A 43816-nucleotide genomic window follows, 5' to 3' on the forward strand; every position below is an offset into this window, starting at 1 on the left:
GGGCCGGGGGGGGGCCCCCCCACACGGGCCGCCGCCGGTTTCTGGGGGTGTTCGCGGGTTTTTTGTGGTGCCTTGGGGCGCCCCCCCCCCCCCGGGGGGGGGGCCCCCGGGGGGGGGGGGGGGGTGCGGGCCCGACGGCGCTTACGGGCGGAGGGCTGGAAGGTCAGAGGGCCAGCTTCCAGTTCGCGGGGTCGAGCAGCAGATCCGGCGTGATCTTGATGTTGAGTTCCTTGGTGGACGGCGGCGCGTCGAAGACCATCTCCACGTGGGAGGACTCACCGGGGCTGAGCACCTTCTCGAAGTCGTGGTGGAGCGCGCCGTGCTTGTCGTCGTCGACCTCCTCGGCGTTCTTGCCGTCGGCCTCCGCCTTCGTCGTCATGAGGGGGTTCTCGAAGTCCTTGTCACCGGTGTTCTTGAGCGTGACGGTGAGCTTGTACGCCTTGTTGCCGTCGGTGTGGCCGGCGACGAGGGTGTTCGGGTCGACGGTGTACGGGCTCGGCTTCGAGACGGTCACCTGGAGGCCGTTGTTGTACTTCGCAGCGGCTCCCGCCCCGAGGTCCTTGATGACGTCGCTGCTGCCCGTCTCCTCCTTGTACTGCTTGTTGACGTCGTCGACCGCGCCCTTGACCACCAGCACGGAGACGATGACGCCGACGATCGCCAGGATGATCGCGAGGGCTCCCAGGATCGTGCCGGTCACCGCCACACCCTTGTTGGTGGCCTGACCCTTCTTGGCACGGCTCATGCCCACCAGGCCGAAGATCAGGGACAGGACGCCGAGCGGCCCGGCGAGCCAGAACAGGAACATCGGGATGCCGCTGAGTGTGCCGATGATGCCGAGGACCAGGGCGGTGACGCCGAGGCCGTTGCGGGCCGCCTGAGGGGCCGGGGCCTGCGGGCCGGGCTGGTAGTGCATCTGCTGAGACATGCGGGAGTGGCCCCTTCCGGGCGCTGAATCGAGACCGCTGAAGTGATGGGTCAATAACAACAGAGGCTGTGAATCGAGTCAACACGGGTACACGATTAACAAGAATTCACGCTGTGAAGAGGTGGGGTGGGTAGGGGTGGGTATGCTGCAAACACAGTGGTCACGCATCGGGACGGGAGCCAGTCAGGTGCCGGACATCGCACCAACGGAGAACGCGACGGACGATGACGCCGCAGGTCGCGGAGGGTCGAGCGGCGACCCGGCAGTCGGCGTTCACACCGCCGGCCATCCCGCGGACCGTCCCACCGAGGTGACCGCCGCCGGCATCGCCCGGCTGGCCGGGGTCGGCCGGGCCGCCGTCAGCAACTGGCGCCGCCGTCATGCCGACTTCCCCAAGCCGGTCGGCGGCACGGAGTCCAGCCCCGCCTTCGCCCTCCGCGAGATCGAGCGGTGGCTTCGCGAGCAGGGCAAGCTCGCCGAGGTCCCACCGCGGGAACGGGTCTGGCAGCAGCTCGTCGGGCATCCCGCCGGCGCCGCCGCCGCGCTCCGCCAGGCCGGCGCCGTCCTGCTACTGATCCACGCCCGGCCCGCCGCCTGGCAGCAGCTGCGCGGCGCCTCCGACGACGTCGAGCTGACCGGCGTGCTGCCCGCGATGCTCGACTCCGTCCTCGCCGCCCGGCTCGGCGACGGCCACCCCGTACACGGCCTGACCCGCGAGGCGCTCGCCCCCTCCGCCGCCCTGGTGCGCGCCACCGCCGACCTCGCGGCCCTGGACGGCGCCCCCGAGGCGTACGCCTTCCTGCTCGGCCGCCATCTGGACGCCAACCCCCGCCAGTACACCCTCACCCCGCCGGGGCCGGCCGCCCTGATGGCCGAACTCGCCGCCGCGGACGGCTCGTTGGGATCCGTACTCGATCCGGCCTGCGGTACCGGCGCGCTGCTGACCGCCGCCTGCGAGCACGCCGCCGGGCAGCCGGACGCGGCCCCCCTCGCCCTGTACGCACAGGAGGCCGACCCGGACCTCGCCGCGCTCACCGCGCTCCGCCTCGCCCTGGGCCATCCCGGCGCCCCCATCCGGGTACGGGCCGGGGACACCCTGCGCAGCGATGCCCTCCCGGAGCTGGCCGCCGACGCCGTCCTGGTCCACCCGCCGTTCAACGAGCGCAACTGGGGCCATGACGAGCTGGCCTACGACCCCCGCTGGGAGTACGGCTTCCCGGCCCGCACCGAATCCGAACTGGCCTGGGTGCAGCACGCGCTGGCCCGGTTGCGCGCGGGCGGCACCGCCGTCCTGCTGATGCCGCCCGCCGCCGCCTCCCGCCGCTCCGGCCGCCGCATCCGCGCCGATCTGCTGCGCCGCGGCGCGCTGCGCGCCGTCATCGCCCTGCCGGCCGGCGCCGCCCCGCCCAACGGCGTCCCCCTGCACCTGTGGGTACTGCGCAAGCCCGACGGCAGCACCCAGCCCGCCCCGCACCTGCTCGTCGTCGACACCGCGGGCCTGGCTCCCACCGGCGGCCGCGACAAGCTCGACTGGGGCGCCGTCCGCGCCACCGCCGTGGACGCCTGGCGGGCCTTCGACCGGGACGGCGGGGTCGAGGAAGTGCCCGGCGTACGGCGGTCGCTGGCCGCCATCGACCTCCTGGGCGACGACGTCGACCTCGCCCCGGCCCGCCACCTCCCGCCGCCCGCGGCCGCCGGCGGCCCCGCCGAACTGGCCCAGGTCCGCGACCGGTTGACCGACACCCTCGCCCGGACCAGCCGCCTCACCCCCCGGCCCTCGCCCCAGGACGCAGGCGCCCCGCCCCAGGCCCGCTGGCCGCTGACCACGGTCGGCGAACTCGCCCGCTCCGGCGCCCTGGTGCTGCGCGCCGGCGGCCCGGGCACTGCACCCCCGGGAGCGCCCCCGGCGGTCCTCACCGATCACGACGTCATCGGCGCCACCGCCCCCTCCGGCACGCTCCCCGAAGCCACCCCCACCGGCCCCGTCGAGGAACCGGTCCTGGTGCGGGAGGGCGATGTGGTCGTCCCGGTCCTCGGCGGCGGCGCGATCGCCCGGGTCGTCGACGACACCACCGCCGGTGCCGCCCTCGGTCGCAACCTCACCCTGCTCCGGCCCGACCCGGCCGCCCTCGACCCCTGGTTCCTCGCCGGCTTCCTGCGCGGCACGGCCAACAACCGCCAGGCCAGCAGCTACGCCTCCACCGCCACCCGGCTCGACGTCCGCCGCCTCCAGCTGCCCCGCCTCCCCCTCACCGAACAGCGGCGCTACGGCGGGCGGTTCCGCGACCTGGCCGCCTTCGAGGAGGCCCTGCGGCTCGCCACCCGGCTCGGCGAACAGCTGGTCCAGGGGATGTACGACGGCTTCACGGACGGATCGGTGGCGCCGGACTGATCGCCGGCCGAACTGTACGGTGGATGCGGGGAGTTGGGGTGAAGAGAGGCGATGCCGCACCGGGGTGACGCCACCTCGGCGGCGTCGCGCCACCACTCTCGGCGGGGCGTCGCGTCGGTGCCGCGGCGTCCGGGGTGGGAACGGGGCTGCGGATCGTCCGGCCCATTCCGTGCAACCCCTCACGCGGCGGCGCTGTCGTCTATACGCTCGCAGGTCCCTACGCGTATTCGGAAACCGCGACCGCCCTCGTGATGGCGACCGATGATCCACCAGGAGCAGCAATGCACGGCCCCGCCCCGGCTTCCCCGCCGCACCGTCCACCGGCGACGGGGGTGGTGGTCCTGCTGCGTGTGATCTTCGTGGCCACCGCGGTGTGCAGTCTGGGCCTGCTGGCCTGGGTGGCGATGCTGCGGGCCGCGATCGTGCAACGGCGGCCGCTGGGCTGGTGGCTGTTCGGCGCCGACCTGATCGCGATGATCGGCTCCTGTGTGCTGATCGTCTCCTTTCCCGAGACGGACTGGCGCACCAATGCCGGCGTGGGGCTGCTGCTGCTCCAGATAGCCGGCGCCGTCGCCTACTACCTCGTCGTCGACATCCGCGCGGCCGGCCGGTCCGGGTACGCGCAGGGACAGGAGCCCGGGTACGCGCAGGGTTACGGCCCCGCCCACCCCCCGGCCGGGCCGCCCGTCGGGCCCGCCCCGCATCCGTACGGTCCGCCGCAGCCGCCCGCCCCGGCCCCGCTGCACGCCCAGGAGACCCGCCCGTACGCCAACGAGGCGCACCCGTATGCCCGGAACCCCTACGGCGCACCCGCCCCGCACACCCCGCCCGTCTCGCACACCCCACCCGCCCCACCACCCCAGGACCGCCCGCGACCGCAGCGCATCCACCAGGTGCGGGCCGAACTCGACGAGCTCAGCGACTATCTCCGCCAGGAGGGCCGGCAGTGAACGGCCGGGTCATCGCCGGACGCTACGAACTCTCGGTCCTGCTCGGCCAGGGCGGCATGGGTCAGGTCTGGATCGGCTACGACCGCCGCCTCGACCGCCGGGTCGGCGTCAAACTGCTGCGCCCGGACCGGGTGGCGGGCACCCCCGACGGTGAGGAGATGCGCCGCCGTTTCGTCCGCGAGTGCCGGGTCACCGCGCAGGTCGACCACCCCGGACTGGTCACCGTCCACGACGCCGGGAGCGACGGCGAGGACCTCTTCCTGGTGATGCAGTACGTCGAGGGCGCCGACCTCTCCGACCACCTCGCCGAGCACGACCCGTACCCCTGGCCCTGGGCGGTCAGCGCCGCCGCCCAGATCTGCGCCGTCCTCGCGTCCGTCCACGCGGTGCCGATCGTCCACCGCGACCTCAAGCCCCGCAACGTCATGGTCCGGCCGGACGGCACCCTGGTCGTGCTCGACCTGGGCATCGCCTCCGCCCTGGACACCGACACCACCCGCCTCACCCACACCGGCTCGCCCATCGGCAGCCCCGCCTACATGGCCCCCGAACAGGCCATGGGCGGCGCCGTCGGCCCGCACACCGACCTCTACGCCCTCGGCGTGCTGCTGCACGAACTCCTCAGCGGCCAGGTCCCGTTCGCCGGATCCACGGCCCTCGGCGTACTCCACCGCCACCTGTACGAGGAGCCGGTCCCGGTGCGTCGGCTGCGCCCCGACGTCCCCGAACCCCTCGAAGCGCTGGTGCTCCGGCTGCTGCGCAAGGACCCGGCGGACCGCCCCGCCGACGCCCAGGAGGTCTACGGGGCGCTGGTCCCCCTCCTCCCCACCTCCGAGTCCGGACCGCACGCCGCCCAGCACCCGCCCGTCCCGCTCGCCCCGATGGACCCCACCCGCCCCTTCCGCCGTCCGCACGCCCCCTGGCCGGTGCGCACCGCATCCCCGGCCGCCGCGCCCACCCCGCCGGAACCCGCGGTCGCCGACCCCCGCACCTCCCTCGCCGCGGCCCACCGCACGGGCCCGCCGTCCGGGGCGTCCGCGCTCCCCTCGTCCTCCGCGCTCCCCTCGCCCTCCGCGTCCTCGGCGCCCGCATCGGCCTCCGCCGACTCCTCTGCATCCTCCGGACCGGACGTCGCCGCCGCCGTCGACGAGGTCAAAGGCCTCCTCGACCAGGGCCGGATCACCCGCGCCGTGGACATCCTCGGCAGCCTCCTGCCGGCCGCCGCCGCCCGGCACGGCCACCACTCCCCGGTGGTCCGCACCCTGCGCAAGCAGTACGCCGCCACCCTCATGGACGACGGCCAGTACCGCCGCGCCCTGCCCGAAATCCGCCGACTGGCCGAGGAGTTCGGCAAGGAGGCCGGCCCGGCCGCCGCCCGCCAGTCCCTCCAGTTCCACTACGAGGCCGCCCAGTGCCTGGAACAACTCGGCGAGGTGGCCCAGGCCCTGGAGGAATACCGCGCCCTCCTCCCGTACTTCGAGCGCTACCCCGACGACCCCGCCCGCCCCCTGGAGATCCGCCGCTCCATAGGCCAGCTGCTCCTGGCCCAGGGCGAACACGGCGCCGCCCAGGAATGCCTCGCCAGACTCCTCTACGACGCGGAACGACTGCACGGCCCGCACCATGCGTTTCCCGGAGAGGTTCGGCGGATGCTGCAGTGGCTGGGGCAGATGCAGGGGTGAGAGGCACACCCCACCCCTCCGGACAAAGCCCAAAAAAACTCACCCCGCCACGGTTGACCAGCCGTTTCACCGGAGACGCACCCTGAGGAGACCCGTGTCGCACTGTTACTGTGCATGCCCATGACAGAGATCAGCAGCGCACGTTCTGCCGACGAGTTGTACGCCGGCATCCAGGCCGTCGCCGCGGGCACGCCGTATCGGATGTGCCGGACGGAGCGGGGATTCGACCTGACCGTGGATGTCGACGTCCCGCAGTGGCAGGAGCTGTTGACCCGTCATCGGGTCGGCCAGGTGCACACGTACCGCGTCGCGCTGCGTCCACAGAAGAAGGTCTACACGCTGACGGACGTCGTCCGCACCGTCGAGTACGGGGCGGGCCCGGGCGAAGTGCGACTGGGGGCGACGGCGTTCGTGGGCCGGACCGTGTCCGTGTCTTCGCACCGCACCGTGGACGGCTCGGAGCAGTACACCTTCTCGTCCGCCGAGGGCCACCGCCTGATCCGGGGCGTGACAGAGGAGCTGGGCTGGCGGGAAGCCCAGCCCGCCAGCGTGAAGATCGCTCTGGGTTTCGCGGCTCTCGGCGGGGTCGGTGGTCTCGTGGCGGTCATCGTCCTCGCAGTCACCAAATGGCTGTGACAGGCCGGTAGGTCAGGCCCCGACGTGCCGCTCCGCCCATGCCGGGCGGACAGGCCGGCCGGGGTCGTTCGGCGCCCGCCACCAGAGGGGCGGAACCGCCACCACACCAGATCGTTGGCCGAAGCAGTGGCCCAGGCCACGCCGACTCCTTAGCATCGGTCTCGATCACGCAAGGTCGAGACTCCGTCGCACGATCTGCCGGGAGGCCAAGTGTTCCGCCGTAGGACAGCGCTCTCCGTATCCGCCACCGCCGCCCTGCTGGCCGCGACCCCACTGCTGGCCGCCTGCGGCAGCGGCGCGCACCCCGGTGCCGCGGCCGTCGTGGGAGGGAAGCGGATCACCGTCGCGCAGCTGCAGGCGAAGGTGAAGGATGTGCGCCAGGCGCAGGGCAAATCTCCGCAGGGCGCCCAGATGATCATGAACACCGGTCGGTTGAGCCTGGCCACCCTCAACGGCATGGTCTTCGACGAGGTGCTGGCGCGCAGCGGCAAGGAGGCGGGGGTCACGGTCACCCGCGGCGCCATCCAGAAGTGGCGGACCGCGGCCGAGCGCCGGGCGGGCGGCGCCGAGCGGCTGAAGACGATGTGGCTCCAGCAGGGCATCGCGCCCGACGAGATCGACGCGATGGTGCGCAATCAGCTGCTGTTGGACGGGGTGGCCAAGCACCTCGGCGCGGATCGCGGCCGGCCGCAGGGCCAGCAGCAGCTCGCCCGGGAGCTGTCCAGGACCTCCCGGTCCATGGGGATCGACGTCAATCCGCGGTTCGGTAAGTGGGACGACAAGCAGGTCATCCTGGGCGAGACCAAGGAGCCGTGGATCACCGCCCGGCCGGGGCGGCAGCAGATCTGAGCGGCCGGCCCCTTACCGGCGCCGGGCGTTGTCGGTGCGGTGGGTTACGTTCGATACGTGAACGCTGACGCCTCTGCCGCCGACACCGGCGCCGATGCCCGCCCCGAGGGCACCGGCACCGGCCGCCTGGTCCTGCTCACCACCAGCCACCGCGTCGCCCCCGGACTGCTGTCCTGGCCCGCGTGGCAGCTCCTGCGCACGGCGGACCGCGTGCTGTGCGCGGACCCGCACCATCCGCAGCTGCCGTATCTGCGGGAGGCCGGCATCGAGGTGGCCCAGGAGTCCCTCTCGGCGCGGGAGCTCGTCGACTACTGCGTCGCCGCGTCCCGGACGGCCGTCGTCATCACCTCCGCGGACGGCGAGAGCGCGCTGACCGACGGCCTGGCCCGGCTGGCCGGTTCCGGCCGCGAGACCATGCCGGATCTGGAGCTGCTGCCCGGTTCGTACGACCTGCCCGGTGCCCGGCTGCTCGACCTCGTCCAGGTGATGGACCGGATCCGCGCCGAATGCCCGTGGAGCAGCATCCGTACGCACCAGGACCTCGCCAAGTACGGCCTGGAGGAGGCGTACGAAATGGTCGAGGCCATCGAGGCGGGCGACCGGGAGGAGCTGCGCGAGGAGCTGGGGGACGTGCTCCTCCAGGTCGTCTTCCACGCCCGGATCGCCCAGGACGACCCGGACGAGCCGTTCGCCATCGACGACGTCGCGGGCACGATCGTCGAAAAGCTCCTCCATCGCCACCCGCACGTCTTCGGGGACGAATCCGCCGAGACCCCCGAGGATGTCAAGGCGCACTGGCTGCGCACGAAGGCCGAGGAGAAGCAGCGGGAGTCGGTGACCGAGGGTGTCCCGCTGGGCCAGCCCGGGCTGGCCCTGGCCGCCAAGCTGGCGTCGCGGGTGCGGACGGCGGGGCTCGAGGTGGCGCTGCCGGCGGGCGAGGGCATCGGCTACGAGCTGCTGGCGATGGCCGTACGGGCCGAGGCGGAAGGCGTCGACCCGGAGGCGGCACTGCGGGCGGCGGCTCGGGCGTATCGCGATGCGGTGATAGCGGCGGAGGGCGCAGCCGGTTAGCACCGTGGGGTGAGCTGGCGCGAAGGGGGCGCGGGTGGAACGGGAGTCACGGAAGCTCGACTGGCGGCGAGGGCTCTGGTCGAGGTCGTGGGCACGGAGGCTTGGGCCGAGGTGCGGCTGCGCCTAGTGAAGCCAGCAGCCGGGGCGACCCACGGCCCGGAAGCAGCAATGGGGCGGCTGGAGGCCGAGTTGCCCTCCGGTACCGAGCTGTCACGCCTGAATCGGTGGAGAGCCTGGTGCGTGACCTGCTCATGCACCATCTCCAGGCTGACGTTGCACTCCTTTCCGTACTGGCCGAGTTACCGTCGGCGACGGACCTGCTGTCGGTCCACGGCGGCCGCCGCGCATCGACGTGGCCAACACCCTCTCCGGCAACACCCAGGGCACCGTCGTCCAGCGGGCTCCTCGCCGACGCGACCGGCACCTCAGCGGTCACGCCCTGGTACGGGCCGCCCTTGACCTCGCCCGCTGCGGGCTCGACGGGCCGCTGCCCATGGAGCTGCTACTGAGGGTGCATGTGAGGGACACGGATGTGCGCGGCATGGACCGGGAGTTGGTCAAGGCCGCCCGTGCGTGGGCGGCGGAGCGGCGGTACGGACTGCACCATGCCTTCCCAGGGGAGGTCCGGCGGATGCTGCATCGGCTGGGGAAGGTATAGGGGTGAGGAACCTCATCACCCGCCGGACCGTGCCCGGAAATCGGGCCATCGGCCTTACAAAGGCCGCACTGAAGGCGCAGTCACGGGATATGGTCACGATGTCGGAATTTGCTGCCATTATTGGCCTCGGCGAAGTGGTCGGAGTCATCGATATCTCCGGGAAAATTGGCGTGATTGAATCCCCGGCTGAACGAGCGACGACGAGGTTCCTGTAAGATCAACTTGCCTGGGATGCAGGATAACGATTTCCCGTCGGCCGCAGGGCGGCTCGGACTTTCAAGGCCATTACGGGAGGGCTCATGGCGGACGATCAATCGAAGCAGGTAGACGAGTCGGAATTCTTGGAAATAACCAAAGATCCGGCCGCGGCCCGGGTCATGCGCAAGAGCCTGGAGCAGATCGCCCAAGGGTGTGCCGGAGGCGTCTTGAAAGAGATGGCGCACGAGGTTCTCTCTGGGCGCGTCGGCCTGCGTGAAGCGGTAAATATTCCCGCGTACTCGGATCAGATGGTCGAGAGGTTCCAGGATTTCAAAAAGGACTGGGACTCGATATCCGAAAAGGATAGAGATCGGCTGGTGGATGCTGGCGAAAAGTTCATCGAGGAGCAGCGTAAAGAGATCGACGAGGCTGAACGGGGATCGCGGGAAACCCCCACGCGCAGCACCAAGGCGCGTCACGATGGTGGCTCTTGGTCGATGTATTAGAAATGGCAGACAGTGCGCTGGTGGATTTATTCGCACGGAGAATAGATCATGGCGCTGCGGCGGGTTGCGCTGCCGAGGTAGGGCCACCGAGGAGATTTTAATCGGTGGCAAAGCGAGGGAAAACGGGGGAAGGCATAGCCATGAGCTTCACAGTGGATCCTGCGGACATCGCAGGCTTTGCCAAGCTGATTGACCGGGCTGCAGAAGACATGCACGCAGGAATTTCCTACATTGGCAACCAGGCGAACGAGGATGGCTTCCAGGTCACCCAAGGGGCGGTCGGTGCAATCTGGGAGGAGCTGTATGGAAATCACACGCAGAACGTTCAGGATGTCAAAAGGTTTCTGCGCAAGGTTTCGGAGATCCTGGACGCCTCTGGCGCGGAACTCAAAAGATCGGCCAAGTACTACCGGGACACGGACCGGGAACAAGCAAGCAAGATCGATTCCACGTACCCCCAATCGAAGCGCCGGACGCCGGACGCTGACCTCGCTTCCGGGGGCTCCGGAGACTTCCGGGATGCGAATGATGCACGGGGCAAGTTGAAGCTCCTGGAGGCGGATCCTAGCTTTCTTTCCCCTGATCTCATCGCAAAAGCGCAAAACTGGGCAGAGGGGCATGTAGAGGAATGGCAGTTCAACGGGGGTTTCAAGTCTCTCGGGGTGCCTCTCGACTTGCTCAGTCCGTCGGCAATCGCCACGGAGGGTTTGAAGTTGTTCTTCAATTTCGACCCTATTGGTTGGGTCGCTACACAGATTGGTGGGGATTGGGAGGGTTATCTGAAATGTGGGGAACTTTGGGGCAACCTTGCGAGTTTTTGTCGTTCGGTGGCCGCTAACATCTACCATGGAACTTCTCAGATAGCGGTGACCTGGACGGGTAATGCGGCAGACGCGGCCTTCGTTTACTTTGAAGAGATTGCCGATCTCTTGAATTCCGCCGCGGAGTCGTTCGATTCCTTGAAGGAGAACTATGAGATGATTGCGTACATCGTCTTCGGGATTTCTGACTTCGCGAAGACCGCTTTGAGTATGGTTCTCGATTGGGCGCTTGAAGCGGGCATTGCAGCTCTCGCCGGAGTGGAAACGTCATCGACGATAATAGGTCCCATCGTGGCAGCCGCCGTGGTGGCGAACCGAGCTCTTAAGGCGATCGAGAAGTACAAGCACATCATTGACGCAATTGATCACGGCCTTGTGCTTGCCAAGTTGGGCACCGCGGAGTGTGGTCGAGAATCTGCCTCCATGGAATCAAAGGTCAAGAAATTCCCCGTGCCGGGGAGGAGCTATGACAATGCCGTGGCGTGACGCGAAAAGGATGCATGTCGGTGAGCGTTGAGCGATCAGACGCGGGCAAGCTGTCGAAGCTCCGTCGCATAGCTGTCGGCTCCTGCGGGTTGGCAGTGTTCGGTATGATTGAGTTCGTGCGGAGTGAAGGCTGGCGGAATCCGAGAGTCTTCGTGCTCTCCCTCACCTTCGTTCTTTCTGCGGGCTTGTCGATCTTGGCGTTGCGCAAGGGGCGCATGCGGCTGGCCATCCTGGCGCTGGCGATTCTTTTTGTCATACCGACGGTCTATCTGGCTCTTCGCTCGTGGTGGCCGCCCTTCTGACCCCCGAGCGACCTGGGCGGTGTGAGGTCCCGCACCGCCCAGCGCGGGTAGCCGGAATGGCCAAGGCACCCTGGGCGCCGTTACCCACCAACGCAACGGAATCGCCACCACCAGATCGTTTGCCGAAGGTGCGGCCCAGGCCACACCGACTCCTTGGCATCGGTCTCGATCACGCAAGGTCGAGACTCCGTCGCACGATCTGCCGGGAGGCCAAGCGTTCCGTTGTCGGGCAGCCCTCTCCGTCTCCGTCACCGCCGCCCTGCTGGCCGCGAGCCCGCTGCTGGCCGCCTGCGGCAGCGGTACCCACTCTGGTGCCGCCGCCGTTGTGAATGGGAAGCGGATCACCGTCGCGCAGCTGCAGGCGAAGGTGAAGGATGTGCGCGCGGCGCAGGGCAGGTCCCTGCAGGGCGCGCAGCTGATCATGAACACCGGCCGGCGGCGCGGAGCGGCTGGCGGCGATGTGGCTCCAGCAGGGCATTGCGTCCGACGAGATCGATTCCATGGTGCGTAATCAGCTGCTGCTGGACGGGCTCGCAAAGCACCTGGGCGCTGGCCGCGGCCGGCCGCAGGGGCAGCAGCAGATCGCGCAAGCGCTGGCCAAGACGTCAAGGCGCCTGGATGCGCACGAAGGCGGAGGAGAAGCAGCGGGAGTCCGTGACGGAGGGCGTCCCCCTGAGCCAGCCGGGCCTGGCCCTGGCGGCCGAGCTCGGCTCGAGGGTCCGCACGTGGACGTCCCCCTGCCGACGGTCGGCTACGAACTCCTGGCCCTGGCGGTACGGGCGAGCGGGACGGCATTGACCCGGAGGCGGCGCTGCGGGCAGCGGCTCGGGCGTATCGCGATGCGGTGGTGGCGGCGGAGAAGACGCAGACCGGCTGACGGGCCGGGGCGGTCATTGTCCACCCCGGCCCCTTCTCACGGGCTTACAGCAGGTGGTCCGCCTTGCCCGCCTTTACGTCGCGGATCAGGGTGCGGAGGGCTTCTATGGAGTCGGTGAGGTAGCGGTCTTCGTTGCCGTCGACGGCGATGTAGGCGTTGCCTGCGGCGTCGGTTCCGAGGCGGAAGCAGTTGTTGCCTTCGCCGCAGTACGGGTCTTCCCAGGTGATGTCGGGCATCCGGTCTCCTAGAGTTGGCGCGCGATGGCGTGAATGAAGTCCCGTGACTTCTCGGGAGTAAGGGCGTTCTCCGCCATCCAAGCGAGGTGGTCTCGGTACTTGGCGAGCTGGGCCTCGGCGTGGGTGAACTCCGGCCCGTGCGCTGAGTCCAATTGGACCGTGTCCAGTCTGGGGACGGGGCCTTCGGCATAGAGCAGCGCGTGACCTGCACCTGGAAACACGCCGCATTCGACAGGGATCACCCGCAACGAGATGTGCTCACGTTCCGACACGGCGCAGAGATGGTCGAGCTGTGCTCGGGCGACCTGCCGACCGCCGAAGTGCATGCGCAGGGCAGCTTCATGGACGTACCCCACGTAGGGCCGAGCGATCTGCTCGTCGAGGATGCGTTGCCGCTCCATTCTGTGGTTCACGCGAAGCTCGATCTCCAGGCGCGACAGCGGCGGGAGCACCGCGCCGAACACCGCCCGCGCGTAATCTTCGGTGTGCAACAGGCCGGGTACGTGCACCGTCTGGGCTGTGAGCAGTCGCTTCGCGTGCCATTCGAGCTCGGCGATGTCGAGAAGTCCGAGCGGGAGTGTGCCCCGGTACTCCTCCCACCAGCCGCGTTCCTGGTTCGCCGCCATTGCCGCCAAGGCATCGATGTAAGTGCTGTCTGCGCACGCGTAGTTGCAGGCCAGGGTGCGCAGCCGTTCAGGGGAGATGACACGGATCCCGGACTCCATGTTCGAGATCTTCGTCCGGTCCAAGCCCAGCAGTCCGGCCGCGTAGTCAGTGCTGACCTCTGCGGCCACCCTGAGCTTGCGCAGTTCGGCTCCCAGGCGTTTCTGCCGCTCGGTGGGGGTGCGTCGCGTCGCCATGCCGTCCTCTCTGGATCGGGACGGGGTCAGTGTGCCGTGACGGCTCGTCACCAGTCCAACTCGATGGTGGCAATTGTCACTGACTAGGTGGCGCTTTGTCCGTCGGGTCGTTAGCTTCAAGTAACGCGCAAGCCACACACCGCAACTGCCGGAAGCGCACCGCGCGAGCATGCCCGCCTGCCCTGGGGCGGGTGTGCCCGCGCCCAGGGAGGTAGGCCACCGGCGCGTACGTACCGCTTGGCGCACATGTACGCACTCGAATGCCCAACGCCAGTAAGGGAGTTGAGGGCATGATCCATGTCATTCGCCGCACCCGCGCCCGTCTCCGCGCGCTCTTCGCGCCATGCGGTCGGCACCGCGCCGCGCCCAAACCGTCGGCCTATCCGACCCGTTCGGTCCGCGCAGTCCACGGGGGCCTCTCGCCCCGCGCCGTAGGCGAGCCGCCCGGTCGGCGCCCGGGTCCGTACGCCAGTGACGTGCCCCTCGATGGGTGGGCGACGCCGTTGGTGCGGCTCTACCTCCTCACCCGCGACGAGTGGCGGGCGCGGCGCCTGCGGGGACTGGAGGTGGCGCGGTGAACAGCGACGACCCGGGGATGCGTTTGCTGCCGCGGACGTGTGCGGGCGGTCGGCCCGCGTACGTCTCGACGGACGGGAGCGGTCCGGTGTCCCGCATTGCCGATCGGATCGAGGCCACGCAACTTGGGCTCGCCGGGCGCCTGTTGGGCCAAGCGCGAGGGGTGTTGGCGGAGGGAGGCCCGGGGACGCGGTCGGGGTTCGGGCTGCTGGCCGCGCAGTTGGCGGATGCGTTGGATGACGCGTTGCTCATTGCCGAGAGCCGGGGGGTTCGGCTCGCCCCGGTGGACGGCGACGATGAGCGCGAGGGCGAGGGCGATACAGGAAGGGGGAGCGTGCTGTCCGTTCCCGGGGACGACCTCGCCTCCGGGGGCGTCGCGCGGCGGTTCGTGCGGGAGATGGCACGGGCGTGGGGGTTGCCCGCGGAGGCGGCGGAGGTGCTGGAGGCGGTCGCGGGAGAGCTGGTGGCCAATGCGCTGGAGCACACCGTGAGCCGGTTCATCGTCGTGGAGTTGACGCGATCCGACGACGGCCGGACGGCCGGGGTCAGGGTGACGGATGAGGGTCGGGGTGAGGCGGCCGTTCAGGCAGAGCCGGACGAGGAGTGCGGGCGCGGGCTGTTGATCGTTGAGGCACTGACGAAGCGGTGGGGGTGGCTGCGGACGGGCAAGGGGTACACCGTCTGGGGCGAGGTCAATGCCTGGTGATCGGGTTACCGGCGGCCACCGGGGCCGCCGCAGGTGGCCCCTCCGCGCCTCCGTCGGTCAACGGGCGCCCGGCGCGCCTCCACACCCGCTCGCCGACCCACACCACCACAACGGCCCCCGCCAGCCCGGCGCCCAGGACGCACACCGCGTCCCAGCCTCCGGCCCCCCACACCACCGACGTCAGCGCCGACCCCGCCGCGCCGCCTGCGAAGTAGCTGGTCATATAGGCCGAGTTGAGGCGGTTACGGGCCTCGGGCCGCACCCCGTACACCACGTTCTGGTTGCTGACGTGGAGCCCCTGCGCGGCCAGGTCCAGGACGACGACCCCGGCCAGCAGCGCCGCCAGCGACCACGCTCCGCCCGCGCCGCCGGCCGACAACAGCCCCCACGATCCCAGGAGCAGAACGGCCGTCGCGCCCGTCACCCGGTGCACCAGCCCGCGGTCCGCCAGCCGTCCCGCTATCGACGCCGACAGCGAACCGGCCGCCCCGACCAGTCCCAGCAGTCCGATGGCCGACTCCTGCCAGCCGTAGGCCGGGCCGGACATCAGGAAGGCCATGGCGGTCCACAGGACGGAGAAGCCCGCGAAGGCCAGCGCCCCCAGCGCGGCCCGCCACCGCAGGACCGGCTCGCGGGCGAAGAGCCCCAGCGTCGAGCCGAGCAGGGCGGGATAGCGGAGTCCGGACGGCGTGCGCAGGCTGGGCAGCCGGAGCCGCAGCAGTACGGCCATCAGGAGCATCAGTGCGGCGTTGACCCAGTAGACGGTGCGCCAGCCGCCGAGTTCGGCCAGCAGCCCGGCGGCAGTACGGGCGAGGAGGATGCCCAGAAGGATTCCGGTCATCACGGTGCCGACGGTGCGGCCGCGTTCGGCGGGGGCGGCCAGGGTTGCGGCGAACGGGGTGATGACCTGCGCGGCAGCGGAGGTCAGGCCGGTCAGCGCGGTGCCCGTCAGCAGGACGGCGGCGTTGGGGGCGCTCGCCGTCACGGTGAGGAAGACGGCGGTGAGCGCGCACAGGGTGACTGCGAGCCGGCGCCGTTCCAGCAGGTCGCCCAGGGGGACGAGGAGCAGCAGGCCCAGGCCGTAGCCGACCTGGGCGACGGTCACCACCAAGGCGGCGGTGGACGAGGACAGGTGGAGATTGCGGCCGATGAGGTCCAGCAGCGGCTGGGCGAAGTAGTTACCGGCGACGGACAGGCCGGCGACGGTGGACATCAGCAGTAGCGTGCCGCGCCCCAGTCCAGCTCGGGGTTCGGGTGCCGGCTTTCTTGCGGGTCCTGGCTTCATTACGGGTCTTCCCCCTGACGTACCGGAAACCGCCCGCCGCCACGGAAGCGTCGGGCACGACCCACCCTCCGGCCCCACCCGTCAATGAGTCCAATACATAGTTTTCATCGCATCCATCGTGAAACGCGATCGGTCGGCGCCCTACCATCGGCCGGCATGGAACTCCAGCAGATGCGCTATGTGGTCGCCGTCGCCGAGACGGGCGGCTTCACCCGGGCCGCCGAACGCTGCCACGTCGTGCAGTCCGCGCTCAGCCACCAGGTCGCCCGGCTGGAGAAGGAGCTCGGCGCGCGGCTCTTCGACCGGACCAGCCGCAGTGTCCGGCTGACCGCCGCGGGCGAGGCGTTCGTACCCGTCGCCCGGCAGACCCTGGAGGCGGCCGAGCGGGCCCGTGCGGAGGTCGAGGCGGCGGCCGGCGAAGTGCGCGGGCGGCTCGCGGTGGGGGCGATCTCGACGGTGGCGGCCGTCGATCTCGCCCATGAGCTGGGCGCCTTCCGTGCCCGGTATCCCCGGGTGCGGATCGGCCTCCAGATGGAGATGAGCGATCTGCTCATCGAGAAGGTGCGGCAGGGAACGCTGGACGTCGCCTTCGTCGGACTGGCGCCCACCGCCCGCACCACCGGGGTGCGGGGGAAGGAGCTGGCCCGCGGTGAGCTGGTCGCGGTGGTGGCGCCGGGGCATCCGCTGGCCGGGCGGGAGTGGACCACGCTGTCCCGGCTGGCGCGGGAGTCCTTCGTCGACTTCACGGCGGGTTCGGCGGCCCGCCGTCAGCGCGACGACGCGTTCCGGGCGGCCGGGTTGACCTCCGAGGTGGCGTTCGAGGTCACCACCGTCGAGTTCCTGGCGAAGCTGGTGCGGGCCGGGCTGGGGGTCGGCATGGTCCCCGAGGCGATCGCCTCCGAGCTGAAGGGGCTGGCCGTCGTCCGCGTCCGGCCGGCGCCGGAGCGGACCGAGCGAGTGGTCTGGAGTGCGCTGGGGCCCTCGCCGGCGGCCGCCGCCTTTCTGGAGGGGCTGGGCGTGGCCATGGTGTGAGCGGGTGACCGTGGGGCGGCGGATGCCGCACGATGCAGGCGTTACGGTCGGGAGGTGCCCGACATGCCAGACGCCACACCCGACCCCGCTGCCGCCCCCGCCGACGCCGCCCCCGCGGGCTGCCCGGTCGCCCCCGCCGGCCGGCCCGACCTGTTCACCTGGGAGTTCGCCGCGGACCCCTACCCGGCGTACGCGTGGCTGCGCGAGCACGCGCCGGTGCACCGGACCGAGCTCCCCAGCGGCGTCGAGGCGTGGTTGGTGACCCGCTACGGGGACGCGCGGCAGGCACTCGCCGACGCCCGGCTCTCGAAGAACCCGGCGCATCACAGCGAGGCGGCACACGGCCGGGGCAAGGTCGGCATCCCCGGTGAGCGCAGCGCCAATCTCATGACGCATCTGCTCAACATCGACCCGCCCGATCACACCCGCCTGCGCCGCCTGGTCTCCAAGGCGTTCACGCCGCGCCGGGTCGCCGCCTTCGCCCCGCGCGTACAGGAGTTGACCGACCGCCTGATCGAGGGGTTCGCGCAGCGCGGGGAGGCGGACCTGATCCACGAATTCGCCTTCCCGCTGCCCATTTACGCGATCTGCGACCTGCTGGGCGTACCGCGCGAGGACCAGGACGACTTCCGCGACTGGGCGGGCATGATGATCCGGCACGGCGGCGGACCGCGCGGCGGAGTCGCCCGTTCCGTGAAGAAGATGCGCGGCTACCTCGCCGAGCTCATCCACCGCAAGCGCGAGGGCCTCGGGGACACCGCGGAGGAGGACGAGGACCTGATCTCCGGCCTGATCCGGGCCTCCGACCACGGCGAGCACCTCACCGAGAACGAGGTCGCCGCGATGGCGTTCATCCTGCTCTTCGCCGGCTTCGAGACCACCGTCAACCTCATCGGCAACGGCACCTACCAGCTGCTGCGCCACCCCGCCCAGCGCGAGATGTTCCAGAAGTCGGTGACGGCGGGCGACAGCGATCTGCTCGCCACCGGCGTCGAGGAACTGCTGCGGTACGACGGCCCGGTGGAGCTGGCCACCTGGCGGTTCGCGACCGAGGAGCTGACGCTGGGCGGCCGACGGATCGCTGCGGGGGACCCGGTGCTGGTGGTGCTCGCCGCCGCGGACCGCGACCCCGGACGCTTCGCCGAGCCGGACACCCTCGACCTCACCCGGCGTGACAACCAGCATCTCGGCTACGGGCACGGCATCCACTACTGCCTGGGCGCACCGCTCGCCCGGCTGGAGGGTCAGACCGCCCTCGCGACGCTGCTGACCCGCCTCCCGGACATCCGGCTTGCCGTGGAACCTGACGATTTGCGCTGGCGCGGCGGACTCATCATGCGCGGACTGCGGTCCCTGCCCGTGGAGTTCACGCCGGAGCGAGGCTGACCAGCGGCGATCCGCATGGTGACGGAATGTCAGCTGCGTGACCTACGCGTGATCTCCGCTACACCGACTTGTGACTACCCGTGACCCCGGCTACCTTTCGACGCACCGACACCGGTTCGATCACGGATGCGATTCCCCGCACCGGTCCGGCAGACAACTCCAGCACGTCAACCGCCGCTCGAAAGGCAACCGCATGCGCTCCGGGAACGGACGGCACCGTCGACCCCGACAGGCACCGGCCATCTTCGTCACGGCGGGAGTGACCGGCGCCGGCCTCGCGCTGCCGCTGTTCGCCGCGAGCGGCGCACACGCCGCCGACACCGCGACCTGGGACCGGGTCGCCCAGTGCGAGAGCGGCGGAATGTGGAGCTCGGCCTCCGGCAACGGCTTCTACGGCGGCCTTCAGCTGACCCAGGAGATGTGGGACCAGTACGGCGGCTCCTCCTACGCCTCGCGTCCCGACCTCGCCAGCCGTTCCCAGCAGATAGCCGTCGCCGAGTCGATCCTCGCCGACCGCGGCCCGGACGCCTGGCCGAGCTGCGCGGTGAACGCCGGGCTGACCGAGGACGGCCGGGCGCCGGAGGTCGACCCGGGCAGCACGAGTACGCCGCGGCCCGACCCGTCGGACTCCGGAGGCCCGTCCGGCCCCTCCGGCACCGGCCCGTCCGGCGACGCGACGCCCTCCCCGTCCGGCGACGCGACCCCGTCCCCCGACGCACCGGACTCCGCCGACCCGTCCGACTCCGCCGACCCGTCCGACTCCGCCGGCCCGGACGGCGACGGCGGCTCCGCCGACGACTCCACCGACCCGGCGCCCGACCGCGCCCCCACCCAGGACCACGCCAAGGGCAAGCACCGCGGTGACGCCGAGGCGGACAAGGGGGACGGGGGCGGCAAGGACGCCGAGGACGGCAAGGGAAGCAAGGGCGACGAGGGCGCGGGTGACGCGGCCGGCGAGGGGCGCCCCTCGGGGCGGCACGCCTCCCGCGGCGGCGACGCGCCCCGCACGGACCCGTCCGACGCTGCCGGCGACTACACCGTCCGCCCCGGTGACACGCTGTCAGGCATCGCCGAGGCCCACGACCTGCCCGGCGGCTGGCCCGCGCTCTACGACCGCAACGAGAAGGAGGTCGGCGCCGACGCCGACCTGATCCACCCAGGTCAGCTGCTCGATCTCGGGCACTCCGCAGGGTAGTTACTGCCGGTTTGCCCCTTTTGGCGAAAGTGAGACAAGCGTCTCGTTCCGGGGTGTGGTGTCCCGGTCCGCCCCCCGGATCCGCACCCTGATCCACCTGCGGAAACACGAACCGGCCGTGATCAAAAACGGTCAACTTGGTTCACATGGTGGGGTTTGAACACCAAGGGGATTACTGATTACGGTCGGGACCGCTCGCCAAAGCGGGCCCTCCGATCACACGCCGAATCCTGCCGGTGGTCCGGAGGCACATGACGCGCAAGCGCCGAAGGCAGGAGCGGGGGACCCAAGGTAAGTGCCGGCCCCGCCCGCGGAAGCGGGTCGACCGGCTTGGGGTGAAGCCGGGTGTGCGCAGCGCACCCGGCCGGGCCACTCACAGCCCGAACCCGACAGCTCACCTCGCAGGCGTCGGTGAGGAAACGAACGAACATGCTGAACAAGGGCAAGCACCGTCGTCCGTCCAAGGCCGTCCGCATCGCCACCCTCGCCGGTGTGGCCGGTGCCGCCGTCGCCGTCCCGATGATGGGTGCCACCTCCGCTTCCGCCGCGTCCGTCGCCACCTGGGACAAGGTCGCCCAGTGCGAGTCCGGCGGCAACTGGTCGATCAACACCGGTAACGGCTACTACGGCGGCCTGCAGTTCTCGAACTCCAGCTGGGCCGCCGCCGGTGGCACCCAGTACGCCTCGCGCGCCGACCTGGCCACCAAGGCCCAGCAGATATCCGCCGCCGAGAAGCTCCTCGCCATCCAGGGCCCGGGTGCCTGGTCCTGTGCCGGTGCCGGCAACCTGAGCTCCGGTGGCCCGTCCCCCGACCTCGACACCTCCTCCAAGGCCGAGGTCAAGAAGGCCCCCGCGCCGAAGCCGGCCCCGCAGGCGCCGAAGCACGAGAAGGCCCAGCCGGCCCCGCAGAAGCCGCAGGGCCACGGCAACTACACCGTCAAGTCCGGTGACACCCTCGCCAAGATCGCCAAGGCGCACGGCACCACCTGGAAGACGGTCTACGCGAACAACAAGACCGCCATCGGCGGCAACCCGAACCTGATCCTCCCCGGTCAGCAGCTCAGCGTCTGAGTCGTCCCCCTCACCGGGACTCCCACGGGCCCGTGCGACGGGACCCGTACCTCCTGAGACAGCCCCGCCCGGCGCGCCACTCCCCCCAGCGCGTCGCGGCGGGGCTTCTCGGTGTTCCGGGCCACCGAAACCCCACCCACCAGCACAGTCCGACAGTTTCCTCCGTTCCGCGAACAATGTGCGTAAACGCCCCAAGAGCTGGGCATCTGGGCCTCTTTTCGTCCCACGAGGCGGGCCAACGGCAAGCGGACCTGCCCGGGGCCGTTAGGCTCGTGCTGCAGAACTCCAGACACCCACGAAGGAGACAACGTGCCGTCCATCGACGTCGTCGTAGCCCGCGAAATTCTCGACTCGCGAGGTAATCCCACGGTCGAGGTCGAGGTCGGCCTCGACGACGGCAGCACCGGCCGTGCCGCCGTGCCGTCCGGTGCCTCGACCGGCGCCTTCGAGGCCATCGAGCTCCGTGACGGTGACCCGAACCGCTACCTGGGCAAGGGCGTGGAGAAGGCCGTCCTGGCCGTCATCGAGCAGATCGGCCCGGAGCTCGTCGGCTACGACGCGACCGAGCAGCGGCTGATCGACCAGGCCATGTTCGACCTGGACGCCACCGACAACAAGGGCTCGCTCGGCGCCAACGCCATCCTCGGCGTCTCCCTCGCCGTCGCGCACGCCGCGTCCGAGGCCAGTGACCTCCCGCTGTTCCGCTACCTCGGTGGCCCGAACGCGCACGTCCTGCCCGTCCCGATGATGAACATCCTGAACGGCGGCTCGCACGCCGACTCCAACGTGGACATCCAGGAGTTCATGATCGCCCCGATCGGCGCGGAGTCCTTCTCCGAGGCGCTGCGCTGGGGCGCCGAGGTCTACCACACCCTCAAGAAGGTCCTGAAGACCAAGGGCCTGGCCACCGGCCTCGGCGACGAGGGCGGCTTCGCCCCGAACCTGGGTTCCAACCGCGAGGCCCTCGACCTCATCCTCGAGGCCATCAAGGAGGCCGGTTACGCCCCCGGCCAGGACATCGCGCTGGCCCTGGACGTCGCCGCCTCCGAGTTCTACAAGGACGGCGTCTACCAGTTCGAGGGCAAGAACCGCTCGGCCGCCGAGATGACCGAGTACTACGAGGAGCTGGTGGCGGCCTACCCGCTGGTCTCCATCGAGGACCCGCTGTTCGAGGACGACTGGGCCGGCTGGAAGGTCATCACCGACAAGCTCGGCGCCAAGGTCCAGCTCGTCGGCGACGACCTGTTCGTCACCAACCCCGAGCGCCTCGCCCGCGGCATCGAGGAGGGCTCCGCCAACGCGCTGCTGGTGAAGGTCAACCAGATCGGCTCGCTGACCGAGACCCTGGACGCCGTCGAGCTGGCCCAGCGCAACGGCTTCAAGTGCATGATGTCGCACCGCTCCGGTGAGACCGAGGACGTCACCATCGCCGACCTCGCCGTCGCCACCAACTGCGGCCAGATCAAGACCGGCGCCCCGGCCCGCTCCGAGCGCGTCGCCAAGTACAACCAGCTGCTGCGCATCGAGGAGATCCTCGACGACGCCGCGGTGTACGCGGGCCGCTCGGCCTTCCCGCGGTTCAAGGGCTGAGAACACCCGGCCCCCGGCCGGAACTCCGTCCTTCCTGCGTCCCCGGCGACGGTCCCGTACCGTTGCCGGGGACGTACGTCGTGAAGACGTCAGGACGAACATGGCGAAGGGGAGGCGACGTGCCCGCGGACCGGTTCTCGACCGCGACCCGACTCAAGGCGCTCGGCGAGCAGGCGGCCGCCCGGGTCTACCGCGCCCGCCCGCCCCGCCGCAACCGCCTCACCGGCCGCGCCGCGCTGCTGGCGCTGGTGATGTGCTCGCTGGTCGTCGCGCTCGCCTACCCCATAAGGCAGTACGTCTCCCAGCGCTCGGACATCGCCGACCAGCGCCGCAAGGCCGACAACGCCGCCAGGACGCTGGACGGCCTGCGCGACCAGAAGGCCCGCTGGCAGGACCCGGCCTACGTCGAGCAGCAGGCCCGCCGCCATCTGCACTTCGTCCGGCCGGGCGAGACCGGCTACATCGTCCAGGACGGCACCGGCACCGGCACCGCCCGCCGGGCGCCCCAGGCGGCCCAGCGCCCCTGGTACGAGAAGCTGTGGGCCGACGTCGACTCGGCGGACCGGCACTAGCGGGCGCCCCCGCAGCCGCAGGGCCGGGAGGCGGCAGCCCGTACCGTGATCAGGGGGAGCCCGCGCCCCGCCGCCCTCCTCGCCCCACCCACCTCACCGAAAGCGCACATGGACACCGCCCCGCCCCAGACCGAGCCCACCGAGCCCACCGCCGCGGACATCGCCGCCTTCAAGGAGCAGCTGGGCCGCCCGCCGCGCGGCCTGCGCACCATCGCGCACCGTTGCCCCTGCGGCCAGCCGGATGTCGTCGAGACGGCACCCCGGTTGGAGGACGGCACGCCCTTCCCCACGCTCTACTACCTCACCTGCCCGCGCGCGGCCTCCGCGATCGGCACGCTGGAGGCCAACGGCGTGATGAAGGAGATGAGCGAGCGGCTGAAGACCGACCCGGAGCTGGCCGCGGCCTACCGCGCCGCCCACGAGGACTACATCCGGCGCCGGGACGCCATCGACGTGCTCCAGGGCTTCCCGAGCGCGGGCGGTATGCCCGACCGGGTCAAGTGCCTGCACGTGCTCGTCGGCCACTCGCTCGCGGCCGGCCCCGGCGTCAATCCGCTGGGGGACGAGGCGATCGCCATGCTTCCGGAATGGTGGCGCAAGGGCCCGTGCGTGAGCCCGTGCCAGGACTCTCCCGAAGCCCCCGAAGGAGACGCCAAGTGAAGCGGGTCGCCGCCATCGACTGCGGTACGAACTCCATCCGCCTGCTGGTCGCGGACCTGGACCCGGCGACCGGCGAGCTCAAGGACCTGGACCGCCGGATGCAGATCGTCCGGCTGGGCCAGGGCGTCGACCGGACCGGTCGGCTGGCCCCGGAGGCGCTGGAGCGGACCTTCGCCGCCTGCCGCGAGTACGCCGCGGTGATCAAGAGTCTGGGCGCCGAGCGCCTCCGCTTCGTGGCGACCTCGGCCTCCCGCGACGCCGAGAACCGCGATGCATTCGTCCGCGGTGTGGTCGACATCCTGGGCGTCGAGCCCGAGGTGATCACCGGTGACCAGGAGGCCGAGTTCTCCTACCACGGCGCGACGAGGGAACTGGCCGGCCGCGCCGACGTACCGCCGCCCTACCTGGTCGTGGACATCGGCGGCGGCTCCACCGAATTCGTCCTGGGCGACGGCTCCGTGGAGGCCGCCCGCTCCGTCGACGTCGGCTGTGTGCGGATGACCGAGCGCCACCTCGTCCACGAGGGCGAGGTCAGCGACCCGCCGGCGCCCGACCGGATCGCCGCGATGAAGACCGATATCGCCGCGGCGCTGGACCACGCCGAGGAGGCGGTCCCCCTCACCCGGGCCACCACCCTCGTCGGCCTGGCCGGCTCCGTCACCACCGTCGCCGCCATCTCCCTGGGCCTCGACCACTACGACTCCCAGGCCATCCACCACTCCCGGATCCCCCTCGCCACGGTGCGCGAGATCACCGACCGGCTGCTGACCTCCACCCACGCCGAGCGTATGGCGATCCCCGTCATGCACCCGGGCCGGGTCGATGTGATCGCGGCGGGCGCGCTCGTCCTGCTGTCGATCATGGAGCGAACGGGCGCTGCCGAGGTCGTGGTGAGCGAGCACGACATCCTGGACGGCATCGCCTGGAAAGTGGCGGAAGACGCGACGGAGCGCAAGCACAGCGCCTGAACCGCAGGAACGCGCCGCCGACCGTCCTCGGCGGGGGAGCCGTCCCTGCCGAGGACGCCGGCCGGTCGAGGACGCCGGCCCGCCGGCTCAGCGGCGGCCGTCGAGCAGCGCCAGGCCCATCGGGGTCAGCCGGTGATACACGCAGTTGCGCCGGCGGCTGCTGGAGATCAGGCCGGCACCTCGCAGGACGGCCGCATGCTCGCTGGCGGAGGAGAGGGAGACCCCGGTGAGCCGGGCCAGTTCACTCGTGGTGCGGTCGGCGTCGAGCGACTCCAAAACGGCGGCCCTGGTGTGCCCCAGGAGTCGGGCGAGCTGCGAGCCCGGCATGGCGGTGGGCGATGTCCGGCCGGGCCCCACAGGGGAAGCCGGATAGACGAGGGTGGGCGGCAGGGACGGATCGGCCAGCGCGACGGGCCGGTGGCGGCAGAAGTACGACGGAATCAGCAGCAGCCCCCTGCCCTCCAGGTGGATGTCGTGATCGACCGGATAGTCGGCTTCCAGGACGGGCGGGCGCCAGCACATGCTCGGCTCGAAGGTGCGGAGCATTGCGTCGGTGCCGTCGCACCACTGGGCCCGGGTCCGACGGGCGCGGTCCGCATCGACCCTCGCTCGGATGCGGAGCCAGGACGTGCCGAAGGCGTGGTGCCGGTACTCGCACAGGGCCTCCCCGAGCCGCTGGAGCGCGGGTGCGGTGCCCTCCGCGACCGAGCGGAGCCAGGGCCCGACGGGCCGGTCCACCGTCAGCCGGCCGATCTGGTGGCGCAGCTGGGACCGCGGCGTCGACAACAGCGCGTCCAGTCCCGCCTCGAAGCCGTCCGCACTCTCGGCGGGGGTCAGGAAGTCCGGGAAGTAGCCGCGGGCCGGGACCAGTGGCAACAGCAGGCGCAGTGCGGTCCGGCCGTGGTGCATGACATGTCTGCGCCAGGCGCCCAGGGTGGGATCCTGCCGCCTTTCCTGTAGCTGATGCAGGCTCAGTACGGACTCCCACAGTGGGTCCGGCCCGTCGTCGATCCGCGTGCGGGCCAGATCTCCGGCCGTGAAGTGGATGCGCAGCATGTGTCCCCCGAAGCACAAGGCGTCCACCGCTCCTCCCGAGCGAGTGGTGCTGTGACCTTGCGGCGGTGTCGGGTTCCAAGGCAACAAGAATCGGGAAGAGGGGACAACGGGACGTACCAAGGGGTCTCACCTGCGGCGTTCCGGCTCAGTGGGACGGCGCAGGGGCGCCGTTCCGCCTGCACCGGGGGACGGGGAAGCGATGGCATCCGGAGAGGGCGCGACCGCTCGTTCGGAACTGGCCGAATTACTGGAGGAGCTGAAGGCGCGCAGCGGGCGCACCTACACCGCGCTGGCCCATCGCACCGGCCTCAGCCGGTCCACGCTCCACCGCTACTGCCAGGGCACCACCGTTCCGGGCAGTTTCAGCGCGGTGGAACGGGTGGCGCGGGTCTGCGGGGCGAATCCGACGGAGCTCGACCGGCTGTACCGGCTCTGGTCGCGGGCCTCCGCCGACGCCGTCGAGGAGGACCCGCCCGGCGAAGCGACACAGGAGCCCGGGACGGAGGACGTACCCATCGCCCCGTCGCGGCCGCGCCCCGCGCGCTCCCGGCTGCGCGCGGGGGCGCTGCTGCTCGCGCTTGTCGTCACCGTGGTCGCGGGCGCGGTCCTGTACTGGGGCCGTGGGGACAGCGGCGGCGTCAGCGGCAATTCCGGCACGGGCAGCGGGAGCGCAAGCGGCGCCACCGCCGGGCCACGCCCCAAGGGACCGCTGTGGTCCATCTCGGCACGGCCGGTGCCCCCGGAGTTCTTCGGCGTGACCCTGAACACCGATACCGGAGCCATGCCCGGCTTCCGCACCGGTGCCGTCCGGCTGTGGGAGAGCGGGACCCGATGGGGATCCATCGAGCCCCGGCGCCGCGACTACCACTGGTCGGTGCTGGACCGGATGGTCAAGGCCGCCGAACAGAAGCGATTACCGGTCCTGTTCACCGCCAGTGGCACACCGCTGTGGGCGGCCCCCGGCGGCCGCAGGTCCGGTTACAGCGACTCCCTCGCCTCGCCTCCGGACGATCTGGCCGACTGGGACCGATTCGTGGCGGAGGTCGTCTCCCGCTACCGCGACCGCATCGAGTCGTACGAGCTGTGGGACTACCCCAGCCACCCGCTGCACTACGCCGGGAGCATCGCCACCCTCGCGGAGATGGTCCAACGGGCCGCCCGCATCATCCGCCGCGAGGATCCCGGGGCGCTGGTCGTCTGCCCGTCCTTCGGTGGACTGTGGGGCGCCCACGGCCAGGAACTGCTGCGCAGGTTCGCGAGGACGGGGGCGTACGAGAGCTGTGATGCGGCGGCGCTGAAGCTGCCGCCGCGCAGCGCCGGCGGCCCGCCGGAGGAGATCATCGAACTCGCGCGGAAGGTGCAGAACCTTCTGTACGAAGAGGGCCAGAGCCGCATGGTGCTGTGGAACACCGGCCCGGACCGGGACATCGCCGTGACTCCGCCGCTGGACGACCGCCGCGCGCGCGACTACGCGGTGCGCTTCTACCTCGCGGGGCTCTACAGCAGGCACTACACAGTGCGGCGGATGTACTTCTACAGCTGGGGGAGCACCGGCGTGCCGCTCGTGGTGCAGCCCGTCGGCGGGCCCCCGACGGAGGCCGGGCTGCGCATCGGCCGGCTCCAGCAGTGGCTGGACCGGGCCAGGATCGCGGCCTGCGGACGAGGTGCCCAGATGGGGTTGGCGGAAGCGGCCTACACCTGCCGTTTTGAACGGGGCGGCGCGCGGCTCGTGGTGGCCTGGACGAGCCGGGGGCGCGCGGAGATGTCCGTGAGCGAGGGTGCGTACCGCCTGCGTCACATGGACGGCAGGACGGTACGCGTCCGGGCCGGTGACCGGATCAGCTTCGGTGAGGAACCAGTGCTGATCGAACACCGCCCGGGGTGAACACCCCGCTGGTCAGCAGTTGGTCCACTTGTGGGAGGAGACCTGGTTGTTGACCGGCCCGGACAGGTGCTCGAGGAACCTCCCGTCGCGGACGCAGAACGATCGGCCGTGGTAGCCCGGGCTCAGGTAGAACCGCACGTCGGAGTAGCTGCCGGCATACCCCCTGTTCACGACGGAACTCGCGCGGTTGTTGGCCCCTTTGCAGTCGCCGCCCTTGCCGTGGTCCTGGTCGTTGTCGGCGTCCACGCAGATGGGCCGGCCCTGGCAGTTGTACGTCGCGTACACGTACACCTTGCCGTCCCGCTTCAGCATGGACTCCGCTCGGCAGCCCAGGTCCGTCGCGGTGCCGGCGGCGGGCGTCGGGGTGGCGGCCGTCGCGGCGGCCGGGATCAGGCCGGCGACGATGACGGCGGAGGCCGCGGTGGCCATCTTGAGGTAGATCCTGCGCATGGCTGATTCTCCCGTTGTTCGGTACGGATCCTGTGCCGGGCGGGGTCAGCGCTGGCGGCCGCGTACGGCCCGGTCGCTCCTCGTTCGCCGAGCGCCGCACCCTTCGTTCCCCGGTGCAGCGAGTCTGTCGCCGGTGGGTGGCGGCTCTCCAGATGTTCCGGTCGTCGCCGAAACAGCGTGGGTGCCTCGCCCTCGCAGGTCTGCGGGAGCCGGGCTCCGGAGGATCCGTGAGACGGCTGCTGCCGTCGGGCCGACCTCGGTGAACCGCGGTACGCCTCCGTCGGGTACGCCGCATCGAAAGCGCCGGCAACCGACTCTGCCACCGCGGCTTTTGAGCGGGGCGGATGCCGTCTGAGCGGCTTTCAGGGGGCTCGGGAGGGGGTGTCGCGAGGGTCCGCAAAAAAGGTTCGTGAAATCCTTCACATGAAAAAACCGCCCGTTGGCTGAAGATTCTCGTCTCGGGGCCCTCATTCGAAGGCCCTAGGTCCCTTCGACCCGAGTGATGCGCGGTTTCCGGTGTGTTGCGGGCGTGCTTCGTCGGGGTGCGATCCGGTCGGTGCAGAGCCCGCAATCCCTGATCAGCAGGGGTCTCAACGCCTCGCCCTACCTCGCGGTTCCCCGATCGCGCTATGGCGTCGGTCACGAAGCCGGCGGAGTGTAGCAGATACCTCAAGGATGCTTGTGAAGGGGCTCACGAGCGACCCCCCATGTGGGGGTGGATACTCGATTGCATGAGCACCACGGAGCGTCCCAGGATCCTCGTAGTAGGCGGTGGGTACGTAGGCCTGTACGCAGCTCGGCGCATTCTCAAGAAGATGCGCTACGGCGAGGCGACCGTCACGGTCGTCGACCCGCGGTCGTACATGACCTATCAGCCCTTCCTCCCCGAAGCCGCCGCCGGCAGCATCTCCCCCCGGCATGTCGTCGTACCGCTGCGACGCGTGCTTCCCAAGGCGGAGGTCCTCACCGGCCGGGTCACCACCATCGATCAGGACCGCAAGGTCGCCACGATCGCCCCGCTGGTCGGCGAGGCGTACGAGCTGCCCTTCGATTACCTGGTCATCGCGATGGGTGCGGTCTCCCGTACCTTCCCGATTCCCGGTCTGGCCGAGAACGGCATCGGCATGAAGGGTGTGGAAGAGGCCATCGGCCTCCGCAACCACGTCCTGGAGCAGCTGGACAAGGCCGACTCCACGACCGACGAGGACGTCCGCCGCAAGGCGTTGACCTTCGTCTTCGTGGGCGGTGGCTTCGCGGGTGCGGAGACCATCGGTGAGGTCGAGGACATGGCCCGCGACGCCGCCAAGTACTACAACAACGTGAAGCGCGAGGACATGCGCTTCCTGTTGGTCGACGTCGCCGACAAGATCCTCCCCGAGGTGGGCCCGAAGCTCGGCTCCTACGGCAAGGAGCACCTCGAGGGCCGCGGCGTCGAGGTCTACCTCAAGACCGGCATGGACTCCTGCGTCGACGGCCACGTGGTGCTGAACAACGGCCTCGAGGTCGACTCCAACACCATCGTGTGGACCGCCGGCGTCAAGCCGAACCCGGCACTGGCCCGCTTCGGCCTCCCGCTCGGCCCGCGCGGCCACGTGGACACCCAGACGACGCTGCAGGTGCAGGGCACCGACTACATCTGGGCCGCGGGCGACAACGCCCAGGTTCCGGACATGGTCGGCCGCAAGGCCGGCAACGAGAACGCCTGGTGCCCGCCGAACGCGCAGCACGCGCTGCGGCAGGCCAGGGTCCTCGGCGACAACGTCGTGTCCGGGATGCGCGGCTTCCCGCAGAAGGACTACAGCCACGCCAACAAGGGTGCGGTGGCCGGTCTGGGCCTGCACAAGGGCGTCGCGATGATCGTCATGGGCAAGATGAAGATCAAGCTCAAGGGCCGTCTCGCCTGGTACATGCACCGCGCGTACCACGGCATGGCGATGCCGACGTACAACCGCAAGATCCGGGTCTTCGCCGACTGGACGCTCGCCATGTTCCTCAAGCGCGAGGTGGTCTCCCTCGGCGCCATGGAGAACCCCCGCGAGGAGTTCTACGAGGCGGCCAAGCCGGCCCCCGCTCCGGCGGCGGCCGACTCCGGCGACAAGCCGAAGGCCAAGGCTTCCTGAATTCCGGTCGGGTACTCCGACCAGCCCGAAGGGCGTCCGCCATCCGTGGGGCGGGCGCCCTTTGGCGTGTCCGCAGGCGTGTCCACGCTGGCGGAAAGCGGGCGGTTTGCGGTTCCCTTACCTGCGAACGGGACTAACTGGGCGCCCACTTGGCGTTTACGTGGTGGGTGAAACTTCTTTGCCCGACTCGTCGACACGGAGGTGCGACATGGCCGACGCCGCGGGACGGCTCACCAAGCTCGCCGAGCAGATGCTGGGAGCCCCGCTCCCGGTTCGTATCCGCGCCTGGGACCGCAGCGAGTCCGGCCCCCCGGGGGTGCCCACGCTCGTCATCCGCAACCGCCGGGCACTGCGCCGCCTGATGTTCAAGCCCGGCGAGCTGGGCCTGGCCCGCGCCTGGGTGGCGGGCGACCTCGACATCGAGGGCGACCTCTACCAAGCGCTGGATCTGCTCGCCGGAATGATCTGGGAGCGGCCCGAGCCCGCGGCCCCACCGCGGCGCGCGCCCGTCCTGCGCGCCCTGGCCCGCCCGGAGATCCGCGCCGCCGCCAAGGAGCTGCTGTCGCTGGCCGGCGTCCCCCTGCCGCCCGCGCCGCCCGCCGAAGAAGCCAGACGCCGCCGCGGTCCGCTGCACACGCTGCTCCGCGACCGGGCGGCGATCAGCCACCACTACGACGTCGGCAACGACTTCTACGAGCTGGTCCTGGGCCCCTCGATGGTCTACTCCTGCGCCTACTGGGGGACCGACGAGGGTGCCGGCGCCACCCTGGAGGACGCCCAGCGCGACAAGCTGGACCTGATCTGCCGCAAGCTCGGCCTCCAGGAGGGCGAGCGGCTGCTGGACGTGGGCTGCGGCTGGGGCTCGATGGTGCTGCACGCCGCCCGCGAGTACGGCGTACGGGCGGTCGGCATCACCCTCTCCGAGGAGCAGGCGGCCTACGCCCGCAAGCGGATCGCCGACGCCGGGCTCGCCGACCGCATCGAGATCCGGGTGCAGGACTACCGCGAGGTCCGCGACGAGCCCTTCGACGCGATCTCCTCGATCGGGATGGCCGAGCACGTCGGCCGTGACCGGTACGCCCAGTACGCGAGCGCCCTGCACGGCCTGCTGCGGCCCGGCGGGCGGCTGCTCAACCATCAGATCGCCCGGCGCCCGCTGGCCGACGAGGCGGCCTACGAGGTCGACGAGTTCATCGACCGGTACGTCTTCCCGGACGGCGAACTGGCGCCCCTGGGCCGGACCACCGGCGCGTTGGAGGACGCGGGCTTCGAGGTGCGGGACGTGGAGGCGATCCGGGAGCACTACGCGCTGACGCTGCGGGCGTGGGTCGCCAATCTGGAGAAGCACTGGGCCCGGGCGGCGCGGGCCACCTCGCCGGGGCGGGCCCGGGTGTGGCGGCTCTACATGGCCGCGTCGGCCCTGGCGTTCGAGGGCAACCGCATAGGGGTCAACCAGGTGCTGGCCGTGCGGACGCCGGAGTCCGGGGAGTCCGGGATGCCGCTGCGGGCGCGGGCCTGGCGCGGCTGAGCGGGAGCGGCACGACAAGGGCTCCGGGACCGCGCACGGTCCCGGGGCCCTCGGCCGTCGGGGCGGCTACTCCGCCTTGATCGCGTCCAGCATGTTCAGCTTCGCCGCCCGCCGCGCCGGCCACAGCGCGGCCAGTACGCCGACGACCGCGGCCAGGGCGAGGAAGAGCCCCATCCGGCCCCAGGGCAGCACCAGCTCGTACGTGTCCAGCGAGCCGGCGATCAGCTCCCCGGCCGCCCAGCCGAAGAACACGCCCAGGCCGATGCCGAGCACTCCGCCGAACAGCGAGATCACCAGCGATTCCAGACGCACCATGCGCTTGATGCCGCGCCGGTCCAGTCCGATGGCGCGCAGCATGCCGATCTCCTGGGAACGTTCGAAGACCGACATTGCCAGGGTGTTGATCACGCCGAGCACCGCGACGATCACGGCCATGGCCAGCAGCCCGTAGAGCATGTTCAGCATCAGCGTGAACACCTGGGCGATGCCGTCGGAGACGTCCTTCTTGTCGGCGACCGTGATCGCCGGATTCTTGCCGAGGGCCTTGACCAGCGACTCCTTGGACGCGGCGGTGGCGCCGTCCGCCGTCTTGACCATCACCTGCATGTCGGTGATCTGCTTCTGGTGCGGGGCCAGGGTGGCGTTGTCCAGGATGATGCCCTTGATCATCTGGTTGCCCTGGTAGACACCCGAGACGGTCAACGTGCCCTTCTTGCCGTCCTCGAACGTCACCGGGAAGCGGGAGCCGGGGTGCCAGCCCTTCTCCTTGGCGGTGGCGTCGTCCACCACGGTCCGGTCGCCGCGCAGTGCGCCCAGCGAGCCCTCGGTGAAGTCGAGCCGGGTGACCTTGTCGAAGTCCTTGCCGTTGACGCCGGTCAGATACTCGGTGCCGGTGCCGGTGCCGGTGCCGATCCGGGCGGGGGAGTTGCGCAGCGGGCTGGACGCGGTCACCTCGTCCAGGTCGCCGAGCTTCTCGGCCACCTCCGGGGAGAGCGGGCTCTGGCTCGCCATGGAGACGACGTAGTCGGCCTTCAGCGAGGCGGTGGCCATCTTGTCGATGCCCTGCTGCACGCTTCCCGCGATCACCGTCAGGCCGGTGATGAGGGTGAGCCCGACCATCAGGGCGGAGGCCGTGGCGGCCGTCCGGCGCGGATTGCGGACGGCGTTCTGCCGGGCGAGCTTGCCGGAGATGCCGAACATCCGGAGCACCGGCGAGGTCAGCGCGATCAGCGGGCGGGAGAGCAGCGGCGTCAGGATGAACACGCCGATCAGCAGCAGGGCCGCGCCGCCGCCCATCAGGGCCTTGCCGTCGTCCATGCCGGTGGCCACCAGGACGGCGGCCGCGCCGGCGCCCGCGAAGAGCGCACCGAGGGTGTTGCGGACCACCAGCGATTTGGTGGTGGCGGCGGCGTGCACGCTGTTCATCGCGGCGACCGGCGGGATCTTCGCCGCCCGGCGGCCCGGCAGCCAGGCGGCCAGCACGGTGATGACGATGCCGACGACGAGGGAGGCCAGGACGGTGGAGGGGGAGACCACCAGGGGGCCGTCGGGGACCGAGGCGCCCGTATTGCCCATCAGCGCGCGCAGCCCGGCGCCGATGCCCACCCCGGCCGCCAGGCCCGCCACGGCGGCGACGGCACCGACCAGGAACGCCTCGATCAGCACCGAGCGGGTCACCTGGCGGCGGCTGGCGCCGACCGCGCGCATCAGCGCCAGCTCCCTGGTGCGCTGGGCGACGAGCATGGTGAAGGTGTTGGCGATGATGAAGATGCCGACGAAGAGCGCGATACCGGCGAAGGCGAGCAGGGCGGTCTTCATGCCGTCCATGCCCTGGGCGATCTGCTCGGCCTGGTCGCCGGCCAACTTCTTGCCGGTGGTGGCCTCGGCGTCCTTGGGCAGCACCTTGTCGACGGCGGCCTTCAGAGCCGTCTGCGACGTGCCGTTGGCGGCCTTGACGTCGATCTCGCTGTACTCGCCGGGCGTCGCGAACAGCTTCTGCGCGGTCGCGTTGTCGAACAGCGCGAGGCTGCCGCCGGCTGCGACGGTGCCGTCGTCGGTGGTGTAGATGCCGGTCAACCGCTGCTCGCGGACCGGTCCGTCGACGGACATCCGGACGGTGTCGCCGACCTCGTAGCCGGCCTTGTCGGCGGTGTGCGCGTCCAGCGCGAACTCGTGCGGGCCCTTGGGGGCGGCGCCGTCCCGCAGCGGGTAGCGGCCGTCCTTGCCGTCCTGGCCGGGGAAGTAGTTGCCGCCGCGGGTGGAGAACCCGTTGCCGATCAGCTCGCCCTTCTTGTCGGCGATGGCGGTGAAACCGGAGACGGTGCCGGTGGCGGAGGCGGCGCCGGGAGCGCGGGAGGCGGCGTCCAGCAGCTTCTGGTCGAGCCGGGGGGCGGCGCCGGGCCTGCCGGCGGCGTGGCCCGAGGCGTGCGGCCGGATGGCGACGTCGACGTTGTCGTAGCCCTTTTCGGAGCTCTTCTGGAAGGCGTCGGAGATGGTCGAGGTGAAGACCAGGGTGCCGGAGACGAAGGCCACGCCGAGCATCACGGCGAGGACGGTCATCAGCAGCCGGGCCTTGTGCGCGAGCACATTGCGCAAGGCGGTACGGAACATGTGTGGGTCAGTCCTGGAGGAGAGGTCCGGGGGGTCCGGAGGGCGGGCGGCGGCTGCCGGGCATCAGCTCGTACGGCCCTTGGCGTCGAAGCCCTTCATCCGTTCCAGCACCATGTCGGCGGTCGGGTCGGGCATGTCGTCGACGATCCGGCCGTCCGCGAGGAAGACCACGCGGTCCGCGTAGGCGGCGGCGACCGGGTCGTGGGTCACCATCACCACGGTCTGACCCAGCTCGCGTACGGAGTTGCGCAGAAAGCCCAGGACCTCGGCGCCGGAGCGGGAGTCGAGGTTGCCGGTGGGCTCGTCGGCGAAGATGATCTCGGGTCGGGAGGCGAGCGCCCGGGCCACCGCGACGCGCTGCTGCTGGCCGCCGGAGAGTTGGCTGGGACGGTGCTTGAGGCGGCCGGCCAGGCCGACGGTCTCCACCACACGGTCCACCCAGGCGCGGTCGGGCTTACGGCCCGCAATGTCCATCGGCAGGGTGATGTTCTCCAGAGCGGTCAGCGTGGGCAGCAGATTGAACGCCTGGAAGATGAAGCCGATCTTGTCCCGGCGCAGTTGGGTGAGCTTCTTGTCCTTGAGACCGGTCAGCTCGACGTCGCCGATCCGGGCGGAGCCGCCGGAGATCGCGTCCAGGCCGGCCATGCAGTGCATCAGGGTCGACTTGCCGGACCCGGAGGGGCCCATGATCGCGGTGAACTGGGCCTGTCGGAAGTCGACGGAGACGGCGTCCAGGGCGACCACCTGCGTTTCGCCCTGTCCATAGACCTTGGTGAGATCCGTGGCGCGGGCGGCAACCGCGGTGGCGCGGGTGGCGGTGGTGACGCCGGAGCGGGTGGTGGTCACGGGGTGGGACTCCTGTCGGGACGAGGAAACTGGCCGGTCCGCGGCGGCCGGGGCCACGTGGGGGGCGGACCCTTCCATCGTGGGACAGGGAAAAGGGGTCGGACGTCAGACCCTGTGACCGTCCTGGGGGAGTCCTGGGGCGTAGCCGTGCACCCCTGCGGTCATCCCTGGGGAGGAGACGGACCCTGAGGCTGCCGTCGCGACGCCGTGCTCCGGCCGCCGGTGGGGCACGGGGACGGCGCTTCGTGGGCAGGCATCGAGTTTCCGTCAATTCGGGCACGAATTCCGTTGCGCCGTTGCGTCGGCAAAAGCTGGGCTTCAGGCATGTGCCGAAGGCTTGCACCTGGTGCTGATGCTCCCTCAGTTGCCAATAAAATAAGACAACCTCGGGGTGAGTGGCCGAACTGTGTGGTGCGCTGCGGGCTACGCTCGTGCTGCCCTCTTTGAGGCGGCATGGGGGACCCCAGGCCCGGATGGTGGAATGCAGACACGGCGAGCTTAAACCTCGCTGGCCTACGGGCCGTGCCGGTTCAAGTCCGGCTCCGGGCACAGTCGCGCCAAATGGCATCTGACCTGCGAAGACCATTAAATCAGAACGACGTCGTCCGTTTCTGCGACAAGCACTGCCCGCGGCCCCGACTTGTGCGCCGACAGACGGCCCTCTGTGGCGTCCATCGGCATGGTGCCGGAATGAGGGAACGCCCGCGGTTTCCTCCCGCGCTTTCGCCGCCCGCACGCGCGAACCGGTCGGGCCGGCCGCGCCCGGAGAGGGCCCTGTCCCACCGGCGCAAGCACCTGGGAGTACTCGTGGCCCATCTCCCCCCCCCGCCGGCGATCGGAACAGTGGCGACGGAGTCCTCCGGCGGGTCGAACGCGTCCACCAGCGTCATCGCGCGCGGTGCCGGACATGCGACCAGGTGGTGGATCGTGGGCCGGAGCGCGCGTACGTGATGGCCCGTCATGAGGTCGTCGGCGAGGAGGAGTCCGCTGTGGGCTCGGGGCTGCTGGAGCAGGAGCCGGCTGTGACGGCTGCAGTGGGCCGTCAGCGGTACGCGCTCGTCGTGTCCGGGCCCGGGGAACGGGAACGGCGTGGGCCGCCGGCGAAAAGCCGGCGGCCCACCTCACCTTCCGCGTCGTCCGCTCACCGCTCCACGAGCGCGAACAGACTCTCCCAGCGGCCGACGATCTCCTCGGCCGAGAACCGCTGGATGTTCTCCCGGGCGGCTTCGCCCATCGCGTCCCGAAGCTCCTGGTCGGAGATGAGGGTGTCGAGATGGCGGGCGAATTCGGTGATGTTGCCCGGGGGCGCGAGGAAACCGTCCTCCCCGTCCGTGATGATTTCGTGCACGCCCGGTGCCACGTCGAAGGCCACACACGGCACGGCGGTGGCCATCGCCTCCATGGGGGCCAGCGGGAACCCCTCGCCGCGCGAACTCAGTGCGAACACCGAGCTCTCCCGCAGCGCCCCGGGCACATCGCCGGTCCGGCCCATCCACGCGACGGATGCGGCCACCCCCAGCTCGGCGGCCAGCTTGCGCAGCTCGTCCTCCTCCTCGCCCGAGCCGTAGATCCGCAGCGTCCAGTCCGGGTGCCGCGGCGCGATCCGTGCCCAGGACTCCAGGAGCAGGTCGACGCCCTTCTCCTCGTGCAGCCGGCCGATGCTGGCCACGCACTTGGCCGACCTGTCGGAGGGGACGTCGGGGAAGAACGGCAGTGGGTTCGGCATGAAGCCGACGTTGTCCATCCGCTGGCGGATCCAACGGTCGGCGTCCTCGCGGGTCAGGGTCAGCATCCGGTCGACGCCCTTGTAGAACCGCTTCACCCGGCCGAATCGGGACGACCTGCGGCAGGTCGCGAACGACTCATGGCTCATTCCGATCACCGTCAGCCCCGCGGTGTCGGCCAGGGCCACCCACTCCATCGCCCACACTTGGGTGACGATCACCACCCCGCCCGGCCGGGCCGCCCGGAACAGCGCACTCATCTTGGCCGCCTGCTCGTGCATACCGGCCTCCCGGGCGGACCGGCGGCGCTGTTCGGCGAGGTTGAGCTTGCCCTTGAGGCCCCGCGCCGGGCGCACGCTCGGCGGGTGTTCGTCGTAGAGCGTGGTGGTCTCGAACGGCAGGTCGCCGGCGAGCTCGTGCACTCGGCCCTCGGGCGGCGGCACCACCCCGACGATGTGCACCCGGTGGCCCCGCTCACTGAAGAGGCCGGCCATCTGGTGCGACCAACTCGTGATGCCGCCCATCTCGTTGACGCTGTTGGAGACGAAGAAGATGTCCCGCGGTCCGACTGCGTCCGGCTTGTTCATCGACCTCTCCATCACCGGCTCCACTGCGCGAAGAACTGATCGACGATGCTCTGTGCGGCGTCGCCCCGGTCGTATTCGCCGAACTCGGCGACGAATTCCTTACGGGCGTTCGCGTATTCCAGGGCCTGGGTGTCGAACGACTTCAAGGTGTCGTAGAAGTCGTCCTCGGTACGGACCACCGGACCCGGCGCATGCTCCAGCAGATCGAAGTAGGTGCCGCGGCCCTCGTGCACATACTCGTCGTAGTCGTAGGTGAAGAACACCAACGGCCGGTCGAGCAGCGCATAGTCGAACATCACCGAGGAATAGTCGGTGATCAGCCCGTCGGCCAGCTCCAGGATCGGTGTCACGTCATGGCGTGCCGAGACGTCGATGACCTTGCCCTCCACCGTCGGCGGCAGCACCACGTGATTGAGGTAGTGCGAGCGGACGAGCAGGACGTAGCGGTCGCCGAACTGCTCCGCGAAACGCTCCACGTCGAAGGGCAGGGTGAAACGGCCGTGGCGCCCGCCCGCCTTGCGGAATGTCGGGGCGTACAGCAGCACGGTCCGGTCGTCGGGGATCCCCAACTCCGCGGCGAGTTCCCCACGTTCACGGCGACCCAGTTCCGCCTCCCGCTGCCGGGCCCGAACGAGGGAGTCATTGCGGGGGTAGCCGACCCGCAGCAGGGTCTTCTCCTTGAGCCGGAAAGCCCTGGCGAGTGTGCGCACATCGTGCTCGGACCGGCACAGGAAGCGGTCGAAGCGGTCCAGCGAGCGCTGTTGCGCGGCCTGCTGCCGCCGCGTCGTCGCCTTCAGCGCCGGCTGGTCGAATCCCATGTTCTTGAGCGCCGAACCGTGCCAGGTCTGGAGATAGGTCGTCTCCGGACGCTTGGTCAGCTTGAGTGGATAACTCTGGTTGTCCACCCAGAACTCCGCCTGTGCCAGCGCCTTGAGGTACGGCAGCGACCACCGTCGGACGAGCGTGGCGTCCCGCGGGAACTCCTTCGGGGACCCGGCATAGGACCAGATCGCCTCGAAGTCCAGGCCCTGCCGGCGCATTTCCTCGTAGATCGCCCGCGGGCTGTCGCTGTACTGCTTGCCGAGATGGCTCTCGAAGACGACGGTGCGCTTCTTGACCGGCAGCCGGCTGAACACCTCGTGGTACGCCCGGAGTTTGTTGTCGCCGGAGGTGACCTTCTTGCGCAGCGCCTTCGCCTTGCGATAGCCGCTCTTGGCGAGCGTCCCCGGCTTGCCGCGCACCCCGCGCGCGATCAGTTCCTGCACCCGCTCGGCGTTGCGGTTCGCGCTGACCAGCCGGAAGGCCAGATGCCCCCGGGCCGAGACATGCGGCTCGATGTGATCGGCGACCATCCGCGTCAGGCGCGGGCGGACCGGCAGCGGCGGCCCGGAGAGCTCGGTGTCGGCCACCGTGAGCCGGGTCGTGGTGCGCACCCCGTCGACGTCCAGGCCCAGCCGTACGTCCCAGATGGTGTCGACGATGCCCAGCGGGCGCAGCTTCGCGGAGAGGTCGACGGTGGCCTCCCAGTGGACGGCGTCGCCCTCGTGGCGCAGCACCCGCACCGGGAAGCGGAACGACTGCAGGCTGCGCCGGCGGGCGCTGAACTCCAACTCACCCGTCAGCCGTGCCTGCGGGGGGATCACCCCGAGCGGGTTGGTGATCCGCCCGGCCAGTGTCACCGTTCGGCCGGACTCGTGGAACCGGGTCAGCTGATTGCGCAGAAAAAGCTTGTTCACCGGCTTCTCGTGATATCCGGCTTCGGTCACGTCCAGCACATCGCGGCCGAACTCGTCGTCGAAATGACCGTCGCACCAATAGATGCGGCCGTCGTGCTCGGCGAGCGGCGAGGAGAGCTTGTCGCGGTTGATGAGCGTATCGACCGCCGGAATGAGGTGGCGCCAGTCGCCCTGCTGAAGGAGGTAGGCGCAGATGGCCTGTATCGGCTGCACCCGCTCATACGCCTCGGGGGCGATCCCGGCGAGATAATCCCGGGAGAGTTCGGCGAATTCCCTGCGGTACGACTCGTCCCGGAACGGCAGATCCCGCAGATGCAGGACGAGGTCGTGCTTCAGGAACTTCACGTCCTTGGCGAGCTTCATCTCGCTCAGCCCGCGAGCGGCCAGCAGCGCGTCGATGCGGCGGTGAATCTCCAGCCGGTGCGCGTAGTTGGTCATTTCGTGCCGGCGGTTCGTCACGGACTTCACGGCGGCCCGCTCATAGACGTGCCAGAAGTAGACCTGATTGGGGATCAGCGTGATGCGCTTCGCCGCCAGGTAGGCGTCCGCGATGAACATCAGGTCCTCGTAGAACATACCCTTGGGGAATCGGAGGTCGTTCTCGACGAGGAAATCACGGCGATAGCATTTGTTGGTGGACAGCGTGTCCCACACGAAAAGGTCGGGCAGCTCCGTGACGGATTCCAACGTACGCGTCGTGGAATACATCCAGGCGTACCACTCGTCGCGCTTCTGATTGCGGGTGTCCTTGTGCAGGCGCACGCACAGTCCGGAAACGATGTCCGATCCGGTTTCCTCGGCGGCCTCCAGCATGTTCCGGCAGGCGTTGAGCTCCAGTACGTCGTCACTGTCCAGGAACATGACGTACTTACCGGTGGTGTGCTGGATTCCGGCGTTTCGCGGTTCGCCGCCCGCGCCGCTGTTCTCGGGCAGTTGAAAGGCTCTTACCCGCTCGGGGTGCGTGGCGGCCAGGCGCTGGGCCACATCGAAAGAGCGGTCCGTGCTGCAATCGTCGACGATCACCACCTCGACGTCCCGGAGCGTTTGATCCAGTACGGACTGGACGGCGGTCGGCAGCCGGTCGGCGTCGTTGTAGACAATGACGACTACTGAGACGTCAGGCACAGGCACCTCAACCCTCTTTCGTTACTGTTTCTCGCCAGAATAGACCTGTCTGCACCTTTGGTCCGAAGACCGTCCGCACCCGTTCCGGTACGGACGGTGATCGACAAGGTGCGCGGCGCGCCCATCCGCCAGGGCAGGATCCGGCTGCCCGGGAAGACGGTCGCGTCCGCAGATCGGTTGCCTCCCCAGGCGTAACGCTCGTCTCACCGAGCCGTCACCCCGGGCCGCGCCGATCAGACATTTATCGGATTCCACGGAAAGGCCGGGCCGAAGTTATCCCTGGCATATGTGGCCCGTTCGGTCTATCTGCACGGCACAGTTGCACGGGCCGCCCGACCGATACCTGAACAGCGGCATCACGGGGGCGTACGGCAGCCGCTCCCCGGCCCGGGCACCAACGGGCCCTCCCGTACGTCCTCCCTGGAGAGGATGTGTCGGCCCGGGTTCGGGGAAAGATCCTGCTCGAGAACTAGCGACGCGCCTTTGCCAGACCATTACGCTTGCCGTCAAGGCCGCGCTGGGCGGCCATGAAGGAGTGAGATGAGGAGCAGCAACCCGGTCTTCTCGCGACGGGGGTTCAGCCGCGACAACGGCTACGCGGGCTTCAACGCGCCGCCGCAGGCCGGGGGCGCGGCAACCCCGTACGCCGGAACCAACCCGTACGCACAGGGCGGCAACCCCTTCGCCGAGGGCCAGCAGAGCGCCACCCAGGCACCCCCGCAGTACGTACCGCAGAGCCGCCCGATGACGATGGACGACGTCGTCATGCGCACCGGCATGACGCTCGGCACGGTCGTCGCCGGCGCCACCGTCGGCTGGCTCTTCCTGACCGAGCAGCTCGGCTTCGCCGTCGCCGCCGGCCTGGTCGCGATGGTGCTGGCGTTCGCCCAGTCGTTCATGCGCAAGCCGGTCCCCGCGCTGATCCTGGCGTACGCGGCGCTCGAGGGCGTCTTCCTCGGTGCGCTCAGCGGCTACATCAACAAGCTGCCGCAGTTGCACGGCGCGCCCATGCAGGCGGTGCTGGGCACCATGGCGGTGTTCGTCGCCATGCTGGTCGCCTACAAGACCCGGATCATCCGGGTCACCGCCCGCTTCACGCGCTTCGTGATCATCGCGGCCATCGGCTTCGTCCTGCTGTCGCTGGTCAACACCCTGTTCATGGTGTTCAGCGGGGATGACGGCCTCGGCTTCCGCAGCGGCGGCCTGGGCATCCTCTTCGGCGTCGTGGGCGTGGTCCTCGGCGCGCTGTTCCTCGCCCTGGACTTCAAGCAGGTCGAGGACGGCATCGCCTACGGCGCTCCGCGCGAGGAGTCGTGGCTGGCCGCGTTCGGTCTGACGCTGACCCTGGTGTGGATCTACATGGAGCTGCTGCGGCTGATCTCGATCCTCCGGGGCGACTGACGCCGCACGCGCCCTCCCGGCGCGCCGCAAAGGGCCCGCAGGCATGTGCCTGCGGGCCCTTCGGCGTTGTCGGTCTCACGGCCCTTCCGCGCTGCCGCTCCCACGGGGAGGCGTGCGGAGCCCGTCATCGCGGACGGGCGTCACAGCTTGCGGGCGGCGCGCCTGAGGTCGTGTTCGTGGACGATCGCTTTGGCATGCCCGTAGGCGAGATTGTGCTCACCACGGAGCCAGCTGACTTTTTCGTCGAAGCGGAAGAGAGACGGGCCTTCGTCAACGGTACGGAGCCAGTCGGAGATATCCCGGCCGGTGCAGTGCGGGATGCGGGAGAGCAGATTCCGGTGGGTCTCTTCGGAGAAGAGCTGAGACATCGGCGCCTCCGGACGCGGTCGATGCTGGTTCTTCAGCACACCGTGCCTGAGCGTTCGGGCGTTGGCAACCACCCGGGAGTGGCGCATAAGCTCACCACGTGCTTGACGTGATGCCTTTGCAGACCGCCGTGGACGCCCTCGCCGACCGCCTCCGGTCGCTGCCGCAGAGCGCCCTCGCGCGCGGCAGCGCGGCCGAAGGGCTCGCACTGGCAGAGGAGTTGGCGCGGCGTGCGCAGCGGATCGAGCGCCTCGGGCGGGCGCCGCTGACGCTGCCGGACGCCGGGATGTTCGCGGCCGGTGACCAACTGGCGGTGGCCGGCCACGATCTCGTCGAGGCGCTGCTCCAGGCCGCGGCGGCCCCGGACCGGGACGCGGAAGCGGCCCCCGCCGAGGAACTGGCGGAGGCCGTGCGGCTGGTCGAGGACGTGGCCGGGCGCTGCTGAGGGCGCCGGTCAGAGTGAGGCGATGACCCGGTCGGCCAGGATGTAGACGCTCTCCTGCTGCTGCTCGCCCCAGGAGAAGGTCAGGGCGTACGCGCCGGAGATGCCGGAGCCGCCCAGCAGTACCGGGGTGTGCCCCGAGCGCAGCGCGCCGGCGATGCGCTCGGCGGTCTCGCGGTCGCCGGGGGTCAGACAGAGCGTGGTGCCGTCGGAGAAGACGTACACGTCCAGGGTGCCCAGCGGGCCCGGGCGTACGTCCGTGAGCGGCACGGCCTGCTGCGCCAGCTCCTCCAGGCGTGCGACGGTGCGCTGGTGATCGCCGACCACCGGGGAGGGCGTGAAGTCCGGGTGCGAGGGGTGCCGGCGGCGGGCGGCGGCCAGCTCGGCCGACTCGGCCTCCTCGACGTGTTCCAGCTCGGGCGCGTCCAGCGCCTCCACGGACTCCAGCGCGTCGAACGGCTCCAGGGCGTCCGGGCCGAGCAGCGGCTCCAGCCCGGCCAGGTCGGCCTGGCGCGGCAGGAACGGCTGGACGTCGAGCCGGTCCAGCTCTCTCCGCTCGGCGGACTCGCGCTGCTCGGCGCGGGTGTCGGTCGGACCCTCCTCGCCGAGGCCGGCCAGCCCGCCCAGCAGCGACGGGGCGTCGGCGGCGTCCCGGGCCTCCTGAGCGGCCCAGAACGCGCGGGCCTCGGCCAGCTCGCGCTCCCGCTCCTCGGCCAGCGCGTCGGCGACCGCGGCGCGTATGTCCGCGAGCGGCGTCTCGACGGCCGGTGTGCTGCGGGCGGCCGGAATGGCCTTCGTCAGGTCCACCGCGGCGGCCGCGGCGCTGTCCGTGCGCGCGGCCACGAGCTCGGCGTGCAGCGCGGTGACCTGGCGGCGCAGTGCGCGGGTGGTGTGCAGGGCGGCAGCGCCCAGCACCACAGCCCCGGCCGCGGCCAGCAGCAGGATGAGGGTCATGACGTTCATGCCGAAACCTCCCTTCGCTCGGCCCCGCGTTCGCGAGGCGGGCGCCTCTGCATCATTCGCTCGCAGCGCCCGCGCATGCCGACGTACTCCCGATAGCAGAATGCCCCCCGACTTCCTACATCAGGGTGCAGGCAGTCGGCGACCGTTCGCAGTGCACTATGTCCCGGAATGCGGGTGCCTTGGGGCTTCGTGCATGCGGGTGCCCCCGGGGTGACCTGCGAGAACGCTGGCGCGAGGGGGCGTTGGTCACAATCCTGGCGGCTATTGGGTCGCGATCTTGTTAACGGGTGACGCAGGCCACGTGACGTCGCCGTAGGTGCCTGGACGAGCGCGAAGGGTGCGCGCGGAGCGGGAGTTGACCCGTACTCCGTGCGCACCCTCCGCGCGCCCCGGTCGAGCGGGGCCACCACAGCCCGTACTCTCAGCCGCCCGATCCGGCTCAGCCGTGCGGGCCGGCTGCCGCCACGACGGACGTGCTCTCGGT

Annotated in this window: 37 protein-coding genes, 1 tRNA gene, 1 pseudogene and 1 riboswitch; of the genes and pseudogenes, 27 read left to right on the plus strand and 12 right to left on the minus strand. The window is 70.4% G+C overall.

Features of this window, described 5'->3' with window-relative positions:
- Positions 1-163 precede the first annotated feature (163 nt).
- Complete coding sequence (locus ACGFML_RS32905) at positions 164-928, minus strand: DUF4190 domain-containing protein (protein ID WP_393549304.1); 765 nt, start codon at positions 926-928, stop codon at positions 164-166.
- Positions 929-1238: 310 nt separating this feature from the next.
- On the opposite strand from ACGFML_RS32905, the gene ACGFML_RS32910 reads away from it, so the two are divergent.
- The 12 genes and pseudogenes from ACGFML_RS32910 to ACGFML_RS32965 all read left to right on the plus strand — a co-directional run.
- Complete coding sequence (locus ACGFML_RS32910) at positions 1239-3320, plus strand: N-6 DNA methylase (protein WP_393549305.1); 2082 nt, start codon at positions 1239-1241, stop codon at positions 3318-3320.
- 281 nt (positions 3321-3601) lie between these two features.
- The gene (locus ACGFML_RS32915) at positions 3602-4270 is read left to right on the plus strand and encodes a hypothetical protein (RefSeq protein WP_393549306.1); all 669 of its coding nucleotides are present in this window, start codon (positions 3602-3604) and stop codon (positions 4268-4270) included.
- Positions 4267-5952: a protein kinase gene (locus tag ACGFML_RS32920; protein ID WP_393549307.1), complete on the plus strand. Its 1686-nt coding sequence runs from the start codon at positions 4267-4269 to the stop codon at positions 5950-5952. Before ACGFML_RS32915 ends, ACGFML_RS32920 begins: the two co-directional genes overlap by 4 nt.
- Before the next feature lie 120 nt (positions 5953-6072).
- On the plus strand, positions 6073-6588 hold the full coding sequence (locus tag ACGFML_RS32925) for a hypothetical protein (RefSeq protein WP_393549308.1): 516 nt from the start codon (positions 6073-6075) through the stop codon (positions 6586-6588).
- A 210-nt stretch (positions 6589-6798) separates the two neighbouring features.
- Positions 6799-7437: a SurA N-terminal domain-containing protein gene (locus ACGFML_RS32930; RefSeq protein ID WP_393549309.1), complete on the plus strand. Its 639-nt coding sequence runs from the start codon at positions 6799-6801 to the stop codon at positions 7435-7437.
- Positions 7438-7494: 57 nt separating this feature from the next.
- A complete protein-coding gene (locus ACGFML_RS32935) occupies positions 7495-8508 on the plus strand; it encodes a nucleoside triphosphate pyrophosphohydrolase (RefSeq protein WP_393549310.1) in 1014 nt (337 codons plus the stop codon).
- A gap of 352 nt (positions 8509-8860) precedes the next feature.
- Positions 8861-9166: a hypothetical protein gene (locus ACGFML_RS32940; protein WP_393549311.1), complete on the plus strand. Its 306-nt coding sequence runs from the start codon at positions 8861-8863 to the stop codon at positions 9164-9166.
- 2 nt (positions 9167-9168) lie between these two features.
- Positions 9169-9381 (plus strand): hypothetical protein, encoded by a 213-nt coding sequence (locus ACGFML_RS32945; RefSeq protein ID WP_393549312.1) that lies wholly within the window; start codon positions 9169-9171, stop codon positions 9379-9381.
- An 84-nt stretch (positions 9382-9465) separates the two neighbouring features.
- Positions 9466-9870 (plus strand): hypothetical protein, encoded by a 405-nt coding sequence (locus ACGFML_RS32950; RefSeq protein WP_393549313.1) that lies wholly within the window; start codon positions 9466-9468, stop codon positions 9868-9870.
- Positions 9871-10010: 140 nt separating this feature from the next.
- Positions 10011-11177: a WXG100 family type VII secretion target gene (locus ACGFML_RS32955; RefSeq protein WP_393549314.1), complete on the plus strand. Its 1167-nt coding sequence runs from the start codon at positions 10011-10013 to the stop codon at positions 11175-11177.
- 20 nt (positions 11178-11197) lie between these two features.
- Complete coding sequence (locus tag ACGFML_RS32960) at positions 11198-11479, plus strand: hypothetical protein (protein WP_393549315.1); 282 nt, start codon at positions 11198-11200, stop codon at positions 11477-11479.
- Between the two features lie 615 nt (positions 11480-12094).
- Positions 12095-12356 (plus strand): annotated as a pseudogene (locus ACGFML_RS32965) (nucleoside triphosphate pyrophosphohydrolase); the annotation flags it as partial.
- Positions 12357-12400: 44 nt separating this feature from the next.
- On the opposite strand, the gene ACGFML_RS32970 reads toward ACGFML_RS32965, so the two are convergent.
- Together ACGFML_RS32970 and ACGFML_RS32975 are read right to left on the minus strand one after the other, a co-directional pair.
- Positions 12401-12592: a hypothetical protein gene (locus ACGFML_RS32970; RefSeq protein WP_393549316.1), complete on the minus strand. Its 192-nt coding sequence runs from the start codon at positions 12590-12592 to the stop codon at positions 12401-12403.
- Between the two features lie 8 nt (positions 12593-12600).
- Positions 12601-13452, minus strand: coding sequence for a helix-turn-helix domain-containing protein (locus ACGFML_RS32975; protein ID WP_393549317.1), 852 nt, complete (start codon positions 13450-13452; stop codon positions 12601-12603).
- Between the two features lie 910 nt (positions 13453-14362).
- Here ACGFML_RS32975 and ACGFML_RS32980 point away from each other — a divergent pair.
- On the plus strand, positions 14363-14734 hold the full coding sequence (locus ACGFML_RS32980) for an ATP-binding protein (protein ID WP_393549318.1): 372 nt from the start codon (positions 14363-14365) through the stop codon (positions 14732-14734).
- On the opposite strand, the gene ACGFML_RS32985 is transcribed toward ACGFML_RS32980, so the two are convergent.
- A complete protein-coding gene (locus ACGFML_RS32985) occupies positions 14721-15947 on the minus strand; it encodes an MFS transporter (RefSeq protein ID WP_393549319.1) in 1227 nt (408 codons plus the stop codon). The two genes, ACGFML_RS32980 and ACGFML_RS32985, sit on opposite strands and share 14 nt — an antisense overlap.
- Before the next feature lie 228 nt (positions 15948-16175).
- On the opposite strand from ACGFML_RS32985, the gene ACGFML_RS32990 reads away from it, so the two are divergent.
- The 8 genes from ACGFML_RS32990 (at position 16176) to ACGFML_RS33025 (ending at position 24493) form a co-directional block, all read left to right on the plus strand.
- A complete protein-coding gene (locus tag ACGFML_RS32990; protein WP_393549320.1) occupies positions 16176-17051 on the plus strand; it encodes a LysR family transcriptional regulator in 876 nt (291 codons plus the stop codon).
- Positions 17052-17114: 63 nt separating this feature from the next.
- Positions 17115-18437 (plus strand): cytochrome P450, encoded by a 1323-nt coding sequence (locus ACGFML_RS32995; protein WP_393549321.1) that lies wholly within the window; start codon positions 17115-17117, stop codon positions 18435-18437.
- Between the two features lie 193 nt (positions 18438-18630).
- Positions 18631-19632: a transglycosylase family protein gene (locus tag ACGFML_RS33000; RefSeq protein ID WP_393549322.1), complete on the plus strand. Its 1002-nt coding sequence runs from the start codon at positions 18631-18633 to the stop codon at positions 19630-19632.
- A 211-nt stretch (positions 19633-19843) separates the two neighbouring features.
- Positions 19844-20055: riboswitch (cyclic di-AMP (ydaO/yuaA leader) on the plus strand.
- 6 nt (positions 20056-20061) lie between these two features.
- Complete coding sequence (locus ACGFML_RS33005) at positions 20062-20703, plus strand: transglycosylase family protein (RefSeq protein WP_393549323.1); 642 nt, start codon at positions 20062-20064, stop codon at positions 20701-20703.
- Positions 20704-21012: 309 nt separating this feature from the next.
- A complete protein-coding gene (gene eno / locus ACGFML_RS33010) occupies positions 21013-22293 on the plus strand; it encodes a phosphopyruvate hydratase (RefSeq protein ID WP_393549324.1) in 1281 nt (426 codons plus the stop codon).
- A 119-nt stretch (positions 22294-22412) separates the two neighbouring features.
- Entirely contained in the window at positions 22413-22865 is a 453-nt protein-coding gene (locus ACGFML_RS33015; protein WP_393549325.1) for a septum formation initiator family protein, read from the plus strand.
- 108 nt (positions 22866-22973) lie between these two features.
- A complete protein-coding gene (locus ACGFML_RS33020; protein WP_393549326.1) occupies positions 22974-23525 on the plus strand; it encodes a DUF501 domain-containing protein in 552 nt (183 codons plus the stop codon).
- Complete coding sequence (locus ACGFML_RS33025) at positions 23522-24493, plus strand: exopolyphosphatase (RefSeq protein WP_393549327.1); 972 nt, start codon at positions 23522-23524, stop codon at positions 24491-24493. The genes ACGFML_RS33020 and ACGFML_RS33025 overlap by 4 nt, the downstream gene beginning before the upstream one ends.
- An 87-nt stretch (positions 24494-24580) precedes the next feature.
- Here ACGFML_RS33025 and ACGFML_RS33030 read toward each other — a convergent pair whose 3' ends face one another.
- Positions 24581-25576, minus strand: a complete 996-nt coding sequence (locus ACGFML_RS33030) for an ArsR/SmtB family transcription factor (RefSeq protein ID WP_393549328.1) — start codon at positions 25574-25576, stop codon at positions 24581-24583.
- A 172-nt stretch (positions 25577-25748) separates the two neighbouring features.
- On the opposite strand from ACGFML_RS33030, the gene ACGFML_RS33035 reads away from it, so the two are divergent.
- On the plus strand, positions 25749-27434 hold the full coding sequence (locus ACGFML_RS33035) for a helix-turn-helix domain-containing protein (RefSeq protein WP_393549329.1): 1686 nt from the start codon (positions 25749-25751) through the stop codon (positions 27432-27434).
- Between the two features lie 12 nt (positions 27435-27446).
- On the opposite strand, the gene ACGFML_RS33040 is transcribed toward ACGFML_RS33035, so the two are convergent.
- Positions 27447-27884 carry a peptidase inhibitor family I36 protein gene (locus ACGFML_RS33040; RefSeq protein WP_393549330.1) on the minus strand — a complete coding sequence of 146 codons (438 nt, stop codon included), beginning with the start codon at positions 27882-27884 and terminating at the stop codon, positions 27447-27449.
- Positions 27885-28615: 731 nt separating this feature from the next.
- Between ACGFML_RS33040 and ACGFML_RS33045 the strand changes: the two genes are divergently transcribed.
- Together ACGFML_RS33045 and ACGFML_RS33050 are read left to right on the plus strand one after the other, a co-directional pair.
- On the plus strand, positions 28616-30004 hold the full coding sequence (locus ACGFML_RS33045) for an NAD(P)/FAD-dependent oxidoreductase (protein ID WP_393549331.1): 1389 nt from the start codon (positions 28616-28618) through the stop codon (positions 30002-30004).
- Between the two features lie 208 nt (positions 30005-30212).
- On the plus strand, positions 30213-31532 hold the full coding sequence (locus ACGFML_RS33050) for a class I SAM-dependent methyltransferase (RefSeq protein ID WP_393549332.1): 1320 nt from the start codon (positions 30213-30215) through the stop codon (positions 31530-31532).
- A 66-nt stretch (positions 31533-31598) separates the two neighbouring features.
- Here ACGFML_RS33050 and ACGFML_RS33055 read toward each other — a convergent pair whose 3' ends face one another.
- Positions 31599-34142, minus strand: a complete 2544-nt coding sequence (locus ACGFML_RS33055) for an ABC transporter permease (RefSeq protein WP_393549333.1) — start codon at positions 34140-34142, stop codon at positions 31599-31601.
- Between the two features lie 63 nt (positions 34143-34205).
- Positions 34206-34988, minus strand: coding sequence for an ABC transporter ATP-binding protein (locus tag ACGFML_RS33060; protein WP_393549334.1), 783 nt, complete (start codon positions 34986-34988; stop codon positions 34206-34208).
- A 467-nt stretch (positions 34989-35455) separates the two neighbouring features.
- On the opposite strand from ACGFML_RS33060, the gene ACGFML_RS33065 reads away from it, so the two are divergent.
- A tRNA-Leu gene (locus ACGFML_RS33065) sits at positions 35456-35537 on the plus strand.
- Between the two features lie 592 nt (positions 35538-36129).
- On the opposite strand, the gene ACGFML_RS33070 is transcribed toward ACGFML_RS33065, so the two are convergent.
- Both ACGFML_RS33070 and ACGFML_RS33075 read right to left on the minus strand, forming a co-directional pair.
- On the minus strand, positions 36130-37299 hold the full coding sequence (locus ACGFML_RS33070) for a glycosyltransferase (RefSeq protein ID WP_393549335.1): 1170 nt from the start codon (positions 37297-37299) through the stop codon (positions 36130-36132).
- An 11-nt stretch (positions 37300-37310) separates the two neighbouring features.
- Complete coding sequence (locus ACGFML_RS33075) at positions 37311-40160, minus strand: CDP-glycerol glycerophosphotransferase family protein (protein WP_393549417.1); 2850 nt, start codon at positions 40158-40160, stop codon at positions 37311-37313.
- Positions 40161-40700: 540 nt separating this feature from the next.
- Between ACGFML_RS33075 and ACGFML_RS33080 the strand changes: the two genes are divergently transcribed.
- Positions 40701-41561 carry a Bax inhibitor-1/YccA family protein gene (locus ACGFML_RS33080; protein WP_393549336.1) on the plus strand — a complete coding sequence of 287 codons (861 nt, stop codon included), beginning with the start codon at positions 40701-40703 and terminating at the stop codon, positions 41559-41561.
- 140 nt (positions 41562-41701) lie between these two features.
- Here ACGFML_RS33080 and ACGFML_RS33085 read toward each other — a convergent pair whose 3' ends face one another.
- A complete protein-coding gene (locus tag ACGFML_RS33085; protein ID WP_393549418.1) occupies positions 41702-41929 on the minus strand; it encodes a DUF4287 domain-containing protein in 228 nt (75 codons plus the stop codon).
- 110 nt (positions 41930-42039) lie between these two features.
- Here ACGFML_RS33085 and ACGFML_RS33090 point away from each other — a divergent pair, with 110 nt between their 5' ends.
- The gene (locus tag ACGFML_RS33090; RefSeq protein WP_393549337.1) at positions 42040-42372 is read left to right on the plus strand and encodes a hypothetical protein; all 333 of its coding nucleotides are present in this window, start codon (positions 42040-42042) and stop codon (positions 42370-42372) included.
- Between the two features lie 9 nt (positions 42373-42381).
- Here the strand turns inward: ACGFML_RS33090 and ACGFML_RS33095 are convergent, their stop codons facing one another.
- Complete coding sequence (locus tag ACGFML_RS33095) at positions 42382-43332, minus strand: hypothetical protein (protein WP_393549338.1); 951 nt, start codon at positions 43330-43332, stop codon at positions 42382-42384.
- Positions 43333-43816 lie beyond the last annotated feature (484 nt).

This window comes from Streptomyces sp. NPDC048650, assembly GCF_043199095.1.
Classification (GTDB): domain Bacteria; phylum Actinomycetota; class Actinomycetes; order Streptomycetales; family Streptomycetaceae; genus Streptomyces.

Coding starts and splice junctions, on each gene's coding strand:
- ACGFML_RS32995 (WP_393549321.1), top strand. CDS start 17,115: ATGCCAGACGCCACACCCGACCCCGCTGCCGCCCCCGCCGACGCCGCC.
- ACGFML_RS32915 (WP_393549306.1), top strand. CDS start 3,602: ATGCACGGCCCCGCCCCGGCTTCCCCGCCGCACCGTCCACCGGCGACG.
- ACGFML_RS32975 (WP_393549317.1), bottom strand. CDS start 13,452: ATGGCGACGCGACGCACCCCCACCGAGCGGCAGAAACGCCTGGGAGCC.
- ACGFML_RS32950 (WP_393549313.1), top strand. CDS start 9,466: ATGGCGGACGATCAATCGAAGCAGGTAGACGAGTCGGAATTCTTGGAA.
- ACGFML_RS33085 (WP_393549418.1), bottom strand. CDS start 41,929: ATGTCTCAGCTCTTCTCCGAAGAGACCCACCGGAATCTGCTCTCCCGC.
- ACGFML_RS32955 (WP_393549314.1), top strand. CDS start 10,011: ATGAGCTTCACAGTGGATCCTGCGGACATCGCAGGCTTTGCCAAGCTG.
- ACGFML_RS33045 (WP_393549331.1), top strand. CDS start 28,616: ATGAGCACCACGGAGCGTCCCAGGATCCTCGTAGTAGGCGGTGGGTAC.
- ACGFML_RS33040 (WP_393549330.1), bottom strand. CDS start 27,884: ATGCGCAGGATCTACCTCAAGATGGCCACCGCGGCCTCCGCCGTCATC.
- ACGFML_RS32925 (WP_393549308.1), top strand. CDS start 6,073: ATGACAGAGATCAGCAGCGCACGTTCTGCCGACGAGTTGTACGCCGGC.
- ACGFML_RS32990 (WP_393549320.1), top strand. CDS start 16,176: ATGGAACTCCAGCAGATGCGCTATGTGGTCGCCGTCGCCGAGACGGGC.
- ACGFML_RS32970 (WP_393549316.1), bottom strand. CDS start 12,592: ATGCCCGACATCACCTGGGAAGACCCGTACTGCGGCGAAGGCAACAAC.
- ACGFML_RS32905 (WP_393549304.1), bottom strand. CDS start 928: ATGTCTCAGCAGATGCACTACCAGCCCGGCCCGCAGGCCCCGGCCCCT.
- ACGFML_RS33000 (WP_393549322.1), top strand. CDS start 18,631: ATGCGCTCCGGGAACGGACGGCACCGTCGACCCCGACAGGCACCGGCC.
- ACGFML_RS33055 (WP_393549333.1), bottom strand. CDS start 34,142: ATGTTCCGTACCGCCTTGCGCAATGTGCTCGCGCACAAGGCCCGGCTG.
- ACGFML_RS33080 (WP_393549336.1), top strand. CDS start 40,701: ATGAGGAGCAGCAACCCGGTCTTCTCGCGACGGGGGTTCAGCCGCGAC.
- ACGFML_RS33090 (WP_393549337.1), top strand. CDS start 42,040: ATGCCTTTGCAGACCGCCGTGGACGCCCTCGCCGACCGCCTCCGGTCG.
- ACGFML_RS33005 (WP_393549323.1), top strand. CDS start 20,062: ATGCTGAACAAGGGCAAGCACCGTCGTCCGTCCAAGGCCGTCCGCATC.
- ACGFML_RS32985 (WP_393549319.1), bottom strand. CDS start 15,947: ATGTCCACCGTCGCCGGCCTGTCCGTCGCCGGTAACTACTTCGCCCAG.
- ACGFML_RS33035 (WP_393549329.1), top strand. CDS start 25,749: ATGGCATCCGGAGAGGGCGCGACCGCTCGTTCGGAACTGGCCGAATTA.
- ACGFML_RS33050 (WP_393549332.1), top strand. CDS start 30,213: ATGGCCGACGCCGCGGGACGGCTCACCAAGCTCGCCGAGCAGATGCTG.
- ACGFML_RS33020 (WP_393549326.1), top strand. CDS start 22,974: ATGGACACCGCCCCGCCCCAGACCGAGCCCACCGAGCCCACCGCCGCG.
- ACGFML_RS33070 (WP_393549335.1), bottom strand. CDS start 37,299: ATGAACAAGCCGGACGCAGTCGGACCGCGGGACATCTTCTTCGTCTCC.
- ACGFML_RS33095 (WP_393549338.1), bottom strand. CDS start 43,332: ATGAACGTCATGACCCTCATCCTGCTGCTGGCCGCGGCCGGGGCTGTG.